The organism is Bradyrhizobium sp. (genome assembly GCF_004799405.1).
Taxonomy (GTDB): Bacteria; Pseudomonadota; Alphaproteobacteria; order Rhizobiales; family Xanthobacteraceae; genus Bradyrhizobium.
In genome coordinates this window covers 1-55,465 of record NZ_SSMW01000120.1, presented here as the reverse complement: position 1 = coordinate 55,465, position 55,465 = coordinate 1, and the positions used below count along the sequence as shown (strand labels likewise).

58 protein-coding genes are annotated in these 55,465 nt (G+C 62.9%); 27 read left to right on the top strand and 31 right to left on the bottom strand.

The genetic code is table 11. The features are described 5' to 3' along the window. Positions 1-14: 14 nt before the first annotated feature. The 4 genes from E7813_RS18375 to E7813_RS18360 all read right to left on the bottom strand — a co-directional run bounded on the left by E7813_RS18375 (position 15) and on the right by E7813_RS18360 (position 3,569). Positions 15-419 (bottom strand): organic hydroperoxide resistance protein, encoded by a 405-nt coding sequence (locus E7813_RS18375; RefSeq protein ID WP_291576248.1) that lies wholly within the window; start codon positions 417-419, stop codon positions 15-17. A 27-nt stretch (positions 420-446) separates the two neighbouring features. Continuing rightward, positions 447-1,325, bottom strand: a complete 879-nt coding sequence (locus tag E7813_RS18370; RefSeq protein WP_291576246.1) for a F0F1 ATP synthase subunit gamma — start codon at positions 1,323-1,325, stop codon at positions 447-449. A 154-nt stretch (positions 1,326-1,479) separates the two neighbouring features. Continuing rightward, positions 1,480-3,009, bottom strand: a complete 1,530-nt coding sequence (gene atpA / locus E7813_RS18365) for a F0F1 ATP synthase subunit alpha (protein WP_291576245.1) — start codon at positions 3,007-3,009, stop codon at positions 1,480-1,482. Beyond that, on the bottom strand, positions 3,009-3,569 hold the full coding sequence (locus E7813_RS18360) for a F0F1 ATP synthase subunit delta (RefSeq protein WP_291576243.1): 561 nt from the start codon (positions 3,567-3,569) through the stop codon (positions 3,009-3,011). The genes atpA and E7813_RS18360 overlap by 1 nt, the downstream gene beginning before the upstream one ends. A 657-nt stretch (positions 3,570-4,226) precedes the next feature. Between E7813_RS18360 and E7813_RS18355 the strand changes: the two genes are divergently transcribed. Then, on the top strand, positions 4,227-4,721 hold the full coding sequence (locus E7813_RS18355) for a septal ring lytic transglycosylase RlpA family protein (RefSeq protein WP_291576241.1): 495 nt from the start codon (positions 4,227-4,229) through the stop codon (positions 4,719-4,721). Positions 4,722-4,850: 129 nt separating this feature from the next. Here the strand turns inward: E7813_RS18355 and E7813_RS18350 are convergent, their stop codons facing one another. Continuing rightward, positions 4,851-7,061 (bottom strand): primosomal protein N', encoded by a 2,211-nt coding sequence (locus tag E7813_RS18350; RefSeq protein WP_291576238.1) that lies wholly within the window; start codon positions 7,059-7,061, stop codon positions 4,851-4,853. Positions 7,062-7,162: 101 nt separating this feature from the next. Between E7813_RS18350 and E7813_RS18345 the strand changes: the two genes are divergently transcribed. Together E7813_RS18345 and E7813_RS18340 are read left to right on the top strand one after the other, a co-directional pair. Continuing rightward, the gene (locus E7813_RS18345; protein ID WP_291576236.1) at positions 7,163-8,134 is read left to right on the top strand and encodes a tyrosine recombinase XerC; all 972 of its coding nucleotides are present in this window, start codon (positions 7,163-7,165) and stop codon (positions 8,132-8,134) included. A gap of 104 nt (positions 8,135-8,238) precedes the next feature. Next, on the top strand, positions 8,239-8,826 hold the full coding sequence (locus E7813_RS18340; protein ID WP_291576234.1) for a DUF4337 domain-containing protein: 588 nt from the start codon (positions 8,239-8,241) through the stop codon (positions 8,824-8,826). Positions 8,827-8,829: 3 nt separating this feature from the next. Here the strand turns inward: E7813_RS18340 and E7813_RS18335 are convergent, their stop codons facing one another. The 13 genes from E7813_RS18335 to E7813_RS18275 all read right to left on the bottom strand — a co-directional run bounded on the left by E7813_RS18335 (position 8,830) and on the right by E7813_RS18275 (position 23,644). Next, entirely contained in the window at positions 8,830-9,723 is an 894-nt protein-coding gene (locus E7813_RS18335; protein WP_291576232.1) for an alpha/beta hydrolase, read from the bottom strand. Positions 9,724-9,732: 9 nt separating this feature from the next. Then, complete coding sequence (locus E7813_RS18330; RefSeq protein ID WP_291576230.1) at positions 9,733-10,260, bottom strand: hypothetical protein; 528 nt, start codon at positions 10,258-10,260, stop codon at positions 9,733-9,735. Positions 10,261-10,263: 3 nt separating this feature from the next. Continuing rightward, the gene (gene lpdA, locus E7813_RS18325; RefSeq protein WP_291576228.1) at positions 10,264-11,664 is read right to left on the bottom strand and encodes a dihydrolipoyl dehydrogenase; all 1,401 of its coding nucleotides are present in this window, start codon (positions 11,662-11,664) and stop codon (positions 10,264-10,266) included. 33 nt (positions 11,665-11,697) lie between these two features. Continuing rightward, complete coding sequence (locus E7813_RS18320; RefSeq protein WP_291576226.1) at positions 11,698-12,444, bottom strand: SDR family oxidoreductase; 747 nt, start codon at positions 12,442-12,444, stop codon at positions 11,698-11,700. 88 nt (positions 12,445-12,532) lie between these two features. Continuing rightward, on the bottom strand, positions 12,533-13,780 hold the full coding sequence (gene odhB / locus E7813_RS18315) for a 2-oxoglutarate dehydrogenase complex dihydrolipoyllysine-residue succinyltransferase (RefSeq protein ID WP_291576224.1): 1,248 nt from the start codon (positions 13,778-13,780) through the stop codon (positions 12,533-12,535). 152 nt (positions 13,781-13,932) lie between these two features. After that, positions 13,933-16,890: a 2-oxoglutarate dehydrogenase E1 component gene (locus E7813_RS18310; protein ID WP_291576222.1), complete on the bottom strand. Its 2,958-nt coding sequence runs from the start codon at positions 16,888-16,890 to the stop codon at positions 13,933-13,935. A gap of 135 nt (positions 16,891-17,025) precedes the next feature. Next, the gene (gene sucD / locus E7813_RS18305; protein ID WP_291576220.1) at positions 17,026-17,910 is read right to left on the bottom strand and encodes a succinate--CoA ligase subunit alpha; all 885 of its coding nucleotides are present in this window, start codon (positions 17,908-17,910) and stop codon (positions 17,026-17,028) included. A 34-nt stretch (positions 17,911-17,944) separates the two neighbouring features. Beyond that, complete coding sequence (locus E7813_RS18300) at positions 17,945-18,427, bottom strand: DUF1579 family protein (protein ID WP_291576218.1); 483 nt, start codon at positions 18,425-18,427, stop codon at positions 17,945-17,947. A 4-nt stretch (positions 18,428-18,431) separates the two neighbouring features. Continuing rightward, the gene (sucC, locus tag E7813_RS18295) at positions 18,432-19,628 is read right to left on the bottom strand and encodes an ADP-forming succinate--CoA ligase subunit beta (protein WP_291576216.1); all 1,197 of its coding nucleotides are present in this window, start codon (positions 19,626-19,628) and stop codon (positions 18,432-18,434) included. 61 nt (positions 19,629-19,689) lie between these two features. Further along, entirely contained in the window at positions 19,690-20,658 is a 969-nt protein-coding gene (gene mdh, locus E7813_RS18290) for a malate dehydrogenase (protein ID WP_291576214.1), read from the bottom strand. A gap of 157 nt (positions 20,659-20,815) precedes the next feature. Beyond that, positions 20,816-22,000: a cell division protein ZapE gene (gene zapE / locus E7813_RS18285; protein WP_291576212.1), complete on the bottom strand. Its 1,185-nt coding sequence runs from the start codon at positions 21,998-22,000 to the stop codon at positions 20,816-20,818. Positions 22,001-22,215: 215 nt separating this feature from the next. After that, positions 22,216-22,752: an RNA 2',3'-cyclic phosphodiesterase gene (gene thpR, locus E7813_RS18280; protein WP_291576210.1), complete on the bottom strand. Its 537-nt coding sequence runs from the start codon at positions 22,750-22,752 to the stop codon at positions 22,216-22,218. 187 nt (positions 22,753-22,939) lie between these two features. Further along, positions 22,940-23,644 carry an arylesterase gene (locus E7813_RS18275; protein WP_291576208.1) on the bottom strand — a complete coding sequence of 235 codons (705 nt, stop codon included), beginning with the start codon at positions 23,642-23,644 and terminating at the stop codon, positions 22,940-22,942. Between E7813_RS18275 and E7813_RS18270 the strand changes: the two genes are divergently transcribed. From E7813_RS18270 to E7813_RS18255, 4 genes are all read left to right on the top strand, one after another. Next, the gene (locus tag E7813_RS18270; RefSeq protein WP_291576205.1) at positions 23,643-24,377 is read left to right on the top strand and encodes an ABC transporter ATP-binding protein; all 735 of its coding nucleotides are present in this window, start codon (positions 23,643-23,645) and stop codon (positions 24,375-24,377) included. The genes E7813_RS18275 and E7813_RS18270 overlap by 2 nt on opposite strands. 32 nt (positions 24,378-24,409) lie before the next feature. Continuing rightward, on the top strand, positions 24,410-26,944 hold the full coding sequence (locus E7813_RS18265) for an FtsX-like permease family protein (RefSeq protein ID WP_291576204.1): 2,535 nt from the start codon (positions 24,410-24,412) through the stop codon (positions 26,942-26,944). Between the two features lie 238 nt (positions 26,945-27,182). Then, on the top strand, positions 27,183-27,974 hold the full coding sequence (locus E7813_RS18260) for a Bax inhibitor-1/YccA family protein (RefSeq protein ID WP_291576202.1): 792 nt from the start codon (positions 27,183-27,185) through the stop codon (positions 27,972-27,974). A gap of 84 nt (positions 27,975-28,058) precedes the next feature. Beyond that, positions 28,059-28,592, top strand: a complete 534-nt coding sequence (locus E7813_RS18255) for a GNAT family N-acetyltransferase (protein WP_291576200.1) — start codon at positions 28,059-28,061, stop codon at positions 28,590-28,592. 3 nt (positions 28,593-28,595) lie between these two features. Here E7813_RS18255 and E7813_RS18250 read toward each other — a convergent pair whose 3' ends face one another. From E7813_RS18250 to acnA, 3 genes are all read right to left on the bottom strand, one after another. Next, positions 28,596-28,967, bottom strand: a complete 372-nt coding sequence (locus E7813_RS18250) for a DUF2794 domain-containing protein (RefSeq protein ID WP_291576198.1) — start codon at positions 28,965-28,967, stop codon at positions 28,596-28,598. A 473-nt stretch (positions 28,968-29,440) separates the two neighbouring features. Continuing rightward, entirely contained in the window at positions 29,441-30,205 is a 765-nt protein-coding gene (locus E7813_RS18245) for a DUF1223 domain-containing protein (RefSeq protein WP_291576196.1), read from the bottom strand. Positions 30,206-30,371: 166 nt separating this feature from the next. Continuing rightward, on the bottom strand, positions 30,372-33,092 hold the full coding sequence (gene acnA, locus E7813_RS18240; RefSeq protein ID WP_291576194.1) for an aconitate hydratase AcnA: 2,721 nt from the start codon (positions 33,090-33,092) through the stop codon (positions 30,372-30,374). A gap of 222 nt (positions 33,093-33,314) precedes the next feature. On the opposite strand from acnA, the gene ccmA reads away from it, so the two are divergent. The 5 genes from ccmA (at position 33,315) to E7813_RS18215 (ending at position 36,195) form a co-directional block, all read left to right on the top strand. Then, on the top strand, positions 33,315-33,917 hold the full coding sequence (ccmA, locus tag E7813_RS18235) for a heme ABC exporter ATP-binding protein CcmA (protein ID WP_291576192.1): 603 nt from the start codon (positions 33,315-33,317) through the stop codon (positions 33,915-33,917). Then, positions 33,914-34,582: a heme exporter protein CcmB gene (gene ccmB / locus E7813_RS18230; protein ID WP_291576190.1), complete on the top strand. Its 669-nt coding sequence runs from the start codon at positions 33,914-33,916 to the stop codon at positions 34,580-34,582. The genes ccmA and ccmB overlap by 4 nt, the downstream gene beginning before the upstream one ends. A 79-nt stretch (positions 34,583-34,661) precedes the next feature. Then, on the top strand, positions 34,662-35,426 hold the full coding sequence (gene ccsA / locus E7813_RS18225) for a cytochrome c biogenesis protein CcsA (RefSeq protein WP_291576188.1): 765 nt from the start codon (positions 34,662-34,664) through the stop codon (positions 35,424-35,426). Beyond that, positions 35,423-35,602, top strand: coding sequence for a heme exporter protein CcmD (ccmD, locus tag E7813_RS18220; RefSeq protein ID WP_291576186.1), 180 nt, complete (start codon positions 35,423-35,425; stop codon positions 35,600-35,602). The genes ccsA and ccmD overlap by 4 nt, the downstream gene beginning before the upstream one ends. After that, positions 35,599-36,195 (top strand): DsbE family thiol:disulfide interchange protein, encoded by a 597-nt coding sequence (locus E7813_RS18215; RefSeq protein WP_291576184.1) that lies wholly within the window; start codon positions 35,599-35,601, stop codon positions 36,193-36,195. The genes ccmD and E7813_RS18215 overlap by 4 nt, the downstream gene beginning before the upstream one ends. A 6-nt stretch (positions 36,196-36,201) precedes the next feature. Here E7813_RS18215 and E7813_RS18210 read toward each other — a convergent pair whose 3' ends face one another. Next, positions 36,202-36,804: a septation protein A gene (locus E7813_RS18210; RefSeq protein WP_291576336.1), complete on the bottom strand. Its 603-nt coding sequence runs from the start codon at positions 36,802-36,804 to the stop codon at positions 36,202-36,204. Positions 36,805-36,810: 6 nt separating this feature from the next. Then, entirely contained in the window at positions 36,811-37,755 is a 945-nt protein-coding gene (gene ftsY, locus E7813_RS18205; RefSeq protein WP_291576182.1) for a signal recognition particle-docking protein FtsY, read from the bottom strand. 28 nt (positions 37,756-37,783) lie between these two features. On the opposite strand from ftsY, the gene E7813_RS18200 reads away from it, so the two are divergent. Next, positions 37,784-38,506 (top strand): RNA pseudouridine synthase, encoded by a 723-nt coding sequence (locus tag E7813_RS18200; RefSeq protein WP_291576180.1) that lies wholly within the window; start codon positions 37,784-37,786, stop codon positions 38,504-38,506. A 91-nt stretch (positions 38,507-38,597) separates the two neighbouring features. Here E7813_RS18200 and mtaB read toward each other — a convergent pair whose 3' ends face one another. Both mtaB and dapF read right to left on the bottom strand, forming a co-directional pair. Continuing rightward, positions 38,598-39,869 carry a tRNA (N(6)-L-threonylcarbamoyladenosine(37)-C(2))-methylthiotransferase MtaB gene (gene mtaB / locus E7813_RS18195; RefSeq protein WP_291576179.1) on the bottom strand — a complete coding sequence of 424 codons (1,272 nt, stop codon included), beginning with the start codon at positions 39,867-39,869 and terminating at the stop codon, positions 38,598-38,600. 1 nt (position 39,870) lies between these two features. After that, complete coding sequence (gene dapF, locus E7813_RS18190) at positions 39,871-40,743, bottom strand: diaminopimelate epimerase (protein WP_291576177.1); 873 nt, start codon at positions 40,741-40,743, stop codon at positions 39,871-39,873. 195 nt (positions 40,744-40,938) lie between these two features. On the opposite strand from dapF, the gene E7813_RS18185 reads away from it, so the two are divergent. Together E7813_RS18185 and E7813_RS18180 are read left to right on the top strand one after the other, a co-directional pair. Next, a complete protein-coding gene (locus E7813_RS18185; protein WP_291576175.1) occupies positions 40,939-41,679 on the top strand; it encodes a GyrI-like domain-containing protein in 741 nt (246 codons plus the stop codon). A 5-nt stretch (positions 41,680-41,684) separates the two neighbouring features. Then, positions 41,685-42,383, top strand: coding sequence for an SIMPL domain-containing protein (locus tag E7813_RS18180; protein WP_291576173.1), 699 nt, complete (start codon positions 41,685-41,687; stop codon positions 42,381-42,383). 31 nt (positions 42,384-42,414) lie between these two features. Here the strand turns inward: E7813_RS18180 and E7813_RS18175 are convergent, their stop codons facing one another. After that, on the bottom strand, positions 42,415-43,479 hold the full coding sequence (locus tag E7813_RS18175) for an MBL fold metallo-hydrolase (RefSeq protein ID WP_291576172.1): 1,065 nt from the start codon (positions 43,477-43,479) through the stop codon (positions 42,415-42,417). A 247-nt stretch (positions 43,480-43,726) separates the two neighbouring features. Between E7813_RS18175 and ffh the strand changes: the two genes are divergently transcribed. The 7 genes from ffh to E7813_RS18140 all read left to right on the top strand — a co-directional run bounded on the left by ffh (position 43,727) and on the right by E7813_RS18140 (position 49,478). Continuing rightward, positions 43,727-45,277 carry a signal recognition particle protein gene (gene ffh, locus E7813_RS18170; RefSeq protein ID WP_291576170.1) on the top strand — a complete coding sequence of 517 codons (1,551 nt, stop codon included), beginning with the start codon at positions 43,727-43,729 and terminating at the stop codon, positions 45,275-45,277. A 47-nt stretch (positions 45,278-45,324) separates the two neighbouring features. Continuing rightward, positions 45,325-45,717, top strand: a complete 393-nt coding sequence (gene rpsP, locus E7813_RS18165; protein ID WP_291576168.1) for a 30S ribosomal protein S16 — start codon at positions 45,325-45,327, stop codon at positions 45,715-45,717. An 18-nt stretch (positions 45,718-45,735) separates the two neighbouring features. After that, positions 45,736-46,266 (top strand): ribosome maturation factor RimM, encoded by a 531-nt coding sequence (gene rimM, locus E7813_RS18160; RefSeq protein ID WP_291576166.1) that lies wholly within the window; start codon positions 45,736-45,738, stop codon positions 46,264-46,266. Then, positions 46,263-46,997, top strand: a complete 735-nt coding sequence (gene trmD / locus E7813_RS18155) for a tRNA (guanosine(37)-N1)-methyltransferase TrmD (protein ID WP_291576163.1) — start codon at positions 46,263-46,265, stop codon at positions 46,995-46,997. The genes rimM and trmD overlap by 4 nt, the downstream gene beginning before the upstream one ends. Before the next feature lie 109 nt (positions 46,998-47,106). After that, a complete protein-coding gene (gene rplS, locus E7813_RS18150) occupies positions 47,107-47,487 on the top strand; it encodes a 50S ribosomal protein L19 (protein ID WP_291576161.1) in 381 nt (126 codons plus the stop codon). 277 nt (positions 47,488-47,764) lie between these two features. Further along, on the top strand, positions 47,765-49,177 hold the full coding sequence (leuC, locus tag E7813_RS18145; RefSeq protein ID WP_291576159.1) for a 3-isopropylmalate dehydratase large subunit: 1,413 nt from the start codon (positions 47,765-47,767) through the stop codon (positions 49,175-49,177). Between the two features lie 103 nt (positions 49,178-49,280). Next, on the top strand, positions 49,281-49,478 hold the full coding sequence (locus tag E7813_RS18140) for a hypothetical protein (protein WP_291576157.1): 198 nt from the start codon (positions 49,281-49,283) through the stop codon (positions 49,476-49,478). 90 nt (positions 49,479-49,568) lie between these two features. Here the strand turns inward: E7813_RS18140 and E7813_RS18135 are convergent, their stop codons facing one another. Next, entirely contained in the window at positions 49,569-49,772 is a 204-nt protein-coding gene (locus tag E7813_RS18135; RefSeq protein ID WP_291576155.1) for a hypothetical protein, read from the bottom strand. A gap of 225 nt (positions 49,773-49,997) precedes the next feature. On the opposite strand from E7813_RS18135, the gene E7813_RS18130 reads away from it, so the two are divergent. After that, positions 49,998-50,234 (top strand): hypothetical protein, encoded by a 237-nt coding sequence (locus E7813_RS18130; RefSeq protein ID WP_291576154.1) that lies wholly within the window; start codon positions 49,998-50,000, stop codon positions 50,232-50,234. A 10-nt stretch (positions 50,235-50,244) separates the two neighbouring features. Here E7813_RS18130 and E7813_RS18125 read toward each other — a convergent pair whose 3' ends face one another. After that, positions 50,245-50,580 carry a hypothetical protein gene (locus E7813_RS18125; protein WP_291576152.1) on the bottom strand — a complete coding sequence of 112 codons (336 nt, stop codon included), beginning with the start codon at positions 50,578-50,580 and terminating at the stop codon, positions 50,245-50,247. A gap of 116 nt (positions 50,581-50,696) precedes the next feature. Here E7813_RS18125 and E7813_RS18120 point away from each other — a divergent pair, with 116 nt between their 5' ends. From E7813_RS18120 to E7813_RS18110, 3 genes are all read left to right on the top strand, one after another. Beyond that, a complete protein-coding gene (locus tag E7813_RS18120) occupies positions 50,697-51,095 on the top strand; it encodes a metallopeptidase family protein (RefSeq protein ID WP_291576150.1) in 399 nt (132 codons plus the stop codon). Positions 51,096-51,219: 124 nt separating this feature from the next. Beyond that, entirely contained in the window at positions 51,220-51,825 is a 606-nt protein-coding gene (leuD, locus tag E7813_RS18115; RefSeq protein WP_291576148.1) for a 3-isopropylmalate dehydratase small subunit, read from the top strand. 103 nt (positions 51,826-51,928) lie between these two features. Next, entirely contained in the window at positions 51,929-52,720 is a 792-nt protein-coding gene (locus E7813_RS18110) for a hypothetical protein (RefSeq protein ID WP_291576146.1), read from the top strand. 28 nt (positions 52,721-52,748) lie between these two features. On the opposite strand, the gene E7813_RS18105 is transcribed toward E7813_RS18110, so the two are convergent. Next, positions 52,749-53,627 carry a CoA ester lyase gene (locus E7813_RS18105; protein WP_291576144.1) on the bottom strand — a complete coding sequence of 293 codons (879 nt, stop codon included), beginning with the start codon at positions 53,625-53,627 and terminating at the stop codon, positions 52,749-52,751. A gap of 158 nt (positions 53,628-53,785) precedes the next feature. On the opposite strand from E7813_RS18105, the gene E7813_RS18100 reads away from it, so the two are divergent. Continuing rightward, positions 53,786-54,439, top strand: coding sequence for a carbonic anhydrase (locus E7813_RS18100; RefSeq protein ID WP_291576142.1), 654 nt, complete (start codon positions 53,786-53,788; stop codon positions 54,437-54,439). Positions 54,440-54,448: 9 nt separating this feature from the next. Here the strand turns inward: E7813_RS18100 and E7813_RS18095 are convergent, their stop codons facing one another. Together E7813_RS18095 and E7813_RS18090 are read right to left on the bottom strand one after the other, a co-directional pair. Beyond that, positions 54,449-55,012: a TIGR00645 family protein gene (locus E7813_RS18095; protein ID WP_291576140.1), complete on the bottom strand. Its 564-nt coding sequence runs from the start codon at positions 55,010-55,012 to the stop codon at positions 54,449-54,451. Between the two features lie 39 nt (positions 55,013-55,051). Then, positions 55,052-55,465, bottom strand: a 414-nt coding sequence (locus tag E7813_RS18090) for an Asd/ArgC dimerization domain-containing protein (protein WP_291576138.1), incomplete at its 5' end; no start/stop codon positions are given.

Sequence of the window (55,465 nt, the reverse complement as noted above, 5' to 3'; positions counted from 1 at the left end):
CTTCGAATTCTATCTCAAACGACAGTCAGTTTGACGGGAATGTTGCCCCTGGTTGCCTTCGAGTACGGGCAAACCGTATGGGCTTCTTCAACCAATTGCTGGAGCTTGTCTTTGTCCGCGCCAGGTATCGCAACCTTGAGTTCGACGGCGAGCGCAAAGCCGCCGTCCTTCTGATCCAGCGTGACCTCGCAGGTCACCCGCGCCGCCTGACCGTCGAGACCGTATTTTTTCGCAATCAGCAGGATCGCCTGGCCGTAGCAGGATGAATAACCCAGCGCGAACAGCTGCTCGGGATTGTGTCCGTCGCCGGCGCCGCCGATTTCCTTTGGTGCGGCCATCGCCAGCGCCAGCGCGCCATTGTCGAGCATCGCGCGGCCATTACGGCCACCCTTAGTGGTCGCTGATGTCACATAAGCCATGAAGCGCCTCCTGTTGACATGTCGCTATCAGAGCGCCTCGGCGCCGGAGATGATTTCAATCAGCTCCTTGGTGATCATTGCCTGGCGGGTTCGATTGTAGATCTGGGTCTGCTTGCGGATCATGTCGCCGGCGTTGCGGGTGGCGTTGTCCATCGCGCTCATCTGCGCGCCGTAGAACGAGGCATTGTTTTCCAATAGCGCGCGGAAGACCTGCACCGCGAGATTGCGCGGCAACAGACCGGTCAGGATCTCGTCCTCTTCCGGTTCATATTCGTAAGAGGTCGCAGGGCCGGCATTGGCAGGCTGAGTTTCCACGACCAGCGGAATGATCTGTTGCGCGGTCGGAACCTGCGAAACCACCGATTTGAAGCGCGAATAAAACAGCGAGCAAACGTCGAACTCGCCGGCCTCGAAGCGGGCAATGACCTTTTTGGCAATGTCTTCGGCATTGACAAAACCGAGCTGCCGCACCGAGCGCAACTCGACATTTTCCACGATTTGCTTCTCGAAGGTGCGGCGCAGCAACTCGAACCCCTTGCGGCCAACACAGAAGAATTTGACCTCTTTGCCTTGACTCATCAGCGCCAGGGCGCGCTCGCGGGCCAGCCGTACGATCGACGAATTGAACGCGCCGCAGAGGCCGCGTTCGCCGGTGCAAACCAGCAGCAGATGGACCTGATCTTTGCCGGTACCGGCCATCAGCACCGGCGCGCCGGGTGAACTCGCGGCCGCGGTCGCAATATTCGAAATCACCACGTCCATTTTCTCCGCGTAGGGCCGCGCGGCTTCGGCGGCGTTTTGCGCGCGACGCAGCCTCGAGGCCGCGACCATCTGCATGGCCTTGGTGATCTTCTGCGTCGCCTTGGTCGAGGCGATGCGGACCCGCATGTCTTTAAGTGAAGCCATTCCAGTCTAACCCACAGCACCTCGGTTGCGTCCCCTTCTCCCGCTTGCGGAGGAGGGGCGGGGTGGGAGCCAGCGCGTCTGAGAGATCAGCATCAGCCCCCACCCGACCGGCTACGCCGGTCGACCTCCCCCACAAGCGGGAGAGGCGTAGAAATCAAGCAAACGTCTTGGCGTATTCCTCGACCGCCGCCTTCAGCTTGCCGGCGGTCTCGTCGCTGAGATCGCGGCTGTCGCGGATGGTATTGAGGATGTCGATGTACTTGCCGCGCATCAGGGACAACAGGCCATCTTCGAAGGCGCGAACCTTGCTGACCGGAATGGTGTCGAGATAGCCGTTGGTGCCGGCCCAGATCACGCAAACCTGCTCTTCCATCTTCAGCGGCGAGAACTGCGGCTGCTTGAGAAGTTCGGTCAGGCGCGAACCGCGCGCCAGCAGGCGCTGCGTCGAGGCGTCGAGATCGGAGCCGAACTGCGCGAACGCCGCCATTTCGCGGTACTGCGCCAACTCGCCCTTGATCTTGCCGGCAACCTTCTTCATCGCCTTGGTCTGCGCCGACGATCCGACGCGCGACACCGACAGGCCGACGTTCAGCGCCGGACGAATGCCCTGGAAGAACAGATCGCTCTCGAGATAGATCTGGCCGTCGGTAATCGAGATCACGTTGGTCGGGATGTAGGCCGAGACGTCATTGGCCTGGGTCTCGATCACCGGCAGTGCCGTCAGCGATCCGGAGCCCTGCTCGTCGTTCAGCTTGGCGGCGCGCTCGAGCAGGCGCGAATGCAGGTAGAACACGTCGCCGGGATAGGCCTCGCGGCCCGGCGGCCGGCGCAGCAGCAGCGACATCTGGCGGTAGGCCACCGCCTGTTTCGACAGATCGTCATAGATGATGACAGCATGCATGCCGTTGTCGCGGAAGTATTCGCCCATGGTGCAGCCGGTGAACGGCGCGATGTACTGCATCGGCGCCGGATCAGACGCGGTGGCGGCGACGATGATCGAATATTCCAGCGCGCCCTGCTCTTCCAGCACCTTGACGAACTGCGCCACGGTCGAGCGCTTCTGGCCGATCGCGACATAGATGCAATACAGCTTGATCTTCTCGTCGGTCTGGGCGTTGAGCGGCTTCTGGTTGAGAATGGTATCGAGCGCGATCGCGGTCTTGCCGGTCTGGCGATCGCCGATGATCAGTTCGCGCTGGCCGCGGCCGATCGGGATCAGCGCATCGATCGCCTTGAGGCCGGTCGCCATCGGTTCGTTGACCGATTTGCGCGGAATGATGCCGGGCGCCTTGACGTCGACGCGCATCCGCTTGTCGGACTGGATCGGACCCTTGCCGTCGATCGGATTGCCGAGCGCATCGACCACGCGGCCGAGCAGGCCCTTGCCGACCGGGGTATCGACGATCGCGCCGGTGCGCTTGACGGTCTGGCCTTCCTTGATCTCGCGGTCGGCGCCGAAGATCACGATGCCGACATTGTCGGTCTCGAGGTTCAGCGCCATGCCGCGGGTGCCGTTCTCGAACTCGACCATTTCGCCGGACTGGACGTTGTCGAGGCCGTAGACACGGGCGATGCCGTCGCCGACGGACAGCACCTGTCCGACTTCGGAAACCTCGGCCTCCTGGCCGAAATTCTTGATCTGGTCCTTGAGGATCGCGGAAATTTCCGCCGCGCGGATGTCCATCAGCCTGCCTCTTTCATCGCGTTCTTGATCGAATTGAGTTTGGTGCGAAGCGAACTATCCACCATCCGGCTGCCGAGCTTGACCACAAGGCCGCCGATGATCGAAGGATCGATTTTCACGTTTAGCGCGACGTCCTTGCCCGTCACCGATTTCAGCGCGGTCTTGAGGGCGTCGAGATTCCTGTCGTTAAGCGCTTCGGCAACGGTGACGTCGGCGGTCGCCTCGCCCTTGAACCTGGCGACCAGCGCCCGGAACGCGCGGATCACATCGCCCACCGCAAACAGCCGGCGATTGGCGGTAAGAACTTTCAGGAAATTCGCTGATATGCCCGAAATGCCGGCCTTGCCGAGGACCGCCGTCAGCGCTTTCGACTGCATATCGGCGCTGAAAACCGGGCTGCGCACCAGCCGGGTCAGATCGGCGCTGTCCGCCAGCATGGCATCGAATTTATCGAGATCGGCTTTGACCGCATCGATGGATTTTTCATCACGCGCCAGTTCGAACAAGGCCGTGGCATAACGACCGGACACCCCTGAAACGGACGGATCTTCAGCAGCCACAAGCACGCTCTTTTAGCTGTCAAATTCGCAAGGGGAAAAACCGTCGCCACAATGCGGCGCCTAGCGATTCAAGCCCTTGGAATTCAATGGAACTTCGATTTTTCGACCGGCACAAAGTGTACCGGCAGCGATAAAATCGCGGCTTTGCTAACATAGCGAGAGCGCAGGTGCAACATGACGGCGACAGTTGGCGATGCCTTGTCGCACATGGCTCGACAGCGACCCTCTGGAAGCGATTTTCCAACGAATCGACGCCGCGATTGGTGCGGCGTGCGTCGAGCGGCGCCTTGGGTTTTCGGTCACCGACCGGAGGCATCGTTCCGTGCGTCGATGCATGGGCCTCATGAGCTGTCCGCAGGAACGGCCTTATCCGCAAGCCATTCCGTTGTCCGCATTACTTGCGCAAATCTTGTTGCACCGCACAATGACTTATCTAGACAGTATTATTAAGTAATAAATGGTTAAAAAATATTACTTTTAACTATTACGGAATATCTAATGATTATATTCGATCAGTAACAAGATGTTTCAGTAACTCATAAAACAATTTACTGCCCAGTTTACGCCTCATTGGGTCACCAAACGGCAACCACTCAAAACGGGACGGGGGTTCCACTTGCCACATATGTGGCAATACTATCTCAAGGGACTACGAATATGATGCAATACCAAAAGTCGACACTGGGAACTGCAACCCAGTCGCGTACGGCGCTAACCGTCCTCGCCGCAACTCTCTTGTTCGGCGGAGGCATCACCGAAGCCTCGGCCAAATCCCACCGCCATCACCATCACGCCAGCAACGCTTCCGGCGGCTCTCAGGGCGGTTCCTGGCGCGATGCCAACGCCCTTGCTCCGGCCTCCGCCGGCACCGGAGGCAGTTTCTCCGGCATGGCCTCCTATTACGGTAACGAATCCGGCAGCGAGACCGCTTCCGGCCAGCGTTTTAACCAGAACGCGATGACGTGCGCCCACCGTTCGCTGCCGTTCGGCACCAAGCTGAAGGTGACCCATGGCGACCGCAGCGTGGTTGTCACCGTCAATGACCGCGGCCCGTTCGTCCACGGCCGGGTGCTCGATCTGTCGACCGCCGCCGCCCGCGCGATCGGCTTGACCGATGCCGGCGTCGGCCGCGTCGTCGCCGAGGTCATGTGACCTCCCTGGGCGTTTGAACTCTCTTCCTTTCCCCATTCGGCAAGCGTTGCGTCCAGCAGGGCCGCGGAAACGCTTGCGCGCCGAAAACAGGCCTGCCGTCACAAAAGACGGCAGGCCGCGTTGCCTCCACTACAAAAAACTCTGCGGATCGACATCGATCTCAAGCTTGAGATTGCCCCTGGTCTTCGGACCCGCCGCGAGCCATTCGCGCAGGTATTCCGACAGGTCGACACTGCGCAGCGATTTCACCAATAGCCGGAACCGATAGCGGCCCTTGATCACCGCGAGCGGCGCTTCGGCGGGCCCGAGCACTTGTATGCGCTCATCGATCGGCGCGACCGCGGCCAGCTTGCGCGCAAAACCCTCCGCGGTCGGGCGGTCGCCAGCCGAAATAATCAGGCTCGCCAGCCGGCCGAACGGCGGATAGCCGGCGCGCTCACGGGCCTCGATCTCGCTGGCATAAAACGCCTCGCGATCGCACGCCACTAGCGCCTTCATCACCGGATGCTCGGGCTGATGGGTCTGCAGATAGCCGACGCCGCGGCCCTGGTCGCGCCCGGCGCGACCGATCACCTGATTGAGCAGTTGAAAGGTCCGCTCGGCGGCGCGCGGATCGCCGTTGCCGAGCCCCAGATCGGCATCGACCACGCCGACCAGATTCAATCGAGGGAAATTATGCCCCTTCGCCACCAATTGGGTGCCGATGATGATATCGACGCGGCCTTCCGCGATCTCGTTCAATTCACTGCGCATGGTCTCGATCGAGGTGACGAGATCGCTCGACAGCACCATGGTGCGCGCTTGCGGAAACAGCGCCGCGGCTTCCTCCTGCAGGCGCTCGACGCCGGGACCGACGGCGACCAGCGATTCCTCCGCCGCGCAATGCGGGCAGACATGCGGACGCGGCACCGAGAAGCCGCAATGATGGCAGACCAGACGCTGGCGGAAACGGTGATCTACCAGCCAGGCGTCGCAGATGGTGCAGGCAAAGCGATGCCCGCAGGTCCGGCATAGCGTCAGCGGCGCATAGCCGCGGCGATTGAGAAACAACAGCGCCTGCTCGCGCCGCTCGATTGCGACCCGGATATGCTCGGCCAAAGGCGGCGAGATGAAACGGCCCCGCACCGGGCCTTCGCGCCGCAGATCGATCGCCTCGATATGCGGCATATGCTGGCCGCCGAACCGCGACGGCAACACCACGCGCTGATAGCGCCCCTTGCGGGCATTAACCTCCGTCTCGACCGATGGCGTCGCCGAGGCCAGTACGATCGGAATCTTGGCGATATGCGCCCGCACCACCGCCATGTCGCGGGCGTGGTAGTGGACGCCCTCGTCCTGCTTGTAGGCCTGGTCGTGCTCTTCATCGACCACGATCAGCCCGAGATCGGCATAGGGCAGAAACAGCGCCGAGCGCGCACCGACCACGACGGGGGCCTCACCGGCGGCGATCGCGGCCCAGTTACGCGCCCGCGTGCGCGGGGTCAGTTCGGAATGCCATTCCAGCGGACGCACGCCGAAACGCTGCGCGAAGCGGTCGAGGAATTGCCCGGTCAGCGCGATCTCCGGCATCAGGATCAGCGATTGCCTGCCGTGGTGGATGATTTCGGCGATCGCCTCGAAATAAACTTCGGTCTTGCCCGAACCCGTCACGCCGTCGAGAAGGGCCACGTGAAAACTGCCGTTGGCCGCAAGGGCGCGCATCGCATCCACCGCGGTGCGCTGCTGACGGGAAAAATCAGGTGCGGCGAATGCCGGATCGGGCGCCGGCGGCGCCGGCGCGCGCGGCATCGGTTCGATCGTCAGCGTGCCTTCATCGACGAGGCCATCGATCGCGCCGGCACTGACGCCGGCTTCCCTGGCGGTTTCGGATTTGCCATGCAGCAGGCCATCCGACAGGATGCCGATCAGCCGCCGCCGCGCCGGCGTCATGCGTTGTGGCGGCTGGCCGATCAGACGCACGCCCATCCGTTGCCGCTCCGGCCCGAGATGCTCGCCCATCCGCAATGTCATCCGCAGCACCATGCCGCGCGCCGACAGCGTGTAGTTGGCGACCCAGTCGACGAGCGCGCGCAATTCCTTCTTCAGCGGCGGCACGTCGAGCTTTTCGCCGACATCCTTGAGACGATTGTGCAGGCGCGGATCGGGATCGGGATTTTCCGCCCACACCACCGCGATCGCCTCGCGCGGCCCCAGCGGCACGCACACCACGTCGCCCGGCTTCAACTCCATGCCGCGCGGCACCCGGTAGGAATAGGTCTGGTTGAGCGCGACCGGCACCAGCACATCGACGACACGCGCCGACGACGCGGATGAGGTGCTGGCGCGCGCGGAATGGTCCATCGGAGAATCAGTCTCAAGGGCTGGAAAGTTAGCGAACAGTAAACGAAAGAGGTGCGATATAATCCACCGGAATCATCGCAACGACAGCTATAGACTGTTCCATGGCCAGGCCGATTCCCGCCATTCAACCGATCGAACTCGCTTGCGCCGATGCCGGCATCGCGCAGGAGATGACGCGCTGGCTGTCGCACCTGCGCGCCGAGCGCAGGCTGTCGCCGAAGACGCTGGAAGCCTATGCCCGCGACCTCCGCCAGTGCCTGGCCTTTCTCGCCGAACACTGGGGCGCGCAGGTGACGCTGCCGCGATTCGCAACCCTCGAGGCCAGCGATGTCAGGGCCTTCATGGCGATGCGGCGCGCCGGCGATATCGGCAGCCGATCGCTGATGCGGACGCTGGCAGGATTGCGCTCGTTCGGACGCTTCCTCGAACAGGAAGGCGAAGGCAAGGTCGGCGCTCTTTCTGCAATACGTGCACCCAAGGTCGGCAAGAGCTTGCCAAAACCGCTGCCGATGGCGGCCGCCAAACGTTTGGCCGACGCGGACGAGCGCGCCGGCGAGACCCGCGATCCCTGGATCTGGGCGCGCGACGCCGCCGTCATGGCGCTGTTGTATGGATCGGGCCTGCGCATTTCCGAAGCGCTGGGGCTCAAGCGCCGCGACGTTCCCGCGCCGGGCGTCGGGGACGTTTTGATCGTCACCGGCAAGGGCAACAAAACCCGGATGGTACCGGTGCTGCAAAACGTGCTGACGCTGATCCAGGATTATGCGGCGATGTGCCCGCATCCGCTGCCGTCGGAGGGACCGATGTTCGTCGGCGCCCGCGGCGGGCCACTCAAGGCCCGAATTATTCAGCTCACCATGGAGCGGCTGCGCGGCGCACTGGGCCTGCCCGACAGCGCGACGCCACATGCGTTGCGGCATTCCTTCGCCACCCACCTTCTCACGCGCGGGGGCGATCTGCGCGCAATCCAAGAACTGCTAGGGCACGCCTCGCTCTCCACCACCCAGATCTATACCGGCATCGACAGCGAGCGGCTGTTCGAGGTCTACCGTTCCGCCCACCCCCGCAGTTAAGATCGCCTGCGTTCAATCTTGATAACTCTCCGCGCGTCCGCTTGCCTCTTGCGCGGACGGCGCGGTTCGGTCAATCGTGGACGCAATTTTACCGGGAGGGAATCATGAGCGAAGCTATGGAGCAGGCTGATAAGGCCAAGGAAGCTGCCGGCGAGAACCGGAAGATCGCGCTGTTGATCGCCGTGATCGCGTTGTTTCTCGCGCTGTCGGAGACGCTGGGCAAGGGCGCCCAGACCGAATCCATCAGCAAGAACGTCGAAAGCTCGAACCTGTGGGCGTTCTTCCAGGCCAAGAGCATTCGCCGCACGGTGGTGCAGACCGCGGCGGATCAGGCCAAGTCAAACCTCGGCACTGCGACCGACGATGCCACCAAGGCCGCGCTGCAGAAGCAGATCGACGAATGGCAGAAGACCGCGGCGCGCTACCGCTCGGAGCCTGAAACCGGCGAAGGCCAGGAGCAACTGTCCGAGCGCGCCAAGCACGCCGAGGAAGAGCGCGACCTGGCGCAGGCGAAATATCATCACTTCGAACTGGCTTCGGCGGCATTCCAGATCGGCATCGTGCTGGCGTCGGCAACCATCATCACCGGCATGGTCGCGCTGGCCTGGATCGCAGGCCTGCTGGCGCTGACCGGCATCGCCTTTACCGCGATCGGCCTGTTCGCGCCGCATCTGGTGCACCTGGCGCTGTAGAAACTAGGCCGGCGCGGCCTGGCAAAGCTGCAGGATCGCCTCGGCAAAGGCCTGCGGCGCTTCCTGCGGCGGATTGTGGCCGACATTTTCCAGCACGCGGCGCTGATACGACGCGGTGAAACGTTTGGCATCGCTTTCGGACGCGCGAACCGGCGCTATGCCATTCACCGTGCCATGCAGATTGATCGTGGGGACATTGATTTTGGGCTGCGCGGCCAGCCGCGCCTCGACCGGTGCGTAGCGGGGATCGCCGGCGGCGTTGCCGTATCTGTGCCGGTATGAATGAATGGCGACATCGACAAAATCCTCGTTGTCGAACGAGCTGGCGGTGCGATCGAACGTCGCGTCGTCGAAAGCCCAGGTCGGCGACCACATTTTCCACAGCAGGCGCGCTATCTCGCGACGCTTTTCGGTGAGGCCGTTGCGACCGCGTTCGGTGTTGAAATAATATTGATACCAGAACCGCGCCTCCTGTTCGGGGTCGGCCGGCTTGCGCGAATTGGGGATGTCCTGGATCGTATAACCGGCGCAGCTCACAAGGCCGGCCACCCGTTCCGGCCACAGCGCCGAAACCACGCAGGCCGCGCGGCCGCCCCAGTCATAACCGCCAAGCACGGCTTTCTGGATGCCAAGCGCATCCAGCAATTCCTTCAGGTCCTGCCCGAGGGCTGCCTGCTCGCCGGACCGCGGTGTACCCGCGGAGAGGAACCGGGTGCCACCATACCCGCGCAGCCAGGGAACGATGGTGCGAAAGCCTGCCGCGTTGACGATTCTTGCGGCTGCGTCGAACGCTCTCACGTCATAGGGAAAACCGTGCAGCAGCAGAACCGGAAGCCCCTCGGCAGGACCGCTCGCCTCATAGGCGATATCCAGCACCGGGGTTTGAATACGGGCCAACGCCACCAGCTACCGCGCTTCGTGCACGCTCTTGCGGAAGCGCTGGATCAGCCGCAGCATCCGCGACGACCAGCCGGCGCCATCGCCGCGCACCGCGTCCTTGATTCGCAACTTGACGGGATCGACCAGCGCGCTCGCCTTTGCCCGCAGTCCCATGACAAACTCGTAGAGCGTTTCGAACCAATCCATCTCAAGCAATTTATCCCGCGTCACGTCGAAGATGAAGGCCGCGACGCCAACGCCAAGGAATTTTGCGAAGATGATGGTGAGGATGGCGCTGAGCCAATATTCATGGGCCAACAGCCAGAAGCCGACCAGCTTTAGCGGAAACAGCGGAATCACCGGCACGATGAAAACGATCAGCGTCATCGCCGGCGACAGCGCGTCGACGCGTTCCGCGAGCCATTGCTTGAACGCCTGCAGCGGAATCAGCGCCACCACCCAAGCCACGATCGGCTCGAGGTGATCCCACAGCCAAGCCTCGATCAGGAAGATGACCGCGAGCAGGACCCAGAACGGTTGGAGGAGGCGGCGCATGAATCAAATATGGATTGCGCGCTTGCCGACTGCAAGCGCGGCTTCCTTGATGGCCTCCGAGCGGGTCGGATGGGCGTGGCAGGTGCGCGCCAGATCCTCGGCGGAGCCGCCAAACTCCATCAAAACCGCCGCTTCGTGGATCATTTCACCGGCTTCGCGGCCGACGATGTGCACACCAAGCACCCGATCCGTCTTCGCATCTGCGAGAATCTTCACGAATCCGTCCGTGGTCTGGTTGACTTTGGAGCGGCCATTGGCGGTGAACGGAAATTTGCCGACGGTATAGGCCACACCGGCTTGTTTCAGCTCTTCCTCGGTCTTGCCGACCGACGACACCTCGGGCGTGGTATACACGACTCCTGGGATAACGTCGTAATTCACATGCCCGGCCTGGCCTGCAAGGATTTCGGCGCAGGCGACACCTTCGTCCTCGGCCTTGTGAGCCAGCATCGGCCCCGCGATCACATCGCCGATGGCATAGACGCCCTTTACGCTGGTGGCGAAATGCGCATCGATCTGTACCCGGCCGCGATTGTCGAGCGCGACGCCGGCCTCTTTCAGTCCCAGCCCTTCGGTGTAGGGCACGCGACCGATGCACACCAGCACCACGTCAGCCTCCAGCGTCTCGGCCTTGCCGCCTGCCGCAGGTTCGATCTTTGCCGACAATATCTTGCCCGAGGTGTCGATGCCGGTGACCTTGGCGCCGAGCCGGAACGTAAAACCCTGTTTTTCCAGAATGCGCTGGAATTGCCTTGCGACCTCGCCGTCCATGCCCGGCAGGATGCGGTCGAGGAATTCCACCACGGTCACATCGGCGCCGAGCCGGTGCCACACCGAGCCGAGCTCAAGCCCGATCACGCCGGCGCCGACGATCAACAACTTCCCCGGCACCTTGTCGAGCGACAGCGCGCCGGTCGACGACACGATGCGCTTCTCGTCGATCTCGATGCCCTTCAATTTCGCAATGTCGGAGCCGGTGGCGATGACGATGTTTTTGGTCTCGACGATCTGCGTCTTGCCGTCACCGGTCACCTCGACCTTGCCGGTGCCGAGCACCTTGCCTTTGCCCCTGATGACGTCGATCTTGTTCTTCTTCATCAGGAACTCGACGCCCTTGACGTTGCCGTCGATGCCCTGCTGCTTGAAATTCATCATCGAGGGAAGATCGAGCTTCGGCGCGGAGACGCTGACGCCCATTTTGGCAAACGAATGTCCGGCTTCCTCGAACATCTCGGAGGCGTACAACAGCGCTTTCGACGGCATGCATCCGACGTTGAGGCAAGTGCCGCCGAGCGTTGCGTTCTTCTCGACCACCGCGACCTTCATGCCGAGCTGCGCCGCGCGTATCGCGCAGACATAACCGCCCGGGCCGGTGCCGATGACGACGAGATCGTAAGTGGCCATGATTGAAGTCCTGTAGCTAGGATGCGACTGGTATTACCGACCGCCCGATACATCAAGGATGGCGCTGGTCACATAGGAGGCATCATCCGATATCAGCCAGACGATGGCGTTGGCGATTTCGTCGGCGGTGCCGACGCGCTTCATCGGCACCAAGTGGCTGAGCCGGTGGGCGCGGTCGGGCTCGCCGCCGCTGGCGTGAATTTCGGTATCGATCAGCCCGGGGCGGATCGCGGCGACGCGAATGCCCTCGCCGGCAACTTCGTAGCCGAGCCCGATCGTGAAGGAATCGATCGCGCCCTTGGAGGCGGCGTAGTCGACATAGGTATTGGGCGCGCCGAGCTTGGCCGCCACCGACGACAGATTGACGATGACGCCGCCCTTGCCGCCATGGCGCGTCGACATCCGCTTTATCGCCTCGCGGGCGCACAGAATGCTGCCGGTAATGTTGACGGCCATCATGCGCTGGATGCGCTCGGCGGACATATCGTCGACCCGCGACGTGGTCCCGACGATGCCGGCATTGTTGACCAGCGCGCCGAGCGTCCCGAATGCGTCGGCCGCCTTGAACAGCGCCAGGATATCGGATTCGCTTCCGACATCGCATTTCACCGCGATGGCCTTGCCGTTTTTGGCCTCGATAACGGAGACCACGTCGTGCGCGGCGGCTTGATTGGCCACGTAGCCGACGCAGACCCGAAATCCGCGCGCCGCAGCCGCAATCGCGGTGGCGCGGCCGATGCCGCGGCTTCCGCCGGTGATGATGACAACTTTATCGGTCAAGATGTTAGCCCCCACAATCGCAACGCTCTACCGGAAACGCCGCGGCTCTGTCGCGGCGAGCGAAAAAAGCGCGTTCTCATCCGACGCGTCAGAGATCGAGCACCAGCCGTGCCGGGTCTTCGAGGCTCTCCTTGACGCGCACCAGGAACGTCACCGCTTCCTTGCCGTCGATGACGCGGTGATCATAGGACAGCGCCAGATACATCATCGGCCGTATTTCGACCTTGCCGGCGATCGCGACCGGGCGATCCTGAATCTTGTGCATGCCGAGAATCGCGGACTGCGGCGCGTTCAGGATCGGTGTCGACATCAGCGAACCATAGATGCCGCCATTGGTGATGGTGAAGGTGCCGCCCTGCATCTCGTCGATCTTGAGCTGGCCTTCACGCGCGCGGCGTCCGAAATCGGCGATGCTTTTTTCGATCTCGGCGATCGACTTGCGGTCGCTGTCGCGCACCACCGGAACCACCAGGCCCTTGTCGGTGCCGACGGCGACGCCGATGTGATAATAATTCTTGTAGATCAGGTCGGTGCCGTCGATCTCGGCATTGGCCGCAGGGATGTCCTTTAGCGCCTGCACGCAGGCCTTGGTGAAGAAGCCCATAAAGCCCAGTTTGCTGCCGTGCTTCTTCTCGAACACGTCCTTGTACTGGGCCCGCATCGCCATGATGTGGCTCATGTCGACCTCGTTGAAGGTCGTCAGCATCGCGGCGGTGTTCTGCACATCCTTGAGCCGGCGCGCGATGGTCTGGCGCAGCCGCGTCATCTTCACGCGTTCTTCCCGCGCGGCATCGTCGGCCGGCGATGGGGCGCGAACCTGTACCGCGGCGGCAGGCTGATTGACCGGCGTCGGCGCCGAAGCTGCCTTTTCGATGGCCGCAAGCATATCGCCCTTGGTGACGCGGCCATCCTTGCCGGAGCCGGCGACCGTTGAGGCATCGATTCCGCTTTCAGCGGATATCTTGCGCACCGACGGCGCCAGCGGCGCATCCGCCGGCGGCGCTTTCGGAGCGGGAGCGGGTGCTGCGGCAGCAGGAGACGACGGCGCCGGAGCAGCAGGGGCCGCAGCCTTGGCCGGCGCAGCGGGCTTGGCAGCGGCCGCACCGTCGTTGATCTGGCCAAGCAGCGCGCCGACCGCAACGGTCTCGCCATCCTTGGCCGAGATCTCGCCGAGCGTACCGGCCGAAGGCGCAGGCACCTCGATCGTCACCTTGTCGGTTTCGAGTTCCACCAACGGCTCGTCCACCGCGACGGCATCGCCGGCCTTTTTGAACCAGCGGCCGATGGTGGCCTCGGTCACGGATTCGCCGAGCGTCGGAACGCGAATTTCAGTCATTGTTTGTTTCCTCAAGAACCCTTGCGATCATAAATCTCTGTTGTCATCGCCCGCCAATGCAGGCGATCCAGTACTCCGAGACGGTCGCGGTCAAGGACAGGCGGCGCGGCGTACTGGATACCCCGCCTTCGCGGGGTATGACGAATTGTTTCTCAGTTCAGCGCCTCGTCCAGCAGCGCCTTGAGCTGGGCCAGATGCTTCGACATCAAACCGGTGGCTGTTGCAGCCGCCGCCGCGCGTCCGGCGTAACGCGGACGCTTGTTCGGTGCGTTGATCTGATTCAGCACCCATTCGAGATAGGGTTCGATGAAATGCCACGCACCCATGTTGCGCGGCTCTTCCTGGCACCAGACCAGTTCGGCATGCTTGAAGCGTCCGAGCTCCTGCACCAGCGCCTTCAGCGGCACCGGGTAAAGCTGCTCGACGCGCATGATGTAGACGTCGTCGATGCCGCGTTTTTCGCGCTCGTCGTAGATATCGTAATAGACCTTGCCCGAGCACAATACGACGCGGCGGATCTTGTCGTCCGGCACCAGCTTGATCTTTTCATCGGGCAGCATCACCGCGTCATCGTACAGCAGGCGATGGAAGGTGGTGTCGGCGCCCATTTCGTCGAGCCTTGAGACCGCGCGCTTGTGGCGCAGCAGCGACTTCGGCGTCATCAGGATCAGGGGCTTGCGGATCTCGCGATGCAATTGACGCCGCAGCACATGGAAGAAATTGGCCGGCGTGGTGGGATAGACCACCTGCATGTTGTCTTCGGCGCACATCTGCAGGAACCGCTCGAGCCGCGCCGAAGAATGTTCCGGCCCCTGCCCCTCATAGCCATGCGGCAGCATGCAGACGAGGCCGGACATGCGCAGCCATTTGCGTTCGCCCGACGAGATGAACTGGTCGAACAGCACCTGCGCGCCATTGGCGAAATCGCCGAACTGCGCTTCCCAGCAGGTCAGCGCATTCGGCTCCGCCAGCGAATAGCCGTACTCGAAGCCGAGCACGGCTTCTTCCGACAGCAGCGAGTTGATGACTTCGTAATGTCCCTGATCGCCGCCGAGATGATTAAACGGCGTGTAGCGGCTTTCGTCTTCCTGGTCGATCAGCACCGAATGGCGTTGCGAGAAGGTGCCGCGCTCAGAGTCCTGTCCGGACAGCCGGACGTGGTGGCCTTCGTGCAATAGCGTGCAGAACGCCAGCGCCTCGCCGGTCGCCCAGTCGATACCGACACCGGTCTCGATCGCCTTGGCGCGATTTTCCACGAACCGCTGCACGGTGCGGTGGACCCGAAAACCATCTGGCACCTTCGTCATCTTGCGGCCAAGATCTTTCAACTCGGCAACATCGACGCCGGTGACGCCGCGGCGCGGATCTTCTTCCTGATCGGCGGATTTGAAACCGGCCCATTTGCCGTCGAGCCAGTCGGCCTTGTTGGGTTTGTAGCCGGCGCCGGCCTCGAGTTCGGCATCGAGTCGCGCGCGCCAGTCGGCCTTGGCCTTCTCGACTTCGCCATCGGTTATCACTCCTTCGGCGATCAGCCGCCTGGAATAAATCTCGACGGTGCCGGGATGCGAAGCGATCTTCTTGTACATCACCGGCTGGGTGAACATCGGCTCGTCGCCCTCGTTGTGACCGTGGCGGCGGTAGCAGAACATATCGATCACGACCGGCTTGTGGAATTTCTGCCGGAACTCGATCGCCACCTTGGCCGCGAACACCACGGCCTCCGGATCGTCGCCATTCACATGGAAGATCGGCGCGTCGATCATCTTGGCGACGTCGGAAGGATAGGGCGAAGAGCGCGAATAGCGCGGATAGGTGGTGAACCCGATCTGGTTGTTGACGATGAAATGCAGCGAACCGCCGGTGCGGTAGCCCTTCAGGTCCGACAGGCCGAAGCATTCGGCAACCACGCCCTGACCGGCAAAGGCCGCGTCGCCATGCATCAACAGCGGCAGCACCGAGATACGCTGGTCCGGCGGATCGCCATGCTGGTCCTGCTTGGCGCGCACCTTGCCGAGCACCACCGGGTCGACGATCTCCAGATGTGACGGATTCGCGGTCAGCGACAGATGGATCTTGTTGTTGTCGAATTCCCGGTCCGACGATGCGCCCAGATGGTATTTGACGTCGCCGGAGCCCTCGACCGCGTCGGGATTGGCCGAGCCGCCCTTGAATTCGTGGAACAGCGCGCGATGCGGCTTGCCCATCACCTGCGTCAGCACGTTGAGGCGGCCGCGATGCGGCATGCCGACCACGATTTCCTTCACGCCGAGATTGCCGCCCCGCTTGATGATCTGCTCGAGCGCCGGAATCAGCGATTCGCCGCCATCGAGACCAAATCTCTTGGTACCCGTGAATTTGAGATCGCAGAATTTCTCGAAGCCTTCAGCCTCGATCAGCTTCATCAGGATCGCGCGGCGACCCTCACGGGTAAAACTGATTTCCTTGTCGGGACCCTCGATGCGCTCCTGGATCCAGCCCTTTTGCGCAGCGTTGGTGATGTGCATGAATTCGACGCCGAGCGTCTGGCAATAGGTGCGTTCGCAGATCGCGACGATTTCCCGCAAGGTCGCGTATTCCATGCCGAGCACATGATCGAGGAAAATCTTGCGGTCGAGATCGGCTTCGACGAAGCCGTAGGAACGCGGATCGAGTTCCTCGCGATCGCGCGGCGGCTCGATCCCGAGCGGATCGAGCTTGGCGTGGAAATGACCGCGCATGCGGTAGGCGCGAATCAGCATCAAGGCCCGCACCGAATCGCGTGTCGCCTGGTGGACGTCGGCCGCCGAAATCTCGGCGCCCCTGGCCTGCGCCTTGGCCGCCAGTTTGGTGCCGACGGCCTTTTCGATTTGCACCCAGTTGCCGTCGAGCGCGGAGGTCAGATCGTCGCGCGGCGTCAGCGGCCAGTTGTTCCGTCCCCAGGACGCGCCGTCGGCGTTCTTTTGAACGTCGGCCGGCGTGTCTTTCAGGCTTTTAAAAAACTCCTGCCATTCGGTGTCGACCGAGGCGGGGTCCTGCTCGTAGCGGGCATAGAGATCGTCGATGTAGGCGGCGTTTGTGCCCTGCAAAAACGAGGAGAGTGCAAATGCGGCATTCGCGTCCTGGCGAGACATGATGGCGTCCTGGTGATTTCGATCTAGCGCATGGAAGACGGCGCTGGCAGCCGATCCGGTTCCGGATCAGCGTGATAACGGGCCTTTTACCCTAAATAAGGCGAATGTTCGCGGCGAAAAGAGCCAAAGAATGAATCAATGCTTCAATTTTTCTACGAGCGTCTTTCCGAGCCTTGCCGGCGACGGCGAAACCGTAATTCCCGCCGCTTCCATTGCCGCGGCCTTGGAACCGGCATCGCCCTTGCCACCCGAGATGATCGCACCGGCATGGCCCATACGGCGGCCGGGAGGTGCCGTGACGCCGGCGATAAAGCCTACCATCGGTTTCTTGCGGCCTCGCTTGGCCTCGTCGATCAGGAACTGGGCTGCGTCTTCCTCGGCCGAACCGCCGATTTCGCCGATCATCACGATCGAAGTGGTCTTGGGATCGGCGAGAAACATCTCCAGCACGTCGATGAATTCGGTGCCCTTGACCGGATCGCCGCCGATGCCGACCGCGGTGGTCTGCCCGAGGCCTTCCCGCGTGGTCTGGAACACGGCTTCGTAAGTCAGCGTGCCCGAACGCGAGACAATGCCGACATTGCCGGGCTTGAAAATGTTCGCCGGCATGATGCCGATCTTGCATTCGCCCGCGGTCATCACCCCCGGACAGTTCGGCCCGATCAGCCGCGACTTCGATCCCGACAACGATCTTTTGACGCGCACCATGTCGAGCACCGGGATGCCTTCGGTGATGCAAACGATCAGCGGAATTTCGGCATCGATGGCTTCGCAGATCGCGTCCGCCGCGCCCGGCGGCGGCACATAGATCACGCTGGCGTCGCAGCCTGTACTGTCGCGCGCCTCAGCCACGGTGTCGAACACCGGCAGATTGAGATGGTTCGAACCGCCCTTGCCCGGCGAGGTGCCGCCGACCATTTTGGTGCCGTAGGCGATCGCGGCTTCGGAATGAAACGTGCCGTTCTTGCCGGTAAAGCCTTGGCAGATGACTTTGGTGTTTTTGTCGATCAGAACGGACATGGTTGGGTTTGCTTTCGTGGAGAAGCGGTAATGGTCAGTTGCTCCGCCGATAAACGCCGGTGAGCACGTCGGCCCACCCTTCCGCGTCGGGCGAAAACTGGATTTTCATGGTGTAGGTATTGTCGTCGACGATTTCATAGACATGGCGCGCATTGCCGCGCAGCGAGCCTCGCACCAGGATCAGCGTCTTGCCGCCGGTCCAGCCGCCGGAGGCCGGCGACGGCGGGTAATAGCCGAGCGAGTCGTGCCAGAATAATTTGTAAAGCCGGTCTTCGCGATCGTACGTGAAGACGCCATGGGTGGCGAAGCTTTCCTTGCCCTCGCGCGTCTGGCGGGTGTCCTGGATCAGATAGAAGCCGTTGAGATCGACCCGGGCGACGACATGCGAGGTGGCCGGTCCGCCTGCGGTCCAGCGCGACGGATGCACCACCTCTTCGCCGGTCCACTCGCCCGCGAACGCTGCGAGCTTGCGGTGCTCCTCAAGCGGCTTCGGCGCGGCGAGATGATCTTCGGCCATGGGCCTATCCCCCCTTCACGGCCTTGACGATCTTCTGTGCGGCATCGTCGAGATCGTCGGCGGGCAGCACGTTGAGGCCGGATTCCCGGATGATCTTCTTGCCGGCATCGACGTTGGTGCCTTCCAGCCGCACCACCAGCGGCACGGTGAGGCCGACTTCCTTCACCGCGGCGACCACGCCTTCGGCGATGATGTCGCATTTCATGATGCCGCCGAAAATGTTGATCAGGATGCCCTTCACGTTGGGATCGGCGGTGATGATCTTGAACGCCGCGGTGACCTTGGCCTTGTCGGCGCCGCCGCCGACGTCGAGGAAGTTCGCCGGCGCCATGCCATAAAGCTTGATGATATCCATGGTCGCCATGGCGAGGCCGGCGCCGTTGACCATGCAGCCGATGGTGCCATCGAGCGTGATGTAATTGAGGTCGTGTTTCGACGCCTCGATTTCCTTGGCGTCTTCCTCGGTTTCGTCGCGAAGAGCTGCGACATCCGGATGGCGGTAGATGGCGTTGTCGTCGAACGATACCTTGGCATCGAGCACGCGCAGGTCGCCCTGCCTGGTGACCACCAGCGGATTGATTTCCAGCATCGCCATGTCCTTGGCGACGAAGGCGGTATAGAGCTGCGTCACCAGCCTTTCCGCCTGCTTGGCGAGATCGCCGGAAAGTCCCAGCGCTTTCGCAACCGTGCGGCCGTGATGGCTCATGATGCCGGTGGCGGGGTCGACCGAAAAGCTCACGATCTTTTCCGGGGTTTTATGCGCGACGTCCTCGATATTGACGCCGCCTTCGGTGGAGACCACGAACGACACTTCGGAGGTTTCGCGGTTGACCAGAATCGACAGGTAGAATTCCTTGTCGATGTCGGAGCCGTCTTCGACATAGAGCCGGTTGACCTGCTTGCCGTGCGGGCCGGTCTGCACCGTCACCAATGTCGCGCCCAGCATCTGCTTGGCGAATTCATTGACCTCGGCAACCGATTTGGCGATCCGCACCCCGCCCTTGTCGCCGGCCGAAGCCTCCTTGAACTTGCCCTTGCCGCGGCCGCCCGCGTGAATCTGGCTTTTCACCACCCAGATCGGGCCACCCAGCGTTTTCGCGGCGACATCCGAATCGGAGGCGCGCAGCACCGGCACGCCCCTGGAGATCGGCACCCCGAATTCGTGCAACAGCGCCTTGGCCTGGTATTCGTGGATATTCATGTGACGGCCCCCGAAGCCCTGAACGATCGATCGACTCGACTTGGCTCACCCTTAAGCGCGATCAGCGGCCGAGCAGATCCGGCGCGATCCTCTTGCAGGCATCGACCAGACCCTGCACCGCGCCGACCGACTTGTCGAATGCCTCGCGGTCCTTGCCGGCCAGTTCGATTTCGACAATGCGCTCGACACCTTTCGATCCGATGACAACGGGCACGCCGACATACATGTCCTTCACGCCGTATTCGCCGTTGAGATAGGCCGCGCAAGGCAGCACGCGCTTCTTGTCGCGCAGATAGCTCTCGGCCATTGCGACCGCCGACGCCGCCGGCGCGTAGAATGCCGAACCGGTCTTCAGGAGATTGACGATCTCGGCGCCGCCGTTGCGGGTGCGATCGACGATTTCGTCGATCCGCCCTTGCGAGGTCCAGCCCATCTTGACCAGATCGGGCAGCGGGATGCCGGCCACCGTGGAATACCGGGTCAACGGCACCATGGTGTCGCCATGGCCGCCGAGCACGAAGGCGGTGACGTCCTCGACCGAGACGTTGAATTCGTCGGCCAGGAAATAACGGAAACGCGAGGAATCCAGCACGCCCGCCATGCCCACCACTTTCTTGTGCGGCATGCCCGAGGCCTTCTGCAGCGCCCACACCATGGCATCGAGCGGATTGGTGATGCAGATGACGAAGGCGTCGGGGGCATATTTCTTGATCCCGGCGCCGACCTGCTCCATCACCTTGAGATTGATGCTGAGGAGATCGTCGCGGCTCATGCCGGGCTTGCGCGGCACGCCGGCGGTGACGATGCAGACCTTGGCGCCGTCGAGCGCCTCATAGGAATTGGCGCCGGTAAAATTCGCGTCGAACCCGTCCACTGGGGAAGACTGCGCGATATCGAGCGATTTACCCTGCGGCACGCCCTCGGCGATGTCGAACATCACGACGTCGCCCAGTTCCTTCAGGCCGATCAGATGAGCCAGCGTTCCACCGATCTGACCGGAGCCAATCAAAGCAATTTTGTCACGCGCCATGGGAAATCTGTCCTTTGAACCCGAAGAGGAAATGGAGGATCTGCTGACTGGGTGGTTATCCCTTTCGAAGCAGCCGTTCAAGTCGCGGCGTGCTCAATTGTCGGCCAACTCCGGTGATTCCCGGGGCAGACCATTGCCGGAACGACGGCCTATGGCGCTAGGTTTCCACTAGCCCCGTGCTCGACCCGCTCGCTGCGGAATCCTTGCGGCCATGAGGCAGCGCCAGATAGGATTCCGAACTCATCTCGATCAGCCGCGACGAGGTTCGCTTGAACTCATTGGCCTCAAAACCCTCGGTCGCGCGATACAGCGACGCCGGATCGGCCTCCGCCGACGCCATCAGCTTCACGGCATTGTCATAAATCGTGTCGATCAGCGCGATGAACCGCTTGGCGGCATTGCGCTCGGCATGGTCCATCACGGGAATGCGGTCGATCAGGATGGTGTGATAGTCGTGCGCGAGTCGCAAATAGTCCGACGCAGCGAGCGGCCTGTCGCAGATATCCGCGAATGAAAACCGCGCCACGCCGTGCGCCGAACATGGCACATGCAGGACGCGGCCCTTGATCGAGATATCGCGCGGCTTGCAGGGCGCGTTGCCGGTCATCCTCGCCCACGCCTTGCCGAGCGCGGCGTCGGCGAGCGCGTCCGCCGGCACCAGCCACATTTTCACGCCGGTGAGCTTTTCCAGCCGGAAATCGGCGCGGGCATTGAGCCGCAGAACGTCCATGTGCGCCGAAATCTGCGCAATGAACGGCAGGAACAGCGCCCGGTTCAGGCCTCCCTTGTAGAGATCCTCGGGCGCGACATTGGATGTCGCTACCACCACGGTGCCAAGTTCGAACAGCTTCGAGAACAGCCGGCCCAGGATCATCGCGTCCGCGATGTCGGTGACATGAAACTCGTCGAAACATAACAGCCACGCCTGCTCGAAAATCGACGCGGCGGTGAGCGCGATCACATCGCCATCGGCCATCTCGCCGCGCGCGATATTCTGGCGAAAGCCATAAATCCGCTCATGCACCTCGGCCATGAATTCGTGGAAATGCGCGCGGCGCTTATGGGTGACCGGACTGTGCTGAAAAAACAAATCCATCAGCATGGTCTTGCCGCGTCCGACCTCGCCATGAACATAGAGTCCGCGCGGCGGCGCCTGATCCTTGTCGGCGAACAGCCGGCCCAGCAAACGTGGCTTGCGCGCCGGCTTGTAGCCCGCCAGCCGTTGCTCGAGGTCCGCCAACGCCTCGGCGGCACGCGCCTGCGCTGCATCGGCCTCGATCGCGCCGGAGGAGACGAGGGCCTGATAATGGGCGCGGAATGCGGCGGACGGGGTGGACAGCATGGCCCACCTTACGGCCCCAAGCCGACGGAAATTGCAAGCCGGGAATTGGTGCCGGGGGGTATGCACTTTCTCCCTCGCCCCGCCCTTGCGGGGAGAGGGCTGGGGTGAGGGGCTGTCGCCGCAAGCTCTTAGGCAGAGGAATACGCTGAGGCTCCCCCCTCACCCGGATTGCTTCGCAATCCGACCTCTCCCCGCAAGCGGGGCGAGGTGAAAGTTCACGCACTTAGCGCGTAGGAATCTTCGACCACATAAGGCCCGCCGCCGGTGGATGCCCTTGACGAGAACAGCACGAAGCGCTGGGCCGTGAACACCCGGGTCGGGAAATATCCGCGCACCGACAAATAGTCCGCGACATCCTGATTGGAGGCGTCGCGCAGCCGTGCCAGCGTTACATGCGGGGTGAATTTGCGGCCTTCCGGATCAAGCCCGAAGCGCTGCATCAGGCGCTCGAGCTCGGCCTGCAACTCGATCAACGGACGGCTCGGCACGATGGAGGCGACCACCGCGCGCGGCTTTTTTCCGCCGAAGCTCGACAAGCCTTGCAGGGCGACATCGAACGGTTTGCGATTGACCCGAAACAGCAGCGAGGCGATCTCATTGGCTGCGACACCGTCGATATCGCCGATGAAGCGCAGGGTGACGTGATAATTTTCCGGATCGATCCAGCGCGCGCCCGGCAGGCCACCGCGCAAATTGGAAAGCGTCTGGCCGATCTCGGCCGGAATTTCCAGTCCCGTGAACAAACGCGGCATCGCAAGACTCCCGATGCGAAGGCGCGGCCCTCGGAAAGGTCCGGCAGGTCATGCCCTGAAACAAGCCCGGCGACGAATCACCGACGGTTATTTTTAGCGTAGTTATGTGACTCTGCGAAGCATCGATGGTTCGCCAACCGTCAAGCTTCCCGAAAATCACGGCGTTAGGGTTATCGCTGCCCGTTTTTCAACTACGTTGCCCGGATATCGCGCCAAGAAATGCCTCTACCGTGGGCAGTATATTTTTCACGATCACATCGACTCCCTCCGCGGTGGGGTGCAAGCCGTCGGCCTGATTGAGTCTGGCGTCCGCAGCGACACCCTCCAGGAAAAACGGATACAGCGGCGCGCCAAACGACTTGGCGAGATCTGGATAGATTGCGTTGAAACGCGCCGAATAGTCGCTGCCATAATTCGGCGGCGCCACCATCCCGCACAACATAACCGCGATTTTGCGGGCCTTCAGCCGCGTCAAAATGTCCGTCAGCGCCGCTCGGGTAACGTTGGGATCGATGCCGCGCAGGGCGTCATTGGCGCCGAGTTCGACGATCACGGCTTCGGTTCCTTCGGGCACCGACCAGTCGAGCCGGTCGCGGCCGCCGGAACTGGTGTCGCCTGACACCCCGGCACTGATCATGTCGACCTCTATCCCTTTGATCTCCAAAGCTTTTTGTAACCGCTCCGGGAATGCCGACGACGCCGGCAGGCCGAGACCCGCGCTCAGCGAATCGCCAAGCACGACCAGCTTGATCGGCTTGGTCGCCCTGAGTGCCGGCGCCTGAGCCAAGGCGGCTCCCGCCATTGTCAGCACCATGCCCAACACGAGCATGTGCGCGAACATCCTCATCCGCCCCTCGACCCCGCCCGCGGAAGTGCCATATGACCGAGCCATGGACAGCCTCATCGAACCCTCGTCACTGACCGGCCTCGAGCCGGACACCATTGCCATCTCGAACGTCAATCTCTCGCTCGGCACCGGCGCCGCAAGGGTTCATATCCTGAAGGATATCAGCCTGCGCGTGGCATCCGGTGAAGCGATCGGTCTGATCGGCCCGTCAGGTTCGGGGAAATCCACTCTTCTGATGGTCATGGCGGGACTGGAGCGTCCCGACAGCGGAGAGGTGGTGGTCAATGGCACCGCTTTCAATGCTCTCGACGAGGACGCGCTGGCGCGCTTTCGCGGCCGTCAGGTCGGCATCGTATTCCAGTCGTTTCATCTAATCCCGACCATGACCGCGCTGGAAAATGTCGCGGTGCCGCTGGAACTCGCCGGCAGTCCCGATGCGTCGCAGCGCGCCGCACAGGAGCTGATATCGGTCGGTCTCGGCGATCGCCTGCATCACTATCCCACGCAATTGTCCGGCGGCGAGCAGCAGCGCGTCGCATTGGCCCGCGCGCTGGTGCCCGACCCTGCGATCCTGGTAGCGGACGAGCCCACCGGAAATCTCGATGAGGCCACCGGCAAGCAGATCGTCGATCTCCTGTTCACCAAGCATGCCGAGCGCGGCATGACGCTGGTGCTGGTGACTCACGACACATCGCTGGCGCAACGCTGCGATCGGGTGGTGCGGTTGCGCTCCGGCCGGATCGATGGCCAGCCTTTGGGCCGCGAAACCGCTTTATGAGCATCGCGCCCGAGCCCACCCGAAGCGGCGGCATGACATCGCTTGCCCTGCGCTATGCCTTTCGCGAATTGCGCGGCGGCCTACGCGGCTTTTATGTTTTCATCGCCTGCATCGCGCTCGGCGTGATGGCGATTGCGGGCGTCGGTTCGGTCGCGGCCAGCCTCGGCGAGGGACTGGCGCGCGAAGGCCGGACGTTGCTTGGCGGCGACGCGGCATTCTCGCTGATCCAGCGCGAAGCCAAACCCGATGAAGTGGCATTTCTTGGCGCGCGCGGAAAAGTTTCGGTCGCGACGACCTTGCGCGCCATGGTGCGCACCGCGGACGGCCAGCTCGCATTGGTCGAACTCAAGGCGGTCGATGGCGCCTACCCGATGCTCGGCGAACTCACGCTCGATCCCAAAATGCCGGTGACGGATTTGCTGGCGGAGCACGACGGCGGCTTCGGTGCGGCCGCCGATTCGACCTTGCTGGCGCGACTCGACCTCAAGATCGGCGACCGCGTCACCCTCGGCGGCGCGACATTTCAAATCCGCAGCGTGGTCGATGCCGAGCCGGACAAACTCGCCGGCGGGATCGGATTCGGTCCGCGATTCCTGATCAGCGAAGCGGGCTTGCGCGCAACCGGCCTGCTGCAACCGGGCAGCCTCGTGCGCTGGATCTATCGGGTCAGACTGCCGGACAATGCGGCCGGCGATCGCGCCACAGCGGCGCTGATCGATGACGCCCGAACGTCATTGCCGCAAGCCGGCTGGGAGATTCGCAGCCGCAGCAACGCTTCGCCGCAACTCGAGCGCACCATCAGCCGCTTCACGCAATTTCTCACGCTGGTCGGCCTTGCCGCGCTGTTGGTCGGAGGCGTCGGCGTCGCCAATGCCGTCAAAAGCCATATCGATCGCCGCCGCGACGTCATCGCCGCATTCAAGGCGCTGGGCGCCACCGGCCGCGACGTCTTTACGATTTACCTCACGCAAGTGGTCGTACTCGCCATGATGGGATCGGTGATCGGGCTGGCCGCGGGCGCCGCGCTGCCCTTCATCATCGTCGGCGCGTTCGGCAAGCTGCTGCCGTTGCCGGTGGTGCCGACGCTGCATCCGGATGAACTCGCACTGTCCCTCGTCTACGGCCTGCTGACCGCGCTCGCCTTCGGCCTGTGGCCGCTCGGCCGCGTCCATGACGTGCCGGTGGCGGCGCTGTTTCGCGAAGCCGTCACCAGCGAGTGGCATCGGCCACGCTGGCGTTATCTTGCCGTGATGGCGGTGGTGATCGCATTATTGGTCGCGGTGGTGATCGGGCTTGCCTACGACAAGCGGGTTGCCGTGACGTTCGTCGCATCCTCGGTCGTTGTATTCGCGCTGTTGCGCGGCATCGCCGCCGGCTTGATGGCGCTGGCGCGACGGCTGCCGCGCACCCGCTTCACCATGCTGCGGCTGGCGATCGCCAACATCTACCGGCCCGGCGCATTGACGCCATCGGTGGTGATGTCGCTCGGCCTGGGTTTGGCGGTGCTGGTCACGATCACCCAGATCGACGGCAATCTGCGCCGGCAATTTCTGGCCGCGCTGCCGGACCGTGCACCGTCGTTTTATTTCATCGATATCCCCGCCACCGAAGCCGACCGCTTCGGCACGTTCCTCAAACAGACCGCACCGCAATCGACCGTCGAGGACGTGCCGATGCTGCGCGGGCGGATCGTCGCAGCCCGCGGCGTCAAGGCCGAGGACCTCAAGGCTTCGACCGACTCCGAATGGGTGCTCCAGAGCGACCGCGGCCTGACCTATACCAGTGAAATTCCCAAGGGTTCCAAGCTGGTCGAAGGCCAATGGTGGCCGGCCGATTATGACGGCCCGCCGCTGGTGTCGTTTGAAAAGAAGATCGCCGATGGGCTGAAACTCAAGATCGGCGACCAGATCGTCGTCAACGTGCTCGGCCGCGATATCACGGCAACAATCGGCAATATGCGGACCGTGGACTGGCAGAGCCTCGGCATCAATTTCGTGCTGGTATTCTCGCCCAACGCCTTCAAGGGCGCGCCGCACACCCATATCGCGACGTTGACCGAGACTCATCCGGACCCCGGCGGCGATGCCCAAATCATCAGGTCGGTGGCGGACGCATTCCCGATGGTGACCAGCGTGCGGGTTCGCGAGGCGCTGGAAACCATCGGCACTGTGGTCACCAATCTGGTGCTGGCGATCCGCGGCGCCAGCGCGGTGACGTTGATTTCGGCCATTCTGGTGCTGGGTGGCGCGCTTGCCGCCGGCCACCGCCATCGGGTTTATGATGCGGTCATTCTTAAAACCCTGGGCGCCACGCGCGCGCGGCTGCTTGGCGCTTATGCGCTGGAATACCTGATGATCGGCTTTGCGACGGCTGTTTTCGGCGTGATCGCCGGTTCCGTCGCGGCCTGGCTGATCGTGACCCGGCTAATGACGCTGAGTTTCATCTGGCAGGCCGGAAGTGCGGCCGGCGTCGTAGCGGCAGCACTGGTCGTCACGGTGGGATTGGGGCTTGCGGGCACGCTGCTGGCCCTGAACCAGAAGCCCGCCACCGTGCTGCGGAATTTATAACAAATAGAAACAATCGACCCTTAAGTCTGGGAGGTGACGGTTTCGTCGCGCCGGCCGGGTGGAGCGACATTCAGCCGCGCATGGAAGCTTGCAGTGAATGTGCTAGTTTCCCACATACCAGCCTGTGGCCAGATGCCGGCTTGATGACACCGAATTAATGTCAGCAACCGACGGTATCTAGGCTAGATTTCTGAACCGGCGCCGCAAAGACGCCGGCCAACCAACGGGACATTCGACCATGTCGGACCTAGACCGTAACTATACTTCTCCTTTCGGCCGGGCCGCCGGGCGCGCTGACGCCGCGACCGTCGATGCCGGTCTGCGCACCTACATGCTGCGCATCTACAACTACATGTCGATCGGCCTTGCCATCACCGGCCTCGCCGCACTCGGCGTCTATATGGCGGCGGTAACCACCGATCCGGCAGGCGATGCCGTTCGTGTCGGCAAGATCTTCCTGACGCCGTTCGGCTACGCGATGTTCGTGAGCCCGCTGAAATGGCTGTTCATACTGGCGCCGCTCGGAATGGTGTTCGCGATCTCCGCCGGCATCAACCGGATGCAGCCTGCGACCGCCCAGATGATGTTCTGGGTGTTCTCGGCGCTGATGGGCGTTTCGCTGTCGTCGATCTTCCTGGTGTATACGCACACCTCGATCGTGCGGGTGTTCTTCATCACCGCGGCCACGTTCGGCGCGTTGAGCCTCTACGGCTACACCACCAAGCGTGACATGACGGGAATGGGTTCGTTCCTGTTCATGGGCCTGATCGGCATCATCATCGCGAGCCTGGTCAATATCTTCCTCGCCAGTTCGATGCTGCAGTTCGTAGTGTCGGTGGTCGGCGTGCTGGTGTTTGCGGGCCTGACCGCCTGGGACACCCAGCGTCTGAAGAACGATTACATCTACGGCTATGCCTCGCAGGGCGGTGATGTGGCGGAGCGTGCGGCCATTTCCGGCGCGCTGTCGCTTTACCTGAACTTCATCAACCTGTTCACGCTGCTGCTGCAACTGCTCGGCCAGCGCGACTGACCGGCTTGCCTGCTCGATAAATTCAAGCCCCGGCCGTTCGGCCGGGGCTTTTCTTTTGCGGCGGACAAAAATAGTCTCGACGTCATGTCCGCGCTCGAAATCAGGCCCGCCACCGAGGCCGACCTTCCCTTCGTCACCGAGATTTACGACCACGCGGTCCGCTATGGCACCGCGACCTTCGAGCTGATCCCACCCGATCTTGCTGAAATGACGCGGCGCTTCGGCGTGTTGATGGACGGCGGCTTTCCCTATTTCGTCGCCGAACTCGACGGCCGCGTGATCGGATACGCCTATGCGGGAGCCTACCGGCCCCGGCCGGCCTATCGCTTCACGGTGGAGAATTCGGTCTATCTCCTGCCCGCGATCCATCGGCGCGGCATCGGCCTGCAACTGCTGCAACGGTTGATCGAAGAATGCGAGACGCGCGGCTATCGCCAGATGATCGCGGTGATCGGCGATTCCGCCAATGCCGGATCGATCGGCGTCCATACCCGAACCGGATTCCAGATGATCGGGACCCATCCCAATGTCGGCTTCAAGTTCGGCCGCTGGCTCGACACCGTGATGATGCAACGCGCGCTCGGCGACGGCCGGAATACGTTGCCGGCCGACGAATGATCCCTAAACCACCGCCAGCTTGCGGTCGATCACCAGCAGCACGCGATCGAGCTCATGGCCGCGGCGCAGGATCAGCCCGGTCGCCGAGATCACGCTATAGATACCCTGCTTGCGCGCCAGCCGCGGATCTTTTTCGATGCGATAGATCGGTACTTCGGAAGCGCGGCGGAACACCGAGAACACCGCACGATCCTTCAGAAAGTCGATGGCGTAGTCCCGCCACTCGCCATCGGCGACCATGCGCCCGTACAGATTCAGGATACGATTAAGTTCGAAACGATTGAACGTTACCCGGCCTGGCAGCGGCCCCGCAGCGGCACCACGCGCCGCTGCGCGGCTCTCGCTTGGATCGGCTTCCTCCGACATCGAACTCATGGAGCGCCTCCTGTCATGTCATCTGGATGACATGATTGCGCCAACGGGGCACCACTGCAAGAGGGCGATCGGCGGGACATCCGAATTCGCGCGCGACCGATTGTCCGTGGCGCCGTTTTCAGCCGAAAACACGCCGTCACGGGATCGTTAGCGGAATCATAATACTGCCCTACTTCCGCCTAGCGCCCGCCCTGCTGGATTGCGACAAGGACGCACTGCGTTGGCCCGGTCCTTTCGATTCCGGATTCCTCAGCCCCCAGCCCCCCGGGGTCGTCGGGATCGGGCCTGTTCGCAGGAAGTTACCTTCATACTGGGCCAACGTGAGTTGGTCCTTTTTCTTTTTGGGGATGGGTTTTGGGGATGGCGGCATGCCGCTGCGCGCGCAACGCGGGACCGGACACGCGATGCAATGACCTTGTCAGTCAGGTCCACGCCACGCCAAGACGCGTGCTGCAGAACGACGTGCGTGAAATTCAGTTCAGCGACGTAAAGGCCGCACCCAGCATCGGGCCGGGCTTCTCGCGGTTGCCGTCCTGGACATAAACCACCGCGGCATCGACACCCTCGCGGGAAATATTCTCCAGTGGCACCGTCCAATTGCCGGAACTCCCGTTCCAGTCGCCGACCTTCAACAGGTTACGCACCACATTGTGGTAGGTAACTTCGCGTCCGCGATTTTCTCCGCGACCAATTGAAATAGGCACCGCTTTCGAAATCGCGCAGATCCAGACTTCACCGTGCATCACCGCGGGGCCCGTGGTGGAGGCTGCGACCGAGACATTGATCTGCTTGCCGGACAGTGTCATCGTCACCGGCACCGACATCACGCCGTCGGCTTTTTCGGTGGCGCCAATCGCACTTTCGATAGCGGCGCGATCGCTGCCGACCACATGCGCCGATCCATTGACAACGACTTGCGGGGTGTAGACCTCGCGATCGCCACGCACCTGGGAATAGGCTTTCTGACGCGCGCTGAAGCGTGCATCCGCCAACGTGTCTTTCCAGCCAAGATAATCCCAGTAATCGATCGGCATGCTCAGCGCGATCACGGCAGGATCCTTGGCCAGTTCACCGATAATCTTGTCGGCGGGCGGACAGGACGAACATCCCTGCGAGGTGAACAATTCTATCACGGCGCGGGGATCGGCATGCGCCGGACGGACAATGGCGATAACCGCGCAGACGCCAAGCGCACCTGACCATCGCGATATCGAACTATAGGCCATCATCGTTGTCATAGTTTCAAAACCGGGAAATCCCCACCGCCGCCGCCGGCTTTTTCACGGCCGTTAACACATTGTCGCGTTCGGGCACCTGCTTCGAACGCGAGAAGGCGGCCCTTCATAGGCCGCCTTCTCTTCACTCGCTACTCACTTCGCAGTGAGGCCCCGATCACAATTCGCATTACGCCGCCAGTTTGCGCAGCACGTACTGCAAAATGCCTCCGTTTCGATAGTATTCGAGCTCATCGAGCGTATCGATGCGGCACAGCAGCGAAACCCGCTGCAGCGCGCCGCTGCCGGACACGATTTCCGCCGTCAGCTTCTGACGCGGTTTGAGGTCGCCCTGCAGTCCGCGTATCGTCACCGTCTCGTCGCCCTTCAACCCGATCGACTGCCAGGATGCGCCTTCCTCGAAGGTCAGCGGCAACACGCCCATGCCGACGAGATTGGAGCGGTGGATGCGCTCGAAGCTCTGGCAGATCACGGCGCGGACACCGAGCAGCCGCGTTCCCTTCGCGGCCCAGTCACGCGACGAACCGTTGCCGTATTCGGCGCCGGCAAAAACCACCAGCGGCACTTTCTCTTGCTGATACTTCATCGCGGCGTCGTAGATCGACATCTGCTCGCCGTCGGGCCAGTGTTTTGTAAGGCCGCCTTCGGGAATGTTGCCGTCGGCGCCTTTCAGCATGAAGTTCTTGATCCGGATGTTGGCGAACGTGCCGCGCATCATGATTTCATGATTGCCGCGCCGGGTGCCGTATTGATTGAAGTCGGCCGGGCGCACCTGGTGCTCCGACAGATATCTTCCGGCAGGCGAGGTCAGCTTGATCGCGCCGGCCGGCGAGATGTGGTCGGTGGTAATCTTGTCGCCGAACATTGCCAGGATACGCGCGTCGACGACGTCGATGATCGGTTCCGGCGCTTTCTTCATGCCTTCGAAATAGGGCGGATTCTGAACGTAGGTCGAGCTCATGTTCCAGCGATAGGTCTCGCTCTCGACGGTCTTGATCTTGCGCCAGTTGGTGTCGCCCTTGAACACATCGGCGTAGCGCTTCTTGAAGATCGCCGCGGTCACGAACTTCTTCATGAAGGCGTTGATCTCCTTGGTGGTCGGCCAGATGTCCTTCAGGTAGACCGGCTTGCCGTCCTTGCCGTTGCCGATCGGCTCGGCTGCGAGATTCTTGGTCACCGACCCCGCCAGTGCGTAAGCCACCACCAGCGGCGGCGAGGCCAGGTAATTGGCCTGCACGTCCGGGCTGACGCGGCCTTCGAAGTTGCGGTTACCCGACAGCACGGCGGCGGCGATGATGCCGTTGTCGTTGATCGACTTCGAAATCTCTTCCGGCAGCGGACCGGAATTGCCGATGCAGGTGGTGCAGCCAAACCCGATCAGGTTGAAGCCGACCTTGTCGAGCTCGAGTTGCAGTCCCGAATTGGAAAGATATTCGGCAACCACCTGGCTGCCCGGCGCCAGCGAGGTCTTGACCCAGGGCTTGGCGGTCAGGCCCTTGGCGGCGGCGTTGCGCGCCAGAAGTCCTGCACCGATCAGCACGCTCGGATTGGAGGTGTTGGTGCACGAGGTGATCGCCGCGATCACCACGTCGCCATGGCCGAGATCGAAATTGCGATTCTCGACCGGATAGCGCTTCGACGCATCCTCGGCTTTCTTGTATTCGCTGGCCATCGCGGCCGCGAACCCTTCCGCCACTCCGGGCAACGCGACGCGCCCTTCGGGACGTTTCGGCCCGGCCATCGACGGCACCACGTCGGCGAGATCGAGGGTCAGCGTTTCCGTGAATACCGGATCGGGCGATTTGGCGGTGCGGAACAGGCCTTGCGCCTTGGCATAGGCAACCACCAGCGCGATGCGGTCGGATTTCCGGCCCGAGGTCTTGAGGTAATCGATGGTCTCGGCATCGACCGGGAAGAAGCCGCAGGTGGCGCCGTATTCCGGCGCCATGTTGCCGATGGTGGCCTTGTCCGCGACCGAGAGATAATCGAGCCCGGGTCCGAAAAATTCCACGAATTTTCCGACCACGCCCTGCTTGCGCAGCATCTGCGTCACCGTCAGCACGAGATCCGTCGCGGTGACGCCTTCCTTCATCTGCCCCTTGAGTTTGAAGCCGACCACTTCCGGCAGCAGCATCGACAGCGGCTGGCCGAGCATCGCGGCTTCCGCCTCGATGCCTCCGACGCCCCAGCCGAGCACGGCAAGGCCGTTGACCATGGTGGTGTGCGAGTCGGTACCCACAAGCGAATCCGGATAGGCGACCTCGAAGGTGCCGGTCTTCTTGCCGACCGTCATCTTCTCCTTGCGGATCCATACCGTCTGCGCGAGGTATTCGAGATTGACCTGATGGCAGATGCCGGTGCCGGGCGGCACCACGGCAAAATTCGAAAACGCGCTCTGGCCCCATTTGAGGAATTCGTAGCGTTCCTGATTCTGCTTGTATTCCTCGACCACGTTCTTGGCGAACGCCTTGTTGTCGCCGAAGAAATTCACGATCACGGAATGATCGATGACGAGATCGACCGGCACCAGCGGGTTGATCTTTTCGGCGTCGCCGCCGAGCGCCTGCATGGCGTTGCGCATTGCCGCCAGATCGACCACCGCCGGGACGCCGGTGAAATCCTGCATCAGCACCCGCGCCGGGCGGAATGCGATTTCATGTTCGAGCGCGCGCTTCTTCAGCCACTTCGCGACCGCGACGATGTCGTCCTTCTTGACGGTGCGGTCGTCCTCGTTGCGCAGCAGGTTTTCCAGCAGCACTTTCATGGAATAGGGGAGTTTGGAGATTCCCTTCAGACCGTTTTTCTCGGCGGTGGGCAGGCTGTAATAGACGTAGGTCTTGCCGCCGACCTTGAGGGTCTTTTGGCATTTGAAACTGTCGAGCGAGGTCATGTGAGGCAATCCCAATTTATCGTTGTACCCGGCAAGGGTATCAAAACACCGTCAGCGAGGCAGGGCTGATAGCTTGCAGCCGCGGATTGTGTGCTGCATCAAGTTCCGGCTTATAGAATCTTTCTAGAGGCACCGCCACACCGACAATCGTGCTGCAGCAATGCGGCATCCACAAATTCCATTGCGGTACCCTTAGTTTCCAAGGGGCTACGAAAGGGCGAAATGAGGCTGTCGGGATGCGGCGTCAGGTGCGTGCGGGGCGGCCGGGAGGTGTTCTCGGGCCTCGATTTCGAGGCTTCCTCGGGTGAGGCGCTGGCCGTCACCGGTGCCAATGGCGCCGGCAAAACCTCCCTGCTGCGGCTGATCGCAGGCCTGCTGACGATGGCCGGCGGATCGATCGGTCTTGAGGGCGGCGGGCTCGAGCTGACGTTGCCGGAACAGGCCCATTATCTCGGCCATCGCGACACGCTGAAACCGTCGCTGAGCCTGGTGGAAAACCTGTCGTTCTGGCGGGATTTCCTGGGCGGCGAGGTTTTGAGCGCAACAGAGGGCCTTGCCGCGGTGGGGCTCGATCATGCCGCGCATCTGCCGGCGGCATTTCTGTCGGCTGGGCAGCGGCGGCGGCTGTCGATTGCCCGGCTCTTGACGGTGCGGCGGCCGGTCTGGCTGCTGGACGAACCGGTCTCGGCGCTCGATGCCGCCGGGCAGCGGCTGTTTGCCAGCCTGATGAGCGAACACCTCGCCCGCGGCGGCCTGATCATCGCGGCGACCCATGCGCCGCTGGGAGTGCCCGCGAAAGAATTGCGGATCGGGGGTGCGGCGTGAGTGCCCTCGCAGCGCTGATCCGAAGGGACATCAAAATCGCCTGGCGCATCGGCGGCGGGGCGCTGATCGGCGTCCTGTTCTTTCTCATCGTCGTGGTGCTGACGCCGTTTGCGATTGGTCCCGAACCCGCACTGCTTGCGCGCGTCGCGCCGGCGACGTTGTGGATCGGCGCGCTGCTCGCAAGCCTGCTCGGTCTCGACCGCCTGCTTGCGGCCGATCTCGACGACGGCTCACTCGACCTGATCCTGATGGCACGCTCGCCGTTGGAACTGACCCTTGCCGCCAAGGCCGTTGCCCAATGGCTCACGACAGGTCTGCCGCTGGTGATTGTCGCGCCAGTCCTTGGAATGCTGCTCAACCTCGACCTTGCGGCAAGCCTGGCGGTGACGATCACGCTCGCCGTCGGCACGCCGGCGCTGACCTTCACCGGTCTTATTGGCGCAGCGCTTACCGTGGCGCTGCGCCGAGGCGGACTTTTGCTCGCGGTGCTGTCTTTGCCGCTCGCGGTGCCGGTTCTGGTGTTCGGTGTCGCCGCCTCAATTGACGCCATCACCGGATCGGGGGCCTTCGGCGCGTCGTTCACGATTCTTTGTGCGCTGACCCTGATGAGCTTGGTCGTCGGCCCGTTTGCCGCCGCCGCAGCACTCCGGCTCGAGGCGGAATAAGACAGATGAGCGCACCGTATTTCCCTGTCCCCCATCCGCCTTATTGCAGCCCCCCGACACCCACATTAAGACAACCCCGATGGCCCTGATCGACCTTGCCAACCCCTCGCGCTTTCTGGCTTTCGCCGGACGGGCGCTGCCGTGGCTATGGGGCGCGACCATCGTTACTTTCGCCGTGACTTGTTATCGGGTGCTCAACCTTGACCTGGCCGTTTACGAGCAGCAGCAAACCATCAAGATCATGTTCATCCACGTGCCGACGGCGTGGCTCGGCATGTTCGGCTGGGCCTCGATGAGCCTCGCCGCGCTGGGCACCCTGGTCTGGCGCCACCCGCTCGCCGACGTCGCTGCCAAGGCGACGGCGCCGATCGGTGCGGCATTCACCTTCGTCTGCTTTGTGACCGGCTGGTTGTGGGGGCGCGCAAGCTGGGCCGGCGGCGGCAATCTGCCGCTGGAATATATGGTACTGGACGCGCGACTGAGTTCAGTGCTGATGCTGCTGATTCTCTATCTCGTGGTGATCGCTCTGGTGCGTGCAATCGAGGATCCTTCGCGTGCCGCACGCGCGGCCGCCATCCTTACGCTGGTCGGAGCCATCAACCTGCCGATCATCAAACTGTCGGCGGAATGGCGCGAGGGGCAATATACCCTGCATCAGACATCGTCGGTTTTCCTGCGCGACGGGCCGAAGCTCGACACGCCGATCCTGACCACGCTGTTGATCTCCGCCCTGGCCTTCACGCTGTTGTTCGTGACGCTCCAGGTCGCCGCGATGCGGAACGAGATTCTGCGGCGGCGGGTGCGTGCCTTGCGTCTCATGCAGGCGGAGGAGCAGCGCGCATGAACCTTGGCGAGCACGCCGACTTCATCATTGCTTCCTTTGCGCTGGCGATTGCCACGATCCTGGCATTGATTGCATGGGTGACGTTCGATTTTCGCACCCAACTGCGCATCCTCGGCGAGCTGGAGCAGCGCGGCGTGACCCGGCGCTCCCGGCAACCCAACAAAACCGAACCATGAGTAATGCCCCCGGCGAAAGCTCCGGCAGCAACTGGCGCAGCGTGCTGGTGGCGCTGCCGCTGCTCGGCTTCCTGGCGCTGGCCGGGATCTTCCTGCTGCGGCTGCATGGCGACGATCCGTCGAAGATCCCCTCGGCTCTGATCGGCCGTCCCGCGCCGCAAACAGCACTGCCGGCGCTCGAAGGCCTCGTCAACAATGGCGCGCAGATACCGGGGCTCGATCCCTCCGCGTTCAAGGGCAAGGTCAGCGTCGTCAATGTCTGGGCCTCGTGGTGCGTGCCGTGTCACGACGAAGCGCCGCTGTTGACCGAGCTTGCCCGGGACAAGCGCTTGCAGCTCGTCGGCATCGACTACAAGGATGCAGCCGACAACGCCCGGCGCTTTCTCGGCCGCTATGGCAATCCATTCGGCATTGTCGGCGTCGACGGCAATGGCCGCGCCGCGATCGAGTGGGGCGTCTACGGCGTGCCGGAGACGTTCGTGGTCGGGCGCGACGGCACCATTCTCTACAAGCTGGTCGGTCCGGTCACGCCAGACAATATCGACAGCATCCTCAGAACGGAGATCGACAAGGCGCTGAAGGCGGGGACTTAAAGCCGCCTAGCCTTCCCTCACATCACCAGCCTCCGCCTCGCTGGCTTCGAGCGAGGCCGGCTCCAGATGGTAACGCTTGGTCAGCGGCATCTGCGCGATCGCAAACGCCATCGTCAGCGGGATCACGCCGAACGCCTTGAAGGCGACCCAGAAATCGGTGGACTGGGTGCGCCAGATGATCTCGTTCAGGATCGCCATCCCGAAAAAGAACAAGGCCCAGCGCAGCGTCAGGATCCGCCAGCCCTGCGGCGTCAGGTTGAACATCTGGTCGAACATGATGGCGATGAAGGAGCGTCCGAACAACAATCCGCCGCCGAGGATCGCAGCGAACAGGCCGTAGATGATGGTCGGCTTGACCTTGATGAAGGTCTCGTCGTGCAGCACCAAGGTCAGCGTGCCGAACACAATGACGATCACGCCGGTGACCAGCGCCATCAGCGGCACATGCCGGGTCACCACGTAAGACGCAATCATCGCCGCCACGATCGCCACCATGAACGCGCCGGTGGCGACGAATAGGTTGAATTTGGCGTTGGCGACGAAGAAAACAATCAGCGGACCGAGTTCGGTCGCGAGCTTGAACAAAGGATGCGGCGTGGTTTTGTCCATCATGCCCTATTCAATTCCTGCAATCGCCTGCGCGAAGTCGCGTGCGGTAAAGGGCGCAAGATCGTCGACGCCCTCGCCGACGCCGATGAAGTGCACCGGCAGCTTGTGTCTTTCGGCCAGCGCCACCAGGATGCCGCCGCGCGCGGTACCGTCGAGTTTTGTCATCACCAGCCCCGTGACACCTGCGGTACGATGAAACGCCTCGACCTGCGACAGCGCATTTTGTCCCACCGTGGCGTCGAGCACCAGCAGCACCGCATGCGGCGCCGAGGGGTCGACCTTTTTGATGACGCGAACGACCTTTTCGAGCTCGTTCATCAACTCGGCCTTGTTCTGCAATCTTCCTGCGGTGTCGATCAGGAGCACATCGAGCTTGCCCTCGCGCGCCGCGGTCAGCGCATTGAAGGCAAGGCTTGCGGAATCCGACCCTTGTGCGCCTGCAATCACCGGCGACTTGGTGCGATCGCCCCAGATCTTCAACTGCTCGATCGCCGCGGCACGAAAGGTGTCGCCGGCCGCCAGCATCACCTTGCGGCCTTCGGCGTTTAGCGTGGCCGCCAATTTACCAATGGTGGTGGTCTTGCCGGAACCGTTGACGCCGACCACCAAAATAACGAACGGCTTTTGCGCCTCGTCGATCCGCAGTGGCTTTGCCACCGGCGATAAAACCTTCTCCACTTCGGCCGCGACCACCGACTTCACGTCATCCGCCGAGATCGTCTTGTCGTAACGGCCGGCGCCGACCGCGGCGGCGATGCGCGCCGCCACCTCGGTTCCCAAATCGGCGCGCAGCAGCACGTCCTCGATATCGTCGAGCATCGCGCGGTCGAGCTTGCGCTTGGTGACGAGATCGGCCACCGCCGACCCCAGCGACCCTGAAGTGCGCTTGAGGCCACCGGACAGCCGTCGCCACCAGCTCAGTCTGGGGTTTTCGGGCGTGGTATCGTTCATGTCCGGCGTGTGTTAGCGGTTTCGCGCCATGAACGAAAGTCACAACGAACGCATCGATCTGCCGGGGCTGACCGCGGACGAAATTCAGTCCCGCGTGCTCCATCGCGACGGGCTGATGCTGGTGATTGACAAGCCCGCGGGCCTGCCGGTGCATCGCGGCCCCAAGGGCGGCGCCAATCTGGAGGCGTCGTTCGACGCATTGCGATTCGGCCTGCCGCGGCCGCCGGTTCTCGCCCACCGGCTCGACCGCGATACGTCGGGTTGCCTCGTGCTCGGACGGCATCGCAAGGCGACGGCATCGCTGGGATTGCTGTTCAAGCACGGCCGGATTTCCAAGACTTATTGGGCGGTGGTCGAAGGCGGACCGGTGGAGGACGAAGGCGCCATCGACATGCCGCTCGGGCGCCTCAACGTCGAGCGCGGCTGGTGGCAGAAGCCCGATCCGGAAGGCCAGACCGCGGTCACGAACTGGAAGGTGCTGGGACGCGGCGTCGGTCTCAGCTGGCTCGCGATGGAACCGGTCACCGGACGCACCCATCAATTGCGGGTTCACGCGGCTGCATCAGGCTGGCCGATCGTGGGCGATAATATCTACGGCACCGGTCCGCGCTTTGGCGAGCCGCGCCTGCATCTGCATTCTCGCGAGATCGTGATTCCGATTTCGAAGAACAAGGACCCGATCCGCGTGGTGGCGCCGGTGCCGGAACATTTACGCGAACGGCTGAGGGCGTGTTGGTGGAACGGCGAGTAGCCACGATGTCATCATCCGCGAAAGCGGATGATCCAGTATCCCAAAGCACTTTAGGTCAATCGCAGGCGGCGTGGCGTACTGGATCGCCCGGTCAAGCCGGGCGATGACAGTTTGAGATCAGCCGCGTGCCGTCGTGTCCGATTATTGCAAGCGTCAACACCACGCCAGGCACCTCGCCGTTGATCGCCACCGGCAGGAAGTGCTCTGTCCGGCCCTGCGTCGCGCTTTCGATCAACACCTGCCGCGTGCTTCCCGTCTCCGAAACAAGCCGCCTTTGCAAGGCGGCCTCGCCGGTCGCACGCAATCGCCTGGCGCGTTGCTTGATCGCCTCGCCGCGGACCTGCGGCATCCTTGCCGCCGGCGTACCCGGCCGCGGCGAATAGGGAAATACATGCAGGAAAGTGAGGCCGCATTCCTCGACCAATTCCTGCGAGCGCATGAACATCGCTTCCGACTCGGTCGGAAAGCCCGCGATGATATCGGCGCCGAGCGCGATGTCCGGCCGCAGCCGCCGCACCTGCGCGCAAAATGCGACCGCATCCTTGCGGCTATGCCGCCGCTTCATCCGCTTCAGGATCAGGTCGTCGCCTGATTGCAGCGACAGATGCAGATGCGGCATCAGCCGCGCATCAGCCGCGATCACGTCGAGCAGATCGCGATCGACCTCGATGGAATCAATCGACGAAATCCGCAAACGTTTCACTTCCGGCACGTGCCGCAATACCTGCTTTGTCAGCATGCCCAGTTTTGGCGCGCCCGGCAGGTCCGCGCCGTAACTCGTCAGATCGACACCCGTGAGCACGATTTCGGCGTAGCCGCGCTCGGCCAGGGCGCGAACCTGATCGACCACCGCACCCATCGGTACCGAGCGCGAATTGCCGCGGCCATAGGGGATGATGCAGAAGGTGCAGCGATGATCGCATCCATTCTGCACCGGCACGAATACCCGTGGCAGGCCTTTGGCAAATCCTTGCAGAAGATGCGGCGCCATTTCCCGCACCGCCATGATATCGGCAACCGCAATCTTTTCGCTGCCGCCGACATCGAGCGCCGCGCGCGTGGCGCGCCACGTCTCGCCGCGCATCTTGTCGTCATTGCCGACGACGCGATCGACCTCGGCCATTTCGGCGAACGTCTGCGCTTGCGTCTGCGCCGCGCAGCCGGTCACGACGATCCGCGCCCCGGGCCGCTCGCGCTTCAGCCGCCGGATCGACTGCCGCGCCTGCGCGACCGCTTCGTTGGTCACCGCGCAGCTGTTGATGACGATGGTGTCGGTGAGCCCGGCGCGTTCGGCCTCGCGGGCAATCACTTCGGATTCGAACGCGTTGAGACGGCAGCCGAAAGTGACAACGTCGACGCTCATCTCAGGCGACGCTGGCAAATAATGCCGGATCGAATCGCCCTTCATATTCGAACGTCGCCGTCCCCGTCATCAGCACATGATCGTCGCGCTCGCGCCATTCGATGCCGAGTTCGCCACCGGGCAGCGAAATCTGCACGATGCGATTGGCGCGCTTCAGCCGCGCCGCCGCCACCGCCGTGGCACAGGCTGCCGAGCCGCAGGCCTTGGTCAGTCCCGCACCGCGCTCCCAAGTGCGGATCGTGATGTGATCGTGATCGACGATGTGCGCGAGCGTGATGTTGGCGCGCTCGAGAAAGATCGGATGATTTTCCAGGAGCGGGCCGAAGCGGACGAGGTCGTAGGCGTTGACATCATCGACCCAGAAGATCGCGTGCGGATTGCCCATGTTGACCACGGAGGGCGTGTGCAGCACCGGCGCGTCGATCGGACCGATCTGCAGTTCGATCGAGCGCGTGTCGCGAAACTCCTCCGCCAGCGGAATATCCTTCCAGCCGAATTTCGGCGGGCCCATGTCGACGGTATAGAGATCGCCGGATGGGCCCTGCCAGCAATTCAGGAGGCCTGCCCGGGTCTCGTAAGTGACCTGGGTCTGACCGGTGCGCTCGAACAGCAGACGCGCCACGCAGCGCATGCCGTTGCCGCAGGCCGCGGCTTCCGAACCATCGCTGTTGTAGATGCGGATAAAGGCTTCGGTGCCCTGCAGCCGCGGCGGCTGCAGCACCATCAACTGGTCATAAGGCACGCCCGCGGGCGAGGCCACCGCGCGCGCTTCCTCGGCCGTGACGGCCGCCGGCCTGTCGCGCAGATCGACCACGACGATCTCGTTGCCGATGCCGTTCATCTTGCTGAAACTGTGATTTGCGAGCGCGCTCATGCCGGTTTCCTGCCGTCTTATATGGCGAATGCCGGTGGATTGGCCAGTGCCGCGCTTCCGGCGCAACAACCATGACATATCTGTCATGGGACGAAAGCCGGGCCCTCGTGTTAACGTGCCGGCCATTGCGGTACTTGCCTAAAGCGTGAACCGGGACACGCCGCGCCGCGCTGGACACGGATGGAGATTATTCGAATGAATTGCATCGGCTTTTTCCGCCTCGGCCTGATCGCGCTGCTCCCGGTAGCCGCGATGTCGGCGGGTCCTGGCCCCGCGCTGGCGCAATCGCCGCCGGCGGCTCCCGCCGTGACGAGTACGCCAACGCCGGCACCGGCCGCGTCGACAACGCCTGCCCCGGCGCCGGCAGCAACGCCTGCGCCGGAAGCGAGCCCTTCGGCCGCTCCCACGCCTCCGTCCGACGCCGCGCAGACGCCGGCGACACCGCCCCCGGCCGCTACCGCACCGGTTCAGACCGCCGACCCGTTCGGCGAGGAAATTACGATGACGCCGAAAACGGTCGTCATTGTCAAAGGGACCGGAAACTGGGAATCAGCGTTCGATGCGCTGACTGATTCACTCAAGGCATTGTCGGCTCTGCTCGACAAGCAGGGCATCAAGCACGCCGGCAATTCGATGATCGTCTATACCTCGACCGACGACACAGGCTTCAGCTACCTTGCGGAGATTCCGGTCGATCAGGATCCGAAAAACCTGACCAAGAACATGAGCATCGGCAAATCGCCGGAGGGCAAAGCGTTGAAATTTGTCCATCGCGGGTCCTACGACAACATGGACAACACCTACGAGGCCATCACCAATCACCTCGACGACAAGAAGCTCGAGGCCAAGGACACCTTCATCGAGGAATACATCACCGATCCCTTGAAGACCGAGGAAGACAAGCTGGTGATCAACATCTACGTGCCGCTGAAGTGAGACTCATGAGACTTCGCGCATTTCTTGCCGCGACTGTCGCCGCGGGCGCTCTGCTCGCAGCACCTGCTTGGGCGCAGAACGGACCTCCGGCGATGATCTCCGTCACCGGCGAGGCCACCGTATCGGTGCCGCCTGATCTGGCCGAGATCGAAGGCGGCGTCACCAGCGATGCCAAAACCGCGCGCGAGGCCTCCGAAGCCAACAACGTCGCAATGGGAAAACTGCTGCTGGCGTTGAAGGGCGTCAACATCGAGGAGAAGGATATCAAGACCTCGCGGCTGTCGTTGCAACCGCAAAACGCACCGAACCGCACAGGCTCGTCCGCCATCGTCGGCTACCGCGCCTCCAACCGGGTGACGATCCGGGTGCGCGACATCACCAGGCTTGCAAACGTGATCGATGCGCTAGTGGGCGCGGGCGCCAACGAGATCGGCGGCATCAATTTCATGGTGTCGCAGGCCTCGAAACTTCTCGATCAGGCCCGCGAACAGGCCATCGCCGATGCCCGCCGCAAGGCCGAGATCTATGCCAAGGCCGCCGGCGTCACGCTCGGCGCGCCGCTCGGCATTACCGAGGAAGGTTCACCCGGCGCGCTGCCCTATCGCAGAATGTCCGCCGGCATCGCGGCAGCACCGGTGGCGCAGGGCGAAGAGACGCTCGGGGTCACGGTGAATGTATCCTGGGCGATCAAGCCGGCGCAGTAGTTCTACCTCGCCCCACTCTTGCGGGGCGAGGTTAAATCTCCACCACCTGTCCCGGCTGCAGCGCCACGAACTTATCGCGCGGAATCCGGGCGTCATCGAGCGCTGCCGCCAGCGCAATCGCCGGTGCGTCGATGGCTTCGTCGGTCAGTTGAAAGGTGCGGTGATGATGCGCCAGCGCCTGCTCCGCGCCGCAATCGGCCAGCGCGTTGACCGCATCGGATGGGTTCATGTGCTGGTCCTGCATGAACCAGCGCGGCTCATAGGCACCGATCGGCAAGATCGCCAGCCGCAACGGCCCGTGCGCCTGCGCGACGCGGCGGAAATGCTTGCCGTCGCCATAGCCGGAATCGCACACGATGTAGATTTTCCCGGCCGGCGTCTCCACGACGAAACTGGCCCACAGCGTCTTGTTGCGGTCGAACAGGCCGCGTGCCGACCAATGCCGCGTCGGCACCAGCGTCACCGCAACGCCGTTGCCAAGGTCTCCGCGGTCGTGCCAGTCGAACGCCTCGGCTTTGATCGCGTCGTCGGCGCTGCGCATGGTGGCGTCGTTGCCGAGCGGGGTAATCACGCGCGGCGAGAATTTCGCCGCGAGCCTTGAAAGCGTTGCGATGTCGAGATGGTCGTAGTGACCGTGCGACACCAGCACTATGTCGATCGGGGGCAACGCCTCGAATGCAATACCGGGATCGTTGCGACGCTTGGGTCCGGCCCAGGCCACCGGCGAGGCGCGCATCGACCACACCGGATCGACCAGGATGTTCAGCCCCGACGTCTGGATCAGCCAACTAACGTGACCGACGAACGACAGCCGCACCTTGTCGCCGGTAACGCGCTGCGGCGGCGTATCTGAATAGGGACTCGGCGCCCATTCCGGCCATTCATGCCGCTGCCGGTCGCGGCCAAATTGCCAGCGCAGGATATCGAGCGGGTTTTTCGGCGGCACGCCATCGGGATCGAAGAAATGCAGGCCGTCGAAATGATCGGACACCGGACCGTCATAGGTTTTCATGCGGGACATCCATAGCGACGGCACGCCGAGCGCCGCGGCAGCGCCGGCCAGCAGCCCCAGAACACGACGGCGGATGATATTCATGGCCCGATTGACCCGAAAAAGCGGCTTTCGGCAAGGCTGAGCCGGCCGCGAAAATGTCGTTTTTCAGCGACTTTTCTTGACTTTCGCGGGCCACAGGGCTTTAACGCCCGCACTTCTCGGAAAGACGTTCTTTTCGACCCGCCGCCCGGCCCTTGAGACCGGAGGCCAACGCCCGACAGCGCGATGCGCCCTCGGGCGCAAAAGTGTTTGGTTTGGTACCTGCAAGTCAGAACAAAGGACAACAGCATTGTTCGACAATCTGTCGGAAAAGCTTGGTGGCATTCTCGATCGGCTGACGCGGCGCGGCTCGCTGACGGAGGCCGATGTCGATGCCGCGATGCGCGAGGTGCGCCGCGCGCTGCTGGAGGCCGACGTCTCGCTCGACGTCGTCAGAAGCTTCACCGAAAAAGTCCGCGAGCAGGCGATCGGCGCCACCGTGGTCAAGTCGGTCACCCCCGGCCAGATGGTGGTGAAGATCGTCCATGACGAGTTGATCGCCACGCTCGGTTCCGACGGCCAGACCATCGACCTCAACGCGGTGGCGCCGGTCGCCATCATGATGGTGGGCCTGCAGGGCTCCGGCAAAACCACCACCACCGCGAAACTCGCCCGACGCCTGACCCAGCGCGACAAGCGCAAGGTGCTGATGGCCTCGCTCGACATCTATCGTCCAGCGGCGATGGAGCAACTGGCGGTGCTCGGGCGCGACCTCGATATCCAGACCTTGCCGATCGTCGCCGGCCAGAAACCGGCGCAGATTGCCAAGCGCGCGCTGGAAGCCGGCAAGCTCGGCGGCTACGACGTGGTGCTGCTCGACACCGCCGGCCGCACCACGCTCGACGAAGAGATGATGGCGGAAGTCGCCGAAATCAAAACCGCGGCCAATCCGCATGAAGTGTTGCTGGTCGCGGACTCGTTGACCGGCCAGGACGCGGTCAGCCTGGCGCGCTCGTTCGACGCGCGCGTCGGGCTCACCGGCATCGTGCTGACACGCGTTGACGGCGACGGCCGCGGCGGCGCGGCGCTGTCGATGCGCGCCGTCACCGGCAAGCCGATCAAGCTGATCGGCACCGGCGAAAAAACCGACGCACTGGAAGATTTTCATCCCAGCCGCATCGCCGGCCGTATTCTCGGCATGGGCGACGTGGTGTCGCTGGTGGAAAAAGCCGCCGCCCATATCGATGCGGAAAAGGCCGCGCGCGTCGCCGAAAAAATGCGCAAGGGTCAGTTCGACCTTTCCGACATGCGCGAGCAGCTTTTGCAAATGTCGACTATGGGCGGCATCAGCGGGCTGATGGGCATGATGCCCGGCATCGCGAAGATAAAGAACCAGCTCGCCGCCGCCAACCTCGACGACAAGGTGTTGAAGCGTCAGGTCGCGGTGATCGATTCGATGACGCGGCAAGAGCGCAAGAATCCGGACATCCTCAAGGCCAGCCGCAAGAAACGCATCGCCGCCGGCGCCGGCCTCAAGGTCGAGGAAGTCAACAAGCTGCTCAAGATGCACCGGAACATGGCCGACATGATGAAGGCCATGGGCTCGGGCAAGCGCGGGCCGATGGCCGGCATCGCACAGGCGATGGGCTTTGGCGGCGGCATGCCGTCGCCAGAGCAGATGAAGGCGCTGGCGGAGAAAATGCCGGGTGGCGCCGGGCCGGGCGGCATGCCGGCGTTGCCGAAAGAACTTCCCGCGGGCCTGCGCCAGGGCCTGCCGAACTTGCCGGGCCTGACCGGACTCAGCAGCAAGCCGACCCTGCCGGGCCTCGGCGGTTTTCCCGGCCTCGGCAAAAAGAAATAATCCGATCAATTCATCCCCATTCAAACAGACCCCTGAAGGAGAACCAAATGTCAGTCGTTATCCGCCTCGCGCGCGCAGGCACCAAGAAGCGTCCGGTCTATCACGTCGTCGTCGCGGACTCGCGTTTTCCGCGCGACGGCCGCTTCATCGAGCGGCTCGGCCATTTCAATCCGCTGCTGCCGAAGGACAATGAGGCGCGGTTGAAACTCGACATGGACAAGGTCAAGGGCTGGCTCGCCAAGGGCGCACAGCCGTCGGACCGGGTGTCGCGCTTTCTCGATGCCGCCGGTGTCGCCAAGCGCGCCGCGCGCAACAATCCGGAAAAAGCCGTGCCACGCAAGGAGCGCAAGGCCAACGCCGAGGCTAGCGCCACTGCCGCAACAGCTACCGCAGCTGCCGCCAAAACGGCTAGCGCAGCAGCCGCGGCAGCGAAAAAGTAAGCGCGACGGCGCGCGACGGTGGCAGCGCAAATCTGCGTCGCGCGTATCGGTGCCGCGCATGGCGTGCGCGGCGCGGTGAAGCTGTGGACCTTCACCGAAGAACCGCTCGCGGTGATGGACTACGGCCCGCTCGCCACCAAGGACGGCGCGCGTCGGTTCGAGGTGACGCATGCCCGCCCGGCCAAGGGCCATCTGGTCGCGACGCTGAAAGGCATCGCCACGCGCGAGGAAGCCGAACGGCTCAACGGCGTCGAGCTGTACATCGCGCGCGAAAAACTCCCGGCCACCGCCGAGGATGAATATTACCACGCCGACCTGATCGGGCTCGCCGCGGTTACGGCCGCCAATGCGCCGCTCGGCCGCGTCACCGCGATCCACAATTTCGGCGCCGGCGACATCATCGAAATCGCGCCCGCGCACGGTGCGACCCTGCTGCTGCCGTTCACCAACACCGTGGTACCCACGGTCGATCTCGCAGGCGGACGCGTGGTGATCGAATTGCCGGATGAGATCGAAGGCGACACGCCTGAAGATGCGGGGGCGTCGTGAGTTCCAAGGCGAAGAGCTGGCGCGCGACCGTGCTGACGCTGTTTCCGGAGATGTTCCCGGGTCCGCTCGGCGTCAGCCTTGCAGGCAAGGCGCTGGCGGCCGGCCTGTGGGCCCTGGAGGTGCGCGATATCAGGGATTCGGCCACTGACCGGCACCGCAGCGTCGACGACACCCCGGCCGGCGGCGGCCCCGGAATGGTGCTGCGCGCCGACGTGCTGGCCGATGCCATCGATGCGGCAACGGTATCCCTGGATCGTCCGCGCCTGCTGATGAGCCCACGGGGTCGGCCATTGACCCAGTTCCAGGTCGCGGAACTCGCCGCCGGACCGGGGCCATTGATCGTTTGCGGGCGGTTCGAAGGCATCGATCAGCGGGTTATCGAGGCCCGTGGGCTGGAGGAGGTTTCGGTCGGGGATTATGTGCTCTCCGGCGGCGAAATCGCCGGCATGGCCCTGATCGACGCCTGTGTCCGGCTGCTGCCGGGGGTGATGGGAAAACCGGCTTCCGGCGCCGAGGAGAGCTTCTCCGATGGCCTCTTGGAATACCCGCAATACACCCGTCCGCAGGTGTTCGAGGGCCGAACCATCCCGGACATCCTGCTTTCCGGGGACCATGCCCGGGTCGCGGCCTGGCGCCAGGCCGAGGCCGCGGCCCTGACAAGGGCGCGGCGGCCCGATTTGTGGGCCGCCAAGACCCTTCAAAAACGGCTAAATGACCCGACGGAAGGGTGACAAGCCATCGCCTTTGCCGTATAGCAGCGCCAAATCCGCGCAGGATAAACCAATACTCGCGCAGCCCGCGCCTTGGCAGCTGGGGCGCGCCGCCGATGGAGATTTCGCGATGAACCTCATTCAAGAGCTCGAAAAAGAGCAATTCGAAAAATTGTCGGCGGCCAAGAAGATTCCGGAATTCGGACCCGGCGACACCGTGATCGTCAACGTCAAGGTGGTCGAAGGCGATCGTTCGCGCGTCCAGGCCTATGAGGGTGTCTGCATCGGCCGTTCCGGCGGCGGCCTCAATGAGAGCTTCACGGTGCGCAAGATTTCATACGGCGAAGGCGTCGAGCGCGTGTTCCCGGTGATGTCGCCGATGATCGACTCGATCACGGTGGTGCGCCGCGGCAAGGTGCGCCGCGCCAAGCTGTATTACCTGCGCAATCTGCGCGGCAAGTCGGCCCGCATTGTCGAGAAGACGGACCGCGCCGCAGCCGTCGGCGAGTAACCGCGGCAACATCGGATTTGACGGAAAGCGCGGGGCTCAGCTTCCGCGCTTTTTTGTTGCGGCATGCCGCATCGTCAGGTGCTATAAGACCCATATGTTTTCGGATCGCCAGCCCATCGCGTCTCGCGTCGTTCTCGACGACCGTAGCCGTTTGCCCTGGCGCTTCTTCGGCCGGCTGACGACATCGGCGCTTGCGGCCTGACGCGCGGCGCGCGCCGCATTGATCGCGCGCGATGGCATCTTTTCCGATTTAAATCCCGACTCAAGGCCTGACATCATGTCCGACAAAAAACCGACCACACTGTACGACAAAATCTGGAACGATCATCTGGTTCACGAGGCCGATGACGGCACCTGCCTGCTTTATATCGATCGTCACCTGGTCCATGAAGTGACCTCGCCGCAGGCTTTCGAAGGCTTGCGCGCCACGGGCCGCAAGGTTCGCGCGCCGGAGAAGACGCTGGCCGTGGTCGACCACAACATCCCGACCACCGACCGTTCCAAGCCCAATCCCGATCCGGAAAGCATCGAGCAGATGCGGGTGATGGCGGAGAACGCCAGGGAATTCGGCATCACCTATTACGACGAGCATGATCGCCGCCAGGGCATCGTGCACGTCATCGGCCCCGAGCAGGGCTTCACGCTGCCTGGCACTACCATCGTCTGCGGCGACAGCCACACTTCCACGCACGGCGCATTCGGCGCGCTGGCGCACGGCATCGGCACGTCGGAAGTCGAGCATGTGCTGGCGACGCAAACCCTGATCCAGAAAAAAGCCAAGAACATGCGCGCCACCGTCGACGGGCAATTGCCCGCCGGCGTCACCGGCAAGGACATCATTCTGGCGATCATCGGCGAGATCGGCACCGCCGGCGGCACCGGCTATGTGCTGGAATATGCCGGCGACGCGATCCGCGCGCTCTCGATGGAAGGCCGCATGACGGTCTGCAACATGTCGATCGAGGGCGGCGCCCGTGCCGGGCTGGTAGCACCCGATGAAAAGGCGTTTGAATTCCTCAAGGGACGTCCGATGTCGCCCAAGGGCGACACTTGGGACGCTGCGATGCGCTATTGGGAAACGCTGCGCTCTGACGATGGCGCGCATTTCGATCACGAGATCAGGCTCGATGCTGCGAAACTGCCGCCGATCGTGACCTGGGGCACCTCGCCGGAAGACGTGGTGTCGATCTCGGGTGTGGTGCCCGACCCCGACCAGATCGCCGATGAAGCCAAACGGCTCTCGAAACACCGCGCGCTGAAATATATGGGCCTCGTCGCCGGCACCAAAATCACCGACATCAAGCTCGACCGCATCTTCATCGGCTCCTGCACCAACGGCCGGATCGAGGACCTGCGCGCGGCGGCGAAGATGGTCGAAGGCAAGACCGTCAACGGCAATCTCAATGCCATGATCGTGCCGGGCTCCGGCCTCGTGAAGGAGCAGGCGGAAGCCGAAGGCCTCGACAAGATCTTTATCAAGGCCGGATTCGAATGGCGCGAACCGGGTTGCTCGATGTGCCTTGCCATGAATCCCGACAAGCTCAACCCGGAGGAGCGCTGCGCCTCGACCTCGAACCGCAATTTCGAGGGCCGCCAGGGTTTCAAAGGGCGCACCCACCTGGTTTCGCCGGCCATGGCAGCGGCAGCCGCGATCGCCGGGCATTTTGTCGACATCAGGGAGTGGCGCTAACGGCGCTTGCTTCAACCTTAAAGCGGTTTGGCAACAAGTCGTTAAGGTGCCGGGAGCAGACTGGCGGCTAGCGGAGGCGTGGCGTTTCGACAAGGAGCGGGCCGTGGCCGACAAGCGTGAATTCGTCGATATGATCTCAGAGGCGACGCGCCAGTCCCGGCGCCGGTTCGCGCCGCGCATCGTCGCGCCCGAAGTCAAGGAAAGATCTCGTCTAAGTCACTGGCCGCCGCAGCGCTGGGTGGAATGGCGGCTGGAAACCTTCAAGCCCTGGAAGCTCAAGCCGTGGAAAACCGACGGCTGAATTGAGCGCGGCGACATTTCCGCCGGCAAGCCGAACGAAAAACAGGCCCGCTGATTGCGGACCTGTTTGAACCCGGCATCCGGGCAGAGATCACCAGCGGCGGTGATGCCAATGGCGGTGATGCCAACGGTGGCCACGGTGCCACCGCACCTCGGTCGTCATCCCCGAATCCCGCTGAACCGCCACCGCGGCGCCGGGATTGGCCAGCGACAGCGCCTGGGCACGCTCGGCTGGCGCGGCCAAAACCAGCAAAGCGCCGACGGCCGCAAGTCCCAGAAGTCTCGTCACGTTCATATCTATCTCCCTTGGGGTCATCTTGTGTCACGCCGCCGCGACGCGACACAGATCGCGAAACTGGAGTGAACGACGTGAATGTGAGTGAATACCTGCGCCGCAGAGAGGAACGCGAATGAGGTGGAACGGTTCCCGCCGCACAACGACAATTTCATGAGTTGGCTTCAAAACCGGTATAGGCTGGCGTGCGTATCTTCTGAAAGCTTCCCATCACAGGAGATTGTCATGGCCCCGTCTCGAAAAATGTCCGGAACTGCATTCGGGATTTCACGTCTCGCTTTCGCCTTTGCGCCGGCGATCGCGGTGTTGCTGTCGGCTAATCCGGCCCTTGCCTCCCAGGGGCCCGGCGGCGGTCTTGGCACCGCCAGCAACTTCACCCAACTGGCGATGGCCGTCATCGTCTGGGGAACGTCGGCACTGGTGGTCGGCGCCGGATTGATCGGCGCTGCACGGCGGCGTTGAGGCCGAAACTCTAGCCGGGACGCCAGAAACAGTTCATGCGAGGCACGATCACCGTGCCGCTCGGCCGGTATTCCTGCACATAGGTTGCGGTGCAATCCCGCACCGCATTTCGGCCGGGGAAATACCGCGGATAGACGCCATCGGGCTCGCCTTCGTAACGCGGATAGACCCGCAACCGGATCGGCGGCCGCCGAGCCCGCGGCGCAGGCGCCTCGGTTGATACCGGCTGTGCGGTTTGCGCCAAACGAGTCCTGGACGGCGCGGCCGGCGCTTGCGCGCTCGCGCCCGTCGCCAGAACGATCCCGGCGAAGGCGGCCAATATCGCCGCCATCCTGATACGCATCATGACGCCCACCCAAACCTGTTACGGCGGCAAGGTCTCCGATTGCAGGCCCAACGTCAACTGCGCGGAAGCTTCAAAACCGGTAGGCACCGGCGCGGGACACGCGCTAGAAACACCTGATGTGGACATCAGCGAAAGCGCCTTCCCTTGCCGATATGGAAGCCATGGCGCACGCCATTTTCGGGCGTTTGCCCAAGGGGTTTCGCGACCTGTGCGAGGGCGTGATCATCCGGGTCGACGATTTTCCGGCCGATGAGGTGCTCGACGAGATGCAGGCGGGGAGCGAATTCGACCTGCTCGGCCTGTTTCAGGGCGTCGGCCTGCCGTTTCGGAGCAACCAGGACATCGCGCGGCTGCCCAACATGATCTGGCTATATCGCCGCCCGATCCTGGATTACTGGGCCGAACATGAGGACACGCTGGGCCATATCGTCCGCCATGTGCTGATTCACGAGATCGGCCATCATTTCGGCCTCTCCGACCGCGATATGGAAGCGATCGAGGCTGCCGCGGATTAGCCCTGCATAAAATAGCCTTTAACCGACGGCCCGATCGGGCTAAAAGCCCGTTGCCCGTTTGCGGGTTTGCAACTTTTGAAGTGCAAGTTTGCAATCATTCATCTGCAACGTTGAAGATTGAGCCATGGACAAGTTTACCACGCTGGAAGGCGTCGCGGCCCCCCTGAAGATCATCAATGTCGATACCGACATGGTGATCCCGAAGCAGTACCTGAAGACCATCAAGCGCACCGGCCTCGGCAAGGGGCTGTTCGCGGAACAGCGCTACAAGGATGATGGCAGCGAGAACCCGGATTTCGTGCTCAACAAGCCGGCCTATCGTAACGCCAAAATTCTGGTCGCCGGCGACAATTTCGGCTGCGGCTCAAGCCGCGAACACGCGCCATGGGCGTTGCTCGATTTCGGCATCCGCTGCGTGATCTCGACCTCATTCGGCGATATCTTCTATAATAATTGTTTCAAGAACGGCATTCTACCGATCCGCGTGTCGCACGAAGACCTCGACAAATTGTTCGACGACGCCGAACGCGGCGCCAATGCGACGCTCAGTATCGATCTCGCCAGTCAGGAAATTCGCGGCCCCGACGGCGGCACCGTGAAGTTCGAGATCGACGCGTTCCGCAAGCACTGCCTGATGAACGGCCTCGACGACATCGGCCTCACCATGGAAAAGAAGACCTCGATCGACCGCTACGAGGCAAAGGCAAAGACCGAGCGCGCTTGGGCGTGATCTCGCGCTGCCCGTCATCCCGAGGTGCGAACCAGCGGGTCCGGCTTGGCCGGCCCGTTGACAGAAGCCGCGAGCCTTGAAGAATCACCGAGATGGGTTGAGCATGCGGCCCGAAATCGTCACCTTCTGGCACGGCCCGCTCGACGCTCTCCGGCTGATCTGCTTGAGATCGCAGATCGCGGCCGGCCACAACGTCACGGTCTACAGCTTCGATCCGCTCGCCGGGTTGCCCGCCGGCGTCGGCAATGCCGAGGCTGAAGCGGTCCTGCCGCTTTCGTTCGCGGAAAGATTGCGTCCGACCGGACCCAGTGGCGTATGGCGCGACTGGACTTATTTGCAGTTCAGCGATTTCTTCCGGATGCGGTTGATGGCGGGCAGCCGGGGTCTGTGGCTCGACGCCGATGTGTTGCTGCTCAAGCCGGTCGAGATCGATCCCGGCAAACCGTTTTTCGCCTGGGAGCGGCCGCGCCAGCTCGGCAATTCGGTGCTGTATCTGCCGGCGGGCGACCCGATCGTGACGGCGTTCGAGCACCTGATGGAGCAGGAAGAGTTGACGCCGGACTGGCTGGCGCTGCGGCACCGCGTGGCCTTCGCGTTGCGCAGGTTGCGCGGCGGCTCCAAGCGTCTCGCCGATATTCGTGTCGCCATCTATGGCCCGCCGTCACTGACCGCGCTCGCCCGCCGGGCCGGTGAATTGCATTACGCGCTGCCGAAGAAATCGTTTTATGCGGTGCATGCCGCACCGAAATTGTTTTTCGCGCCGTGGGATTTTTCGGCGCTGATCGGCGACCCGGAAATACTGGGCTTTCACATTTCGCCGAAAGACCGCTGCAACGAGAAGCCGGTTCCCGGCAGTTTATATGCGTGGGCGGCGGAGCGGTTTGGTTCGCATTAACCCTCGCGCTTCCGGAGACGGTAAGAGATCAATTCCCCATCGCGGCGATCGCATCGGCGATCGCGATGGTGCGTTTGGCCATCTCGGCGTGCAGCCGTTCCACCATTCCACCGTCGAGCTGGATCGCGCCGCGCGAGGCGTTCTCCGGCCGTTCGAACGCTGCGATGATCTTGCGGGCATAGGCCACTTCGTCCGTCGGCGGCGTGAAGATGGCGTTGCAGGCCACGATCTGGCCGGGGTGGATCAGTGTCTTGCCGTCGAAGCCGAGATCGCGGGCCTGCGCGCATTCCTGGCCGAAACCATCGACATTGCTGAAGTCGCTGTAGGGGCCATCGAGAATTTCGAGGCCGAAGGCCCGGGTGGCGAGAATGCAGTGGGTGATCATCGGGATCATCGCGGCACGGCCCGGCCGCATGCGGATCCGCGTCTCCCGCGAAATATCGTTGGGCCCGAACACAAAGCCCGCGAGCCGGTTCCCGGGATCGCGCGACGTGCTGGCGAGCTCCTCGGCATGCAGCACCGCGCGCGCGGTCTCGATCATCGCCCAGATCCGGATCGAGGGATCCGCCTTGATCGCGCTGAGGCGATCGGCGATGGCGGCAATATCCTCCACGCTGGAAATCTTCGGCACCAGAATGCCGTCGGGCCGGGCCTTGCCCGCCATGGCGATGTCGTCGATCCACCACGGCGAATCCAGGCTGTTGGTGCGGATCAGCACTTCGCGCTTGCCGAAGCCGCCCGTGGCGATCGCCTGCGCGATCTGGTCGCGCGCCATGGCCTTGGCATCCGGCGCCACCGAATCCTCGAGATCGAGGATGATGCCGTCGGCCGGGAGGATGCGCGCCTTTTCCAGCGCCCGCGCGTTCGATCCGGGCATAAACAGCAGGCTGCGGCGCGGGCGGATCATGACGTGGTTTCCTTTCGGTCTGCCTGGCTTGCGATGCTCGCTGTTTGAGCATGGGCTGCCCGGAAAACCGGTTCCGACTTTTCCGGGCCATGCTCTATCATTTCAACCCATCGTCCGAAAGGCTTGTTCCCGTCATCGGCATGTGGTTAGGCACTGTGATGTCACCATTCCCCCAACGTCTGCTTGAAGGCTACCGAACCTTCACCTCGCAACGGCTGCCGACCGAACAGTCGCGCTACCGCCAACTGTCCGAGCGCGGGCAATCGCCCGAAGTGATGGTGATCGGCTGCTGCGACTCGCGCGTGTCGCCGGAGGTGATCTTCGACGCCGGTCCCGGCGAATTGTTCGTGGTGCGCAATGTCGCCAACCTGGTGCCGGTGTATCAGCCCGACGGCGGCGCGCATGGCGTATCGGCGGCGCTGGAATATGCGGTTCGAGCCCTGCACGTCAAACACATCGTGGTGCTTGGCCATGCGCAATGCGGCGGTATCCGCGCCTTCATCGACAAGATCGAACCGCTGTCGCCCGGCGACTTCATCGGCAGGTGGATGTCGATGTTCGTCAAGCCGGGCGAAAAAGTCGAACAGCGCGATCACGAGACGATGCAGGATTTCACCGTCCGGATCGAGAAGGCCGCGGTGTTCCGCAGCCTGGAAAACCTGATGACATTTCCTTTTGTGCGAACGCTTGTCGAGCGCGACGAGATGAACCTGCATGGCGCCTATTTCGGCGTCGCCGAAGGCTCGCTATTCGTGCTCGACCAGGCGGCGAAGGAATTCCGCAGCGTCAGGGAAATCCCGGCCTCATCCTGAGGAGGCCCGTCAGCCTGTCCTGCCACCGTCGCTGTGATCGCCGCCCCAGCGATCCGACAGCGCCAGCACCAGCGTCGAGATCACGAACACCAGATGCACGCCGACCAGCCAGCCCATCTTCTGGGCGTCGAACGAGGCATCGATGTTCATGAAGGCTTTCAAGACCTGGATGGCCGAAATCGCGACGATCGAGGCCAGCAATTTCTGCTTCAACCCGGCGAAATCGACCTTGGTGATCCATTCCGGCCAGTCCGGGTGGCCGGCGGGATCGATCCGCGACACGAAGTTTTCGTAACCCGAGAACACCACGATCAGGATCAGATTGCCGGTCAGCGTGACGTCGATCAGGCTGAGCACGCCGAGGATGATATCGGTCTCCTTGGCGACGGGGGCGTGGAGGATGAACTCCCACACCATCATCGCAAACTTGTACAACAGCACCGCGAGGCTGACGACGAGGCCGAGATAGAACGGCGCCATCAGCCAGCGGCTGTTGAACAGCACGCTCTCAAAGCCCTGCTCGACGCGTCGCAGCGACGGATTAGGTTGATATTTTGCCGGCTCGTCCGTCATCCCAACCCGCCTTGATCGGCGTGCGACAACGCCCGCCTTCTATGCCGCTTTCTTCTTGGCGCTGATCAGCTTGCGGTTGATCAGGCATTCGGCGATCTGGATCGCATTCAGCGCCGCGCCCTTGCGCAAGTTATCGGAGACGCACCACAGCACCAGACCGTTCTCCACCGTCGCATCCTCGCGGATGCGGCTGATGTAGGTGGCGTCCTCGCCCGCCGCCTCGTACGGCGTGACGTAGCCGCCCGGCTCGTGCTTGTCGATCACCAGGCATCCCGGCGCGTTGCGCAGGATATCGCGGGCCTCATCGGCCGAAATCGGCTTCTCGAATTCGATGTTGACCGATTCGGAATGACCGACGAATACCGGCACCCGCACGCAGGTCGCGGTAAGCTTGATTTTGGGATCAAGAATCTTCTTGGTCTCCATCATCATCTTCCACTCTTCCTTGGTGTA

What these genes read in the sequence shown, in the direction of transcription:
- E7813_RS18185 (WP_291576175.1), top strand. Translation starts at nt 40,939, where the DNA reads ATGAATTGCATCGGCTTTTTCCGCCTCGGCCTGATCGCGCTGCTCCCG.
- E7813_RS18120 (WP_291576150.1), top strand. Translation starts at nt 50,697, where the DNA reads ATGTGGACATCAGCGAAAGCGCCTTCCCTTGCCGATATGGAAGCCATG.
- mdh (WP_291576214.1), bottom strand. Translation starts at nt 20,658, where the DNA reads ATGGCGCGTGACAAAATTGCTTTGATTGGCTCCGGTCAGATCGGTGGA.
- E7813_RS18310 (WP_291576222.1), bottom strand. Translation starts at nt 16,890, where the DNA reads ATGTCTCGCCAGGACGCGAATGCCGCATTTGCACTCTCCTCGTTTTTG.
- atpA (WP_291576245.1), bottom strand. Translation starts at nt 3,009, where the DNA reads ATGGACATCCGCGCGGCGGAAATTTCCGCGATCCTCAAGGACCAGATC.
- ccmA (WP_291576192.1), top strand. Translation starts at nt 33,315, where the DNA reads ATGAGGCTGTCGGGATGCGGCGTCAGGTGCGTGCGGGGCGGCCGGGAG.
- mtaB (WP_291576179.1), bottom strand. Translation starts at nt 39,869, where the DNA reads ATGAGCGTCGACGTTGTCACTTTCGGCTGCCGTCTCAACGCGTTCGAA.
- E7813_RS18095 (WP_291576140.1), bottom strand. Translation starts at nt 55,012, where the DNA reads ATGACGGACGAGCCGGCAAAATATCAACCTAATCCGTCGCTGCGACGC.
- dapF (WP_291576177.1), bottom strand. Translation starts at nt 40,743, where the DNA reads ATGAGCGCGCTCGCAAATCACAGTTTCAGCAAGATGAACGGCATCGGC.
- ccsA (WP_291576188.1), top strand. Translation starts at nt 34,662, where the DNA reads ATGGCCCTGATCGACCTTGCCAACCCCTCGCGCTTTCTGGCTTTCGCC.
- E7813_RS18340 (WP_291576234.1), top strand. Translation starts at nt 8,239, where the DNA reads ATGAGCGAAGCTATGGAGCAGGCTGATAAGGCCAAGGAAGCTGCCGGC.
- E7813_RS18130 (WP_291576154.1), top strand. Translation starts at nt 49,998, where the DNA reads ATGGCCCCGTCTCGAAAAATGTCCGGAACTGCATTCGGGATTTCACGT.
- leuD (WP_291576148.1), top strand. Translation starts at nt 51,220, where the DNA reads ATGGACAAGTTTACCACGCTGGAAGGCGTCGCGGCCCCCCTGAAGATC.
- lpdA (WP_291576228.1), bottom strand. Translation starts at nt 11,664, where the DNA reads ATGGCCACTTACGATCTCGTCGTCATCGGCACCGGCCCGGGCGGTTAT.
- E7813_RS18330 (WP_291576230.1), bottom strand. Translation starts at nt 10,260, where the DNA reads ATGCGCCGCCTCCTCCAACCGTTCTGGGTCCTGCTCGCGGTCATCTTC.
- E7813_RS18125 (WP_291576152.1), bottom strand. Translation starts at nt 50,580, where the DNA reads ATGATGCGTATCAGGATGGCGGCGATATTGGCCGCCTTCGCCGGGATC.
- E7813_RS18345 (WP_291576236.1), top strand. Translation starts at nt 7,163, where the DNA reads ATGGCCAGGCCGATTCCCGCCATTCAACCGATCGAACTCGCTTGCGCC.
- E7813_RS18300 (WP_291576218.1), bottom strand. Translation starts at nt 18,427, where the DNA reads ATGGCCGAAGATCATCTCGCCGCGCCGAAGCCGCTTGAGGAGCACCGC.
- zapE (WP_291576212.1), bottom strand. Translation starts at nt 22,000, where the DNA reads ATGCTGTCCACCCCGTCCGCCGCATTCCGCGCCCATTATCAGGCCCTC.
- odhB (WP_291576224.1), bottom strand. Translation starts at nt 13,780, where the DNA reads ATGACTGAAATTCGCGTTCCGACGCTCGGCGAATCCGTGACCGAGGCC.
- ftsY (WP_291576182.1), bottom strand. Translation starts at nt 37,755, where the DNA reads ATGAACGATACCACGCCCGAAAACCCCAGACTGAGCTGGTGGCGACGG.
- E7813_RS18105 (WP_291576144.1), bottom strand. Translation starts at nt 53,627, where the DNA reads ATGATCCGCCCGCGCCGCAGCCTGCTGTTTATGCCCGGATCGAACGCG.
- E7813_RS18255 (WP_291576200.1), top strand. Translation starts at nt 28,059, where the DNA reads ATGTCCGCGCTCGAAATCAGGCCCGCCACCGAGGCCGACCTTCCCTTC.
- E7813_RS18370 (WP_291576246.1), bottom strand. Translation starts at nt 1,325, where the DNA reads ATGGCTTCACTTAAAGACATGCGGGTCCGCATCGCCTCGACCAAGGCG.
- E7813_RS18275 (WP_291576208.1), bottom strand. Translation starts at nt 23,644, where the DNA reads ATGGCTCGGTCATATGGCACTTCCGCGGGCGGGGTCGAGGGGCGGATG.
- sucC (WP_291576216.1), bottom strand. Translation starts at nt 19,628, where the DNA reads ATGAATATCCACGAATACCAGGCCAAGGCGCTGTTGCACGAATTCGGG.
- ccmD (WP_291576186.1), top strand. Translation starts at nt 35,423, where the DNA reads ATGAACCTTGGCGAGCACGCCGACTTCATCATTGCTTCCTTTGCGCTG.
- E7813_RS18180 (WP_291576173.1), top strand. Translation starts at nt 41,685, where the DNA reads ATGAGACTTCGCGCATTTCTTGCCGCGACTGTCGCCGCGGGCGCTCTG.
- sucD (WP_291576220.1), bottom strand. Translation starts at nt 17,910, where the DNA reads ATGTCCGTTCTGATCGACAAAAACACCAAAGTCATCTGCCAAGGCTTT.
- E7813_RS18135 (WP_291576155.1), bottom strand. Translation starts at nt 49,772, where the DNA reads ATGAACGTGACGAGACTTCTGGGACTTGCGGCCGTCGGCGCTTTGCTG.
- leuC (WP_291576159.1), top strand. Translation starts at nt 47,765, where the DNA reads ATGTCCGACAAAAAACCGACCACACTGTACGACAAAATCTGGAACGAT.
- E7813_RS18100 (WP_291576142.1), top strand. Translation starts at nt 53,786, where the DNA reads ATGTCACCATTCCCCCAACGTCTGCTTGAAGGCTACCGAACCTTCACC.
- acnA (WP_291576194.1), bottom strand. Translation starts at nt 33,092, where the DNA reads ATGACCTCGCTCGACAGTTTCAAATGCCAAAAGACCCTCAAGGTCGGC.
- E7813_RS18245 (WP_291576196.1), bottom strand. Translation starts at nt 30,205, where the DNA reads ATGACAACGATGATGGCCTATAGTTCGATATCGCGATGGTCAGGTGCG.
- E7813_RS18215 (WP_291576184.1), top strand. Translation starts at nt 35,599, where the DNA reads ATGAGTAATGCCCCCGGCGAAAGCTCCGGCAGCAACTGGCGCAGCGTG.
- E7813_RS18375 (WP_291576248.1), bottom strand. Translation starts at nt 419, where the DNA reads ATGGCTTATGTGACATCAGCGACCACTAAGGGTGGCCGTAATGGCCGC.
- E7813_RS18270 (WP_291576205.1), top strand. Translation starts at nt 23,643, where the DNA reads ATGGACAGCCTCATCGAACCCTCGTCACTGACCGGCCTCGAGCCGGAC.
- E7813_RS18175 (WP_291576172.1), bottom strand. Translation starts at nt 43,479, where the DNA reads ATGAATATCATCCGCCGTCGTGTTCTGGGGCTGCTGGCCGGCGCTGCC.
- rpsP (WP_291576168.1), top strand. Translation starts at nt 45,325, where the DNA reads ATGTCAGTCGTTATCCGCCTCGCGCGCGCAGGCACCAAGAAGCGTCCG.
- thpR (WP_291576210.1), bottom strand. Translation starts at nt 22,752, where the DNA reads ATGCCGCGTTTGTTCACGGGACTGGAAATTCCGGCCGAGATCGGCCAG.
- E7813_RS18355 (WP_291576241.1), top strand. Translation starts at nt 4,227, where the DNA reads ATGATGCAATACCAAAAGTCGACACTGGGAACTGCAACCCAGTCGCGT.
- E7813_RS18210 (WP_291576336.1), bottom strand. Translation starts at nt 36,804, where the DNA reads ATGGACAAAACCACGCCGCATCCTTTGTTCAAGCTCGCGACCGAACTC.
- E7813_RS18350 (WP_291576238.1), bottom strand. Translation starts at nt 7,061, where the DNA reads ATGGACCATTCCGCGCGCGCCAGCACCTCATCCGCGTCGTCGGCGCGT.
- E7813_RS18265 (WP_291576204.1), top strand. Translation starts at nt 24,410, where the DNA reads ATGACATCGCTTGCCCTGCGCTATGCCTTTCGCGAATTGCGCGGCGGC.
- rplS (WP_291576161.1), top strand. Translation starts at nt 47,107, where the DNA reads ATGAACCTCATTCAAGAGCTCGAAAAAGAGCAATTCGAAAAATTGTCG.
- E7813_RS18200 (WP_291576180.1), top strand. Translation starts at nt 37,784, where the DNA reads ATGAACGAAAGTCACAACGAACGCATCGATCTGCCGGGGCTGACCGCG.
- E7813_RS18260 (WP_291576202.1), top strand. Translation starts at nt 27,183, where the DNA reads ATGTCGGACCTAGACCGTAACTATACTTCTCCTTTCGGCCGGGCCGCC.
- E7813_RS18250 (WP_291576198.1), bottom strand. Translation starts at nt 28,967, where the DNA reads ATGAGTTCGATGTCGGAGGAAGCCGATCCAAGCGAGAGCCGCGCAGCG.
- E7813_RS18110 (WP_291576146.1), top strand. Translation starts at nt 51,929, where the DNA reads ATGCGGCCCGAAATCGTCACCTTCTGGCACGGCCCGCTCGACGCTCTC.